The organism is Streptomyces paromomycinus (assembly GCF_003865155.1).
Lineage (GTDB): Bacteria > Actinomycetota > Actinomycetes > Streptomycetales > Streptomycetaceae > Streptomyces > Streptomyces chrestomyceticus.
In genome coordinates this window covers 6,649,338-6,705,166 of the sequence record NZ_BHZD01000001.1, presented here as the reverse complement: position 1 = coordinate 6,705,166, position 55,829 = coordinate 6,649,338, and the positions used below count along the sequence as shown (strand labels likewise).

Genomic DNA, 55,829 nt, shown 5'->3' with positions numbered 1-55,829 from the left:
CCGGCGTTACCAGGAACAGCAGTGGCCTGTCCGGCCGGCCGCCGGGCGGCGAGGCTGCCTGGCATGACGACGACGCTCATCACCGGGGCCAACAAGGGCCTGGGACTGCAGACCGCTCGCCGCCTGACCCGGGCGGGGCACACCGTGTATCTGGGGGCCCGTGACCCGCTCCGTGGCGATCAGGCCGCCCGGGCGGTCGGCGCCCGCCCGCTGCTCCTCGACGTCGCCGACGACAATTCCGTCGCGGCGGCCGCCGAGCAGGTTCGCGAGCACACCGGGCATCTCGATGTCCTGGTCAACAACGCGGGCGTGGCCGGCCCCGTGCGGACAGCCGACGAGGTCACCGCCGCGGACATGCTCGCGGTCTACGACACCAACGTCTTCGGGGCTGTGCGCGTCATCCAGGCCTTCCTGCCTCTGCTGCACCGAAGCGCGTCACCGGTCGTGGTCAACGTCAGCAGCGGCCTGGGCTCGCTGGCCGTTGCGGCCGATCCCGCCGCCCACGCCCTGCTCGTCCCGCTCTGGATCTCCTCGCTGCCCTACAACTCCTCCAAGGCTGCCCTTAACATGGTCACGGTGTTGTACGCGCGCGCCCTGCCACGCATGCGGTTCAACGCCGTCGACCCCGGCCACACCGCCACCGACCTCAACGGCCACACCGGCCCCCAGAGCGTCGAGCAGGGCACCGACATCATCGTCCGCATGGCTTCGATCGGCCCCGACGGGCCGACCGGCGGCTATTACACGGCCGCCGGCCCCATGCCCTGGTGACACCGGGCCGCCGCACACCCCCGCACCGACAGGAGTCCGGTCATGCACCGTCCGCGCCGTGTCGAGGCCGTCCTCGACTTCGTCTGTGTCCACTGCTACCTCGGCTTCACCCGCTACCTCCGGGCCGCTCGCCGCCACCGCGCGGACGGCGGCGCCGTCGAAACCGTATTGCGCCCTGTGCAGCTCCGTCCCCAGGCATCGCCCGAGGGTGAACCGCTGGTCGAGGTCTGGGCGCGCGAGCGCGGCGCTGCTGTCGCTGCCCGGCTCGCCGCCAACACCTCGTTCGGCGCCGACGTTGGCCTTACACTCGACGTCCGCCGCGCGGTGTTCACCAACACCTTCGACGCCCACCGACTCGCCGCGCAGGCATCCGCACAGGGCAAGGGCGAAGAGATGGCCGAGCGGCTGTTCCGCGCATACTTCGCCGACGGCCTGAACATCGCGGACGCCGCCGTGCTCGACCGGCTCGCCACCGAGACGGGCGTCATGACCATCAGTGGCGGCGCGGACGCGCTGCGGGCCGAACTCGCCCGCATCCGCGCACTCGACCTGCCGGCTCCGCCGGTACTCCTCCTCGCCGACGGCCTTGTCTTGTCCGGGGAGATATCAGAGGAGGACATCCTCACCGCCCTGCGCGCGTGACTCCGGTGCTCACCCCGGCCTCACACGCAGCTGCCGGCGTGCCAGCCCAGGCACGTTGACGGCAACGGCTTCTAGATGCTGAAGAGCAGCCCGTAAAGGTTGGCGACGGCCTTCGGGGCATAGCCCGCCACGCGGTCCCGGGCTCGCGATGCGGCCCCGGGCATCCCTCTTCGGAGTCATTGATCCACTGAGCCTTTTCCAACCTCAGTTTGAGCATGTCAGGTGCAGGGTGAGGACGGCCTGGACGAGGCTGGTGATACGGCTGGTAGAGCATCGCAGTTTGCGCATGAGCCGCCAGGTTTTGAGGGTGGCCATGGGCTGTTCGACGAGTGCACGGATCTTCGCGTGTGAGCAGTTGACGGCCCGCTGACCAGGGGAGAGAGTCTCCCAGCGCCCCCAGTAGGGAACTCGCACGGTGCCGCCGGCGCCCCGGTAGCCCTTGTCGGCCCAGCATTCCACTCCGGCCCCCGCCAGGGCACCGATGATGCCGTGAGTTCGCGCGGCCTTAATGTCGTGGACAGACCCGGGCAGCGCGGGCGAGGCCCACAGCAACCGTCCCGCCGGGTCGGCGATCACCTGCACGTTCATGCCGTGCTTCTTGTGTTTCCCGGAGTAGAAGGGTCGGTCGGCGGCGATCCGGTCGATCGACAACAACGTACCGTCCAGGATCACGAACGCCTTGCCGGAGGCTGTCCTCACCGCCTCGGCGAGGGTTGGAGCCAGAGCGGCCAGGATGTCGACGGCCTCGGCGATGTACCGGTAGGCGGTGGTGGTGCCCACGCCGAATCCGGCGGCGAGCTGGGCGTAGGTATGGCCGCATCGTAGATGAGCCAGCACGAGCAGCGCCTGCCGTCCGGCGGCCAGCCGGCGCCATCGTGTCCCTTGCGCAAGACGACGTGCGGTCAACTCACGGGCGAGGAAGCGCAGAGCGGAGGTGGACAGATCGACCCCGGCTGGGTAGACGAGCATGCGGAAGCTCCTGGCAGGATGGCTTGGACTCGACACGCACCCGTCTACCAGGAGCTTCTCTACGCCCGGACCCCGCCCGCATCCCAGTGGCCCCGCTCCACAAGCAGGTTGAGGAAACCTCAGTGGGTGGTGGCGTGAGGGAGCGCGCGCGGAAGTGCTCGGCGCCAATCACGAGCGCGGGACGGTGGTCGAAGCGACACCGATCCCCTTCGTGCCCGCGTTGTGCCCGGCTACCTGCGAGCCGGGCGTGAGCTGGATTCGGTCGAGCTCGCGGCTCAGGGCCGAATCGGACTCCCCTCCGGTGTGCTCAGCGAGGAGCGGTATCGGCCGGGCGCCCTGCTCCCAGGAGCGCGAGGAGCCCGGGGAATCTCTTCTCGATGTCCGCGCGTCGTAGTCGGATGCCCTTGCGGTTGCCGTAGTCGATCTCGTCAATGAGACCTGCCTCGCGCAGGACCCGGAAGTGGTGGGTCTGGGTCTGCTTCGAGATCGGAAGATCGAACGAGTTGCAGCCCCGCTCGCTGTCGCTGCGGTCGGTGGCCAGCTCCGTCATCACCGAACGACGGTGCTCGTCGGCGAGGGCACGAAACACCGCACCCAGATCGAGCGCATCGGCCTCCGGACCGTCCAGGTTCCTCCCGGCCACGCGGCACCTCCTTCAAGTACGACTTGCATCGTACCTGAAAGGCATGCTTCCCTGAGGTACGAAAATGATCGTACCTTGGTCCGGTTGCACCGCCCCGTGCCGCCGCGCCCCCAGACCCGGCCCGGCACTCGCCGGAGACCTGGTCATCGACACTCCGAGAGGTCCTCGTCATGAAAAAGCCCGAGGTGCTGATAGTCGGTGCCGGAATCGCAGGGCCCGCACTCGCGTACTGGCTCTCCCGGAACGGCTACCGGCCGACGGTCGTCGAACACGCCCGGCAGCTGCGCTCCGGTGGCAGCGCGATCGTCGTGAAGGGGCCCGCGATCCCGGTCGCCGAGCGCATGGGTATCCTCCCGCAGCTCCGCGAACTCGCCACCCGCAACCGGTCGCTGACCCTGCTCGACCCCGGCGGCAGGCGCATCCTGCAACTCCCGCTCACCTCGGACAAGGCGCCGACGGTCGAGGTGACCCGAGCCGACCTGTCCGAGGTGCTCCACCGGTCGGCGCAGACCGAGGCCGAGTTCTTGTTCGACGACACGGTCACCGCTCTCGACCAGGATGAAGACGGGGTGGACGTCACCTTCCGGCGCTCCGCGCCACGGCGCTTCGACTTGGTGGTCGGTGCCGACGGGATGCACTCCACCGTACGGCGCCTGGTATTCGGGCCCGAGCGGCAGTTCGCGGGCGACCTGGGCCTGTACGGCGCGACCGTCCCGCTGGAACCCGACGCCATCGAGGACCCGACCGAGATGACGATGCTGACCGTGCCGAACCGGATGCTGGTCCTCCACCCCTCGCGGACCACCCCGCTCGCGATCTTCACCTTCCGGGCCGCACAGCCGGCGCCCCACGACCGCAAGAACATCGCCCTGCACAAACAGACCGTGGCCGACGCCTACGCCGACGTGCGGTGGCGGGCACCGGAACTCGTGGCAGCCTTCCTCGACCATCCGGCTCCGTTCTTCGACCCCCTGACCACCGTCCGGGTGCCCTCGTGGTCCCGCGGACGGGTCGTCCTGCTCGGGGACGCGGCGGCGGCGACGGCCCTGCTGGGTGACGGGTCCAGCATGGCGATGGCGGGCGCGTACGCCCTCGCAGAAGAGCTCGCCGCCCATCCCGGTGATCACGCCCGTGCCTTCGCCGCCTACGAGTCGCGGCTCCGCCGTGAGATAGGCCCGCGGCAGCGACGCGTCGGCCTGCTCTCCAGGCTCATGGTGCCCCGCACCGGGCCGGGCCTCGCGGTGCGCAACACGGTGGGCCGCGCGGTCGGTCGCACGAACCGGACCGCCTCTCGCGAAGCCGCGAACCGGTAGACCGGGTCCGCACCGACCGGTCACCGGTCGGTGCGCAGCTCCGCGGTGGCTCTCAGCCGGCTCGGCGCCGCCATGTCCGACGAGCCCGGCTCGGCGTGGCAGGTCATCGCCCATGCGGCAGATCGACTGCTGTCGGCCCCACCCACCGTTCCCGGCGCTCGCCACGACATGGGACCTGCCGGCGACCACGCCCCCGCGACGCGGAGGTGAAGTGCTGGGCGGACAAGGCGTATCAAGGCGGCGACGGCATCATCCCGGGGACCCTTCCGCAGTCCGCATCTCAGGCTGCGGCAACGTCGGCATAACAGCACCCACGCCAGGAGTCACTCCTCGGCGAGCAAGCCATGGCCGCCCTGAAGGCTTGGTGCCTCCCCCGGAAACTCCGCTGTAGCACCAACCGAGTCAGCGCCACCGTGAAGACCATCCCCGCCCTTCGTCACGCCTCAACCTGAGGTTGGAAAAAGCTCACTGGCTGACGTGATCACGCGTGACCTTGTTCGCGTCAGCCAAGGCTGCCCGGACCCCGGAAGCCGTTCACCAGGTCACGCGCACGTTCCGCCATGGCCTCGTCATCGACGCTCTCGCCCTGCCTCTCGACGAGACGTTTCCGCAGGCCACATCGTTTCTGCACCGTGATGCAGGAGTGGGGCGGGTGGGACTCGAACCTCAACGGGTGGCCCATCTCACCTGCGGTTTTACCGGAGAGACAGACATATCCATCCGATTCGATCCTGCTCCGTCCTCTCCGGTCCCGCCCAATCCGGGGCGGTGAGGCAATTGCCTCACCGGCCTTCGACACCCGAGCGAGACACGGAGACCGGGGCGGCGACGCCGGATACATCACATAGCCGACCCATCAGCACGCGACACCCGCGTGACCGGGGCCCGGCGACGGCACCCCGTTCCCCGTTTCGGAATAACTATTCCGACTTCGGAAGGTCTTCATACCGAGTGACCTGCGGTGTACGCGACAATCGCGCGGACAGCAAGACACTGGGCTCGCAGAGCCCTGAAGAACCACAACGGGGGAACTGAGGCATGCCCTTCTCACCTACATATCGCGCCAAGGGCTCCGCCGGAGCATCCGGACCGCGTGACATCGACCGGGCGCAGGTCATCGAGCTGCCCGCGCCGACCGCCCGCGCCGGCCAAGGCGAATTCGTCCGGGACGCGGACACCGTGGGGCTGGGCGCGGCCCTGCGTATCGGGGAAATGGTGGACGCCACCGGCGTGAGCGAGCGGCTTCTGCGCTATTACGAGAGCCGCGGCCTGCTCACACCCCGCCGCACGAACCGGGGCCATCGGCTCTACACGCAGGCGGACGTCGCCCGCGTACGGCTGATCAGGCTGCTGCTCGACGGCGGGATGAGCACGAAGGACATCCAGTTCCTCCTCGAATGCGTCCATGAAGAGGTCGATCTGACGTCGGTCTGCGGGCAGCTCGATTCCGTCCTGGAGCGGGAGTTCGGCCGGATCACCCGGGAAATCCGGTCCCTGGAGCTGACGCGCCAATACATCGCCGTACTGACCGGGCGGACCCTCCAGGGACAGGTTTCCTGACCGCGTTCACCCGCGCGTGCCCGGCGCTCCGGCCGCGAGGTCGCCCAGCACCGACCGTACGTTCGCATCGGCGGCGATCAGCGAGAGACCGCCGTCGATGACGAACGACTGGCCGGTGATGTATCCCGTGCTGCCGTCGGCGAGGTAGCGGATGAGCCCGGCGACCTCCTCCGGGCTTCCCGGGCGTCCGGCCGGCAGGACCGGCCGGGCGACCGTGCGCGGGTCGACGGACGCGTCGTGACCGTTCATCGGCGTGGCGGTCTCGCCCGGTGCCACCGACGCGACCGTGATGCCGTGCTGCGCCAGTTCCAGCGCCATGGTCCGGGTGAGCATCCCCAGAGCGCTCTTGGCCGCGCAGTACGTGCTGCCGCCTGTGATCGGGATCTGCTCGTGCACGCTCGTGACGTTGATGATCCGGCCTCCGCGCCCCTGCTCCACCATGGCCTGGGCGGCTGCCTGGGCCAGGAAGAACGGGCTGGTCAGGTCGATGGCGAGCACCTTCGACCACGCGTCGTGGTCCTCTTCCAGGAACGGCGCACGCCAGTTGACGCCCGCGTTGTTCACCAGGACGTCCACGCCCCCGGCCGTGGCGACGGCCTCGCGCAGGGCGGCGGCCGCGGCCGGCGGCTCGGCCAAGGGGAACTGCACCGGCCAGGTACGCACCCCGGCCTCTTCGGCGATCTCCCGGGCAGCCTCCTCGGCCGCGGCCCGGTTGCTGCCGTAGCCCACCACGACATCGAAGCCCGCCCGGCCCAGTTCGAGGGCGGTGGCCCGCCCGATGCCCGAGCTGGCGCCCGTCACGATGGCTACGCGTCCCATGGTCTTCTCCTTCTCCCGTACAGTTCGGTCGGCCGTGGCCGTCACGCGTCGGCCTTCAGCAGATCGGTGTTCATCTCGACGACGAGGCGTACGACGAGTTCGCCGTCGACCAGCCGTCCGCCGTCGACGAGGCGGTTCATCAGCTCGGTGCCGCTCTCCAGCGCGCGCCGGTGCGTCAGCAGACGGCGGTAGCGGTCCGGCCGCCGCGTCAGCTCACCGGCGGCCGCCGCCAGCGCCGCGCCGGTGACCCCGCGGTTGCCGGTGAAGCGCACACCCGGCCCGGTGCCGCCGGACCAGGTGACGCGGCGCGGGGGCAGGGGACCGCCGGTGTTCGCCGCCCGTACGCCGGACAGGTCCACGCCCGGGTAGTGCCGTCCGGCGGCTCCGCCGTACACACCGCCGATCACATGGAAGGCGCGCAGCGAGGAGCCGAGCCGCTCGTGTGCCAGGTCGACGGCGTCCACGGTGCGGTCCCGGTGGGTGGCGATCAGGACGTGGGCGGGCGGATCGCCCTCGCCGGGGCACAGGTCCTGCCAGCGGACGTGGCGGATCGCCGGGTCCAGATGCCGCTCGGACCAGGCCAGGCCGGCGTCGCTCGTGTGCACGAGTGTCACCCGTACGTCCTCGAACAGGTGGCGGGCGCGCTCGGCGGCCAGGTTTCCGATGAGCCCGTCGCCCACGACGACGAGTTCCTCGCCGGGGGCGAGGTCGAGACAGTGCCAGGCGTAGTCCACGACCGCGAGCGGTTCGACGAGGGTCGCCTCGTGGGAGCCCAGCGCGTCCCCGATCGGCACCAGCAGGCCCGCCTCCACCGCGGACGCCGCGATCAGCACCCGCTGCTGGAACAGGCCGTCCACGTTGTGGCCGAGCAGGAACGACGGGTCGCCGGGGTGCGTGGGGTTGACCACGACACGGTCGCCGGGACGGACCCGGGTGACTCCGGCGCCGACCGCGACGACCTGGCACGCGCCCTCGTGGCCCAGCACCGGTGAGGGGTCGTCCCGCAGCCCGCGCAGCATCTGGATGTCGGTACCGCACAGGCTGACCGCCTCGGGCGCGAGCAGCACCTCGCCGGGGCCCGGGTCCGGGGTGGGGCGGGCCTGCACGCGGCTGGCGCCGCCCTGGCGTACGACAGCCCGGTGGGTCGTCATGTCTCTCCTTCGTCCACTCATGTCTTGACCACCGACAGGAAGCCGTCGGCCAGCAGCTGGGCACCGCGGATCGGATCGGTCTCGCCGGGGGCGAGCACCCGGACCACCTGGCGTCCGGCGTCGCCCTGGGAGTAGTTGGCGTCCCGGTTCAGGTGACCTTCCAGAGACCGCTGGTAGTGCGCCCCGAGCGCTTCGGCGACGCCGCCGCCGATCCCCGTCACCGTCAGCCGCGGCTGTGTCGTCCACAGCCAGCGGATCGCCTGGGCGAGGGGGTACGTCACGGTGTCCAGGAGGTGCCACGCACCGGTGTCACCTTCCGACAGCCGTCCCGGGAACGCCGCCGCGTCGAACGGCTCCAGGCCCAGGGCCTTGGCCACACGCGGGATGGCGGGTCCGGCGGACACCGCTGCGACGTGGCCCGCTCCCCCGCACGCGCAGGGCAGGTCGAGCAGGCGGCCGAGCCCGGCGGGGACGGCGGCCGGCAGATGTCCGATCTCGCCCTGCAGACCGCTCCCGTCGACGGTGACGGTACGCGAGCCCAGGTCCGCGATCTTCAGGGCGATACCGCTGCTCACGGTCAGGTAGCCGACGTGTCCCGCCTCCGCCGGAAGGCGCGCGGCGAAGTCGGCCAGCGCGCAGGTGACGTCGTTGTGGACGTGCCACTCGACGTCCGGCCGCCGCTGCCGCAGCTCCATACGCAGGTTCCGGGACAGCCGGGCGTCCCCCCACAGCGGGCTCGACCCGTGGACCTGGGAGGTCAGGTCGTCCATGGCGGCCCCGAGGGACACCACGACCCGGCCGTTCCGCGGCTCCGCGGTGGTCAGTTCGCAGACGAGCATGTCCCACAGCGTCTCGACGGAAAGCCCCGGGTGGTTGAGGAGGCTCGGTGCGGGCCGGCGGGTCACCGTGTCCCCGCTGCGGTGGCGCAGCCACGTCCCGCCGATGTCGAAGCCCGTCAGCGGGTCCGTCCGCTCGCGGAGGCTGTCCGTCATGGCCGGGCTCCTTCCGCGGACCGGGCGGGCAGACGCAGGCGTACCGGGCCGGCTCCGGTGGCGGTGACCGTGATGCCGCGCAGGTCGTCCACGGACGCGTCAGCCCGCGACGCGTCCGCCCCGATGCCCACGCACCGGCATCCGGCCGCCTGTCCGGCGCGTACGCCGACGTCGGCGTCCTCGAAGACCACACAGTCCTGCGCCCGCACCCCGAGGCGACGCGCGGCGTACGCGTACCCCTCCGGGTCCGGTTTGCCGCGGGAGACCGTTTCGGCGGAGACCAGCACACGGGGCACCGGCAGGCCGGCCGCCGCCAGCCGGGCGCGGGCGATCTCTCCGTACGCGGCGGTGACCACGGCCCACCGGTCGGGCGGGAGGGCGGCCAGCAGCTCACGGGCGCCGGGCAGCGGACGGACGTCGTCCGCGTAGTACCGCTGCATCTCCCGGACGCGCCGGGCGCCGGAGCGCACCGCTTCCGGCCCCGGCAGGAAGCCGGTGAGGATGTCCGTGGCGGTCCGCCCGGGCAGCGCGGCCAGGACCGCGTCGGTGGGCAGCCCCTCCTGCCGGGCGAAGGCGGCCCAGGCCCGCTCGATGGAGGCGGCCGAGTCGATCAGTGTGCCGTCCATGTCGAACAGCACGGCGGAACAGGGGAAATCGGTCGTCCCGGGCATCAGGGCTCCACCGACTGGGCGTGGTGGAAGGCGTTCGTGGGATCCCACCGTCGTTTGACCTCGCGCAGCCTGGCGTAGTTCTCCCCGTAGTACAGCTCTCCCGCCGAGAGGCCCGAGGTGTTGAACCGGGCGTCGGACAGGTCGCTGTCGGGGTAGTTGACGTAGCTGCCGGCGGTCACGGAGTTGTAGACGGGCACACCGCCGGTCTCCCGGAAGATCCCGTGGTACGCGCGGCGCAGCCAGGCGATGTTCGCGTCGTCGTGGCGCCGGTCCGCCCAGAACGTCTGCACCAGCATCTTCATCGTGGCGTCCCGTTGGAAGACGGCCGTGTCGTGCGGCCCCGGGCGCGCGATGGCACCGCCGAGGGCCGCCACGTCGACACCGGCGGAGAGCGATCCCTTGATCGGCTCGTGCAGGGCCCGGTGGATCTCCGCGGCCTGCACCTTCGTGAAGCGTCCCCGGAAGTTCGCCGACCCTTGCTTGCCCCGGCGGTTGGGGTCGCTGTTCTCGTCGCTGGAGGTGCCGATCAGCCGCACCGAGTTCATCCACGGCATCCAGGCCCGCGTCACGTACGAGGGCCCGGCGTCGTACCCGAGGGCCGCGCCCAGTCGCTCGACCAGGTCGTCCGCGACGCCGGTCGACGCGCTGTCGGACACCTGCATCACCATGCCGACGCCGCCGTTGTCGCGGTGCCTGATGGTCAGCCAGGGGAAGACGGCGTCGGTGACGGGCGCGCTGGTGTGGTGGTCGGCGCACCAGTCGGCGAAGACGTCGAGGAAGGCGGCGAACTTCTCCGGCCCCACCCCGTCCCACGGCCAGTCACACGTCACGATCTGCACCGAGGACGGCGGGGAGGGCAGCCCGCGCGGCGCGCCGGGCGTGCGGAAGTCGAAGCGCGTGACGACGCCGAAGTTGCCTCCGCCGCCGCCGGTGTGCGCCCAGAAGAGGTCACCGAGCGCGCCGGTCTGGCCGCGGTGGCAGTAGGTCAGCGACGCCTTGCGGTGTGCGTCGACCGTCACCACCTCGACCCCGGCCAGGTGGTCCACGGTCAGGCCGTGCCGGCGTGACAGCAGGCCGTAGCCTCCGCCGGTGACGTGACCGCCGACGCCGACGGAGTAGCAGACGCCCCCGGGGATGGTCACGCCGTGGTCGCGGTAGAGGGTGTCGTAGACGTTGAGCAGGCGAGCGCCCGCGCCCACCGAGTACACCCCGCGCGAGGCGTCGTGGGCCACCCGGTCCAGGGCGCCCATGGAAATGAGGCACTGGACGTCCGGCGAGAGGACGAAGTCCTCGAAGCAGTGGCCGCCGCCGTAGACGGTGAAGCGGCGCCCCGCGTCCAGGGCACGCTGGACCGCCGCGACGGCCTCGGGGGCCGTACGCGGGGTCAGGATCTCCTGGGGGCGGACGTCGAAGCGCCGGTTGAACCCGGTACGCAGCGAGTCGTACTGCGGATCCCGCCCTTCCCGTACGACCGGTACCGAAGCGCTGCCCGGGGCCGGAGCCCCCGCGGCAGCGGCGGGCCGGGACAGCAGGCCAACGGCCCCCGCGCCGGCGGTCCCGGCGAGGAAACCGCGCCGGCCGATGCGTCGCGTCATCGTCAGGGCCCCACCTTCACGCCGAGGGCGCTTCTGAGGGCCGCCTCGTAGGGGGCCAGGAACGCCTCGATCTCCGGGAGCGGAGCCGACGGGGCGAGTGTCGCGACCTGGTCGACGCCGGCCTCGGCCAGCGCGGCGACGACGTCCGGGTCGTGCGGCACGCCCATCACGACGACCGGGATGTGCCGGCCCAGCTCACGGGCCACCTCCCGTATCTCGCCGAGCCGTTCCAGCAGGACCTTCAGGCCGACCGAACCGTAGTCGGGCATCCACCCGTCGCCGAAGGCCCGTACCCGGGCGCAGGCCTGGGGGCCGGCGCCGCCCACGTAGATCGGCGGGCCGGGCTGCTGGAGGGGCGTCGGGTGCACGACGATGTCCTCGAAGGAGACGTGCTCGGAGGAGACGGTCGTCGGTTCTCCCGACCACAGTGCCCGCACCGCCAGCGCGTGCTCCGTCAGCCGGGCGTTCCGGCGCCGCGGGTCGACGCCGTGCGTGCGCATCTCGTCCTCGATCCACCCGGCTCCCACGCCGACGTCCAGCCGGCCGCCGATGACCCGGTCGAGGGTGGCGAGGCGCTTGGCCATGGCGATCGGCTCGTGCTGGGCGAGCAGCGTGATGGCGGAGCCCACGCGCAGTCGCTCCGTCACCGCGGCCGCGGCATGGGCGGCCACGAACGGGTCGAAGGTTTCCCGGAAGCGCGGCTCCAGGTCCGGGGCCTGCCGGGCGAACCGCAGGGACTGGTGGGTGTGTTCGCAGAAGTACAGGGCGTCGTAGCCGGTGTCTTCGAGGCGGCGCGCGAGGTCGCCCACCGGGGCCGTACCGGTCGTCTGGAAGACGGAAACACTGATCTTCACGCTGTTGCCGCCATCTCCAGTTGGTGCAGTGATGTCTTCAGGGCCCGGATGAGGGATCCGGCGCGGTGGTCGTCGTTGCCGATGTCCAGCAGCCGGTTGGGGGTGTAGGACAGGGCGATCCCGGCGCCCGGCCAGCCGAAGTGCGCGGAACCGCCGCCGCCGTCGTGTCCGAACATGTCGGCGTCGACGCCGGTACGGGGAGTGCCCTTGAGGCGGAAACCGCCGCGCCCGTAGGCGAAGGGGAAACCGAGCATGGGGTCCTCCTGCCGCACGTACGGCGTGAGGGCCGCGCGGACCGTCGAGGAACGCGCCAGGTTGCCCGGTACGCCGTCGGGCCGGTGCAGGTCCTCGATGATCAGGGCGTACAGGCGGGCGATGTCCCGCGCGGTGCCCACGATGTTCGCCGCGGGGATGTACGCGTCGCGCAGGGCGGCGTCGTTCCACACCACGCCCCCTTGGGGAAGGGGACGGGGTTGGCCCAGGTCGCCCGTACGAGCGGGTCGTCGCTGGTGTTGAACCGGTCGTACTGGGCGGCGAACGCGTCGTCGTACACGATGGAGGCCACCCCGGCGGCGGGGCGCAGACCCCAGTCGATGGCCAGCCCGTGCGGTGCGGCCACCTCCTTGCGGAAGAAGTCGCGCAGGGTCAGACCGGTCGTCCGCAGCGTCAGCTCGTCCAGGAGCCAGCCCAAGGTCCAGGGCCCGTAGAGGAGACGGGGCGCCGGCACGGGTGCCTGGCCGGCGAGGAGCTCGGCCATCAGCCGCGCGTCGCCCAGATCGCCCAGATCGACGACGCGGCTGGTGATCGCGGGCAGGCCGGCGCTGTACGTCGCGCAGTCGCCGACGGTGACGTGCTCCTTGCCGTGCGCCGCGAACTCCGGCCAGTAGCGGGCGACGGGCTCGTCGAGCGCCAGGACGCCGGCGTCGCACAGCCGCAGGAGGGTCGCGGCGATGATCCCCTTGGAGCCGGAGAAGATCTGTGCCCTGGTCTGCTCGGTCCAGGCACGGCCGGTCGCCTCGTCCGCCGTGCCGCCCCACAGGTCCACGACGGCGCGGCCGTGGTGGTAGACGGCGAAGGCCGCGCCGGTCTCCACCTCCCGCAGATTCGTCTCGAAGCAGGCGCGGACGCCTTCGAAACCGGCTGCCGTGTAGCCGTTCACCTGGGTGCCGGTCATACCGCGGCCTCCTGGAGTTCGTCGGCCGCCGGGGCATGGGCGGCGACGAACGCGACGCCGGCCGCGATCTCCGCGGGCGTCACGTCGTTGACGAAGACGTGCCCGCCGATGCCGCGGGTGAGCGGCAGCCGCTGCAGTCCGTCCCGGTGACGCACGGTGTCCTCCAGGGCCCTGCACAGCAGGTCGTGGTTGCCGAGCGCGTCGTTCCACGGGTTCAGTCCGAGCCCGCGCATCGCCCTGAGGACCCGTACGCCCTCCTCCTCGCTCATCAGGCCGCGGCCGACGGAGAGGCCGGTGGTGAGGGCCATGTCGACGGCCACCGCCTCGCCGTGCAGGAGTTCGGCGACCGAGTGCATCTCGACCGTGGGGCTGAAGGTGTGCCCGTAGTCCACACAGCGTTCCAGGACCGCTTCCCAGAGGTTGGGCTGCAGTTCCTCCAGCATCAGGTGGATCGACTCGTAGGTGATGTACTCGGCGAGGTCGGCGTGGAAGGGGTCGTCGAACAGGGACCGTGTCCCGCACCGCGCGGCACGCTCCAGCGAGGTGAACAGCGCGTCGGACTTCACCAGGGCGACCTTGAGGATCTCCGCCAGGCCGTTGCTGAGATGCCGTGCCGGGAGCGTGCCGAGGAAGCTGGTGTCCAGCAGGCTCAGCAGCGGCTGGGCGTAAGTGCCGATACGGTTCTTCCCGGACCGGTGGTTCACTCCGGTCTTCACGCCCACGCCCGCGTCGATCAGGCCGATCAGCGTGGTGGGGATACGGACGTACGGGGTGCCGCGCCGGTAGATGCTGGCGGCGAACCCGACGACGTCGCACAGCACGCCGCCGCCGATCGCGATGACGGGCTCCCGGCGCCGGTCGACGCCGAAGTCGTCCATGGCCGCGAGGACGGCCTCCACGCTGTTCCAGTCCTTGACCTGCTCGTGGGCGTCGAGGACGAGCTTGGCCGCCGCGAAGCCGTGCGCCGCGAAGTAGGCGTCGATGGCCTGGCCGTACAGGGTCTCGACGGTCCGGTCGACGATCAGCAGCCGTCGGTCGCTGGGGGTCCCGGAGCCGGTCACGCAGTCGCGGAGGGCACGGGCCAGGTACGGGTCCTCGACGGCCAGCAGGTCGCGTCGTACGAGGACCTCGTAGGACACCTGCTTGACCGCGTCGACCCGCCAGCGGCCGCCGGGGCGGCGGCTGAGCTCGTGTCTGTAGGACGGGGTCGTCGGGGTCGGGGAAGGCATGGGAATCTCCATCGGTTCAAGGTGTGTCGGACTCCGTTGTCCGACGGAGGGCGGAAAAGGTCTGTCGCGCGCTCAGGTGCCGGCCGGTGCGCCTGCCTCGACGGCGGCCGCACGCCGCGCCTCGGCGCGGGGGCCGTAGGTACGCACCAGGTACCAGGCGAGGGCGGAGGCCAGGGCGGCCGGGGGCAGCGCGAGGAGCGGGAGGTGCTCGACGGCGCGGCCGGAGTTCAGGTAGGCGGAGCCCAGCCAGCCGGCGGCGGCGATCCCGATGTTGAAGGCGGAGCTGTTGAGCGCCAGGGCCAGGTTGGGCGAGAGCCCCTGGGAATTGGTGGCGACCCAGGTGTTCAGCGCCGGGAAGGTGGCGAAGTAGGCGAGTCCGACGAGGACGGTGAGGACGACGGACCCGAGGGTGTTGCCGGACACCAGGGCCAGCAGGGCCAGTACGAGGAGCGTTCCGGTGACGGTGGCGGCCATGGCCTGGACGACCTTGCCGTTGGCCAGCCGGCCGCCGAGCGTGTTGCCGAGGATGCAGCCGATCCCGTACGCCAGCATGATCCATACGAGCAGCGAACCGTCGACCCCCGCGCCCTGGGTGAGGAACGGCGCCACATAGGTCACCACGGTCAGCGCCGCCATACCGGTCAGCGCGGTGGTCACCGCCCCGAGGACGACCTGGGGGCGGCCCAGCCCGCGCAGGCTGGCCAGCTTGCCGCCGGCCGGATCCGGGGAGGGGGCGTCCGGGTCCGCCGGGAAGGCCACGAGCACCACCGCCAGGCTCACCGCGGCGAGCACCGCCACCAGCGCGAAGGCGGCCTGCCACGCGAGGTGCTGGCCCACGAAGACGCCGATCGGCACACCGAGCACGGTGGCCACCGACAGTCCGAGGGTGATGGTCGCCGCGGCCGACGCCTCCTTGCCGGGCTCGGCCAGCCGCATCGCCGTGGTCATGAAGACCACCATGATGGTGGTGTGCACCAGCCCGGTCAGGACACGGGCGACGACCACGACGGTGAAGGAGGTGGAGACCACCGCCAGCACCGAACCGGCCAGGTACAGGGCGATCGACAGGGTCACCAGCTTCTTGGCTCCGACCCCGTCGAGGAACAGGGTCACGACCGGCCCGGCCACCGTGACCGTACCGGCATAGGCGGTGACCAGCAGCCCCGCCGACCCCTCGGTGACCCCGAGGCCGTGCGCGATGTCGGGCAGGATGCCGGCCACCACGTTCTCACTGGTACCCAGAGCGAAAGCCCCGATGACAAAAGCCACGAAGAGCAGCTTTCTGGCTGTTTCTCGGCTGCCTAGCTGAATCATGGCGGTGACGCTATAGCCTGACATGATGTGAGGTGCTAATCACTGAACGTGTGACGTGAGCCACGGGCCGCAGGAGCAGAATCCGCCGCGGTGCGGTTGTTCGAGTACGGCTCGACGCCGGGCGCGACCGGGTCGCCGACACCCTGACCCAGCCGGGCGCGCGGCCGTCCGGTGCAGCCGTTGCTCCCGGGGCCGCGGACGCGTCCGACGCCGGGACGGCATCCCACCACCGCCCCTTCGGACGGACGGCAGCCCGCCCCTTCGGATGCACATGGGGCCCACAACGCGCGAATGCCTTCAACAGCAGGCCAGTTGGAGACCTGAACCTCCCAAGCCCCGAAACCGGTCGGCATGCCGTACAACGTGGGCGACCACTACGAGACCACCGGCGCTCTCGGCGCGGCGCCGCTGGAGCGGGCCGCGCGTACCGTCGTGGACGAGACGGGGTCGCTGGGCGCGCGGTTCGTAACCGAGGTCGACGACACCCCGTGCATGAACCGCAGCCCGCAGAACAGGAATGCGTGGCCCCGGCATAAAGCGCGGATCCCGTCCAGACGGTCAGGCCGTGGCCTGGATACGGACCCACCCGGCCCGGCCGGTCGACCTCACCACCGGGCCACCGACCGGCGAGCACGTGACCGGGACGATGACACCCGGAGCGTGGTCCCCGCGCGCACGGAACTGATCCGAACGCCACGGAAGGCGGGACCTTCGATGCCCCCTCGTCATCGGCCGGCCGATCGTCGCCGACGCGATGGAAATATCCCGCCGCCGCCTGATCACCGGCCGCCCGGCCTCATCGGCGGCCGCCGGGCCTCGTCGGCGCCGTGCTGTCATCGCATACGGCTTTACCGCCGTCCGACCCTTCCCCGGAAGGACGCAAGCGGGGCACGTCACATCGCCGCCCTCGGAGCCGCGACGGTCGCGACAGTGCTTCTGGCTGCGAGACGGGCAACACAGGCCCTGGCCGAGTGAGGATCACAACGAGTTCTCGTTCGTCCCGGGTCGGGTGCCTTCCCCAACAACCGTGGGCGCATCAACCACGACTTCCACCCCGGCGCCACTCCAAAACCCCAGATCACCAGGAGATCGGAGTCTCGACCGGGCCACACAGGCCCACGTCTGCCTCACCACTCCGAGGCAAACGCCGCACGCAATCGGCCTCTCCGACCACGTTCGCGCAGGTCAGAACGATTCTTTGGTGGGGCGGGTGGGACTCGAACCCACGGCCGACGGATTATGAGTCCGCTGCTCTAACCGGCTGAGCTACCGCCCCGATACGGCGCGCCGCGCACATTTGTGCGCGCCGTCTGCCGCAGCATAGCCGCTCATACGATCTGTTGCGCGGGTGGGTCCTCGTTGGGCGGCCATGCACGTCCAAGAGGACTTCGACTGCCGGGTGTTCGGTTCCCGCGCACAGAAAAGAGGACCCCCTCGGGGGTCCTCTTCCGTCCTGCTCCCCCGACTGGACTCGAACCAGTAACCCTCCGGTTAACAGCCGAATGCTCTGCCAATTGAGCTACAGGGGACCGAGCTCCCCCGACTGGACTCGAACCAGTAACCTGCCGGTTAACAGCCGGCTGCTCTGCCAATTGAGCTACAGGGGAATGCTCTGTGTGCCTCGAATGCACTCCGATCCGGGGGCTCCGGACGGCGTGCGCTCGCTGCTGCACATACATTAGCGCAAGCAGGGGGGTGCTCCGCCAATCGGTATGGCCGCGGGTGGTCCCGGATGATCTTCTGGTCCGCGGGTAGGCGGGCAGCACAGCCCCGCGGCCCGCGGGCAGACGGGCAGCTCAGCCCGGTGGACGCGCGGGTGGACGGGCGGTACGGCCCGGTGGGCCCCTGCACAGTGCGCGCGAGCGAGACCGACGAGAGGGAAGGTGGAGCGACGATGCGCTACCGGCTGACGTTCATCACGGGACTGGCCATCGGATACGTGCTCGGCAGCAAGGCGGGCCGGGAGCGGTACGAGCAGCTCCGTAAGAGTGCCCGGCGGATCGCGCAGAACCCGGCCGTCCGGAACACCGCGGAGTCCGCCGCGCTCGGCGGCCGCGAGGTGGCCACCAAGGCGTTCGACAAGGTGTCCGCCAAGGTCGGGGACCGGATGCCGGGACCTGTGGCGGAGCGCATCCGTGCGCTGCGCGAGCAGCGCGGCAGCGGTGAGGACGACTGGGGGACGAGCAACACCTGAGCGAAGCCCCGTCGACATCTGAGCGAAGACTCGCCGAGACCTGAGCGAAGACTCGCCGAGACCTGAGCGAAGACCCGCCGAGACCTGAGCGAAGACCCGCGCGGACGGCCGGGGAGAACCGGTCGCCCGCGCGGACGGCCGGGGAGAACCGGTGACCCGCGCGGACGGCCAGGGAGGACCGGTGACCCGCGCGGACGGCCAGGGAGGACCGGTCGCCCGCGCGGCGCCCCGGCCCTGGCCTCGTGCCCGGCCGCCTGCCCCAAGGGTGTGAACCTGGCAGCCGTCCCGTCCCGTCCATGGGGCATCATCTGGGGGCATGGGGATAGTCGCCGGGCTGGACAGTTCGTCCGAGAGCACACGGATCGTCGTCTGCGACGCGGACACGGGTGCCGTCATCAGGCAGGGGTACGCGCCGCACCCCGCCGAAAAGGGACACGAGATCGACCCGCAGGCGTGGCTGATGTCACTCGGCGAGGCCGCGGGCAACGGGCTGCTGGAGGGTGTGCAGGCGATCGGGGTCTCCGCCCAGCAGCAGGGGCTGCTGCCGCTGGACGCGGACGGTGCTCTCGTGCGGGCGGCGCTGGTCGGGAACGACAAGCGGGCGCAGAGCGCGGCGGCCGACCTGATCGACGCGCTCGGCGGGCGGGCCGCCTGGACGCAGGCCGTCGGTGCCGTGCCGCACGCCGCGCAGCCGCTGACGAAGCTGCGCTGGCTGGCGCGGAACGAGCCGGCGAACGCGGCGCGGGTCGCCGAGGTCCTGCAGCCGCACGACTGGCTGGTGTGGCAGCTGCTGGGGCGCCCGGCGCGGCGTACGACGGACCGGGGCGGCGCGTCCGGCACCGGGTACTGGTCGGCGGCGGCCGGTGCGTACCGGCCGGATCTGGTGGAGCTGGCGCTCGGGCACCAGGTGCGGCTGCCGGAGGTGCTGGGGCCGTCCGGTACCGCCGGGTTCACGCCCGAGGGGCTGCTGATCTCCGCCGGGACGGGCGAGACGATGGCCGCGGCGTTCGGCCTGGGGGTCGGTGCGGGTGACGCGGTGGTGTCGCTGGGCGCCTCGGGCTCGGTCTTCGGCATCCATCACGAGGCGCTGGCGGACTCCAACGGCACGATCACCTCGTTCGCCGACGCGACGGGGATGCATCTGCCGGTGGTGCACACGAGCAACGCGGTACGGGTGCTGCGCGGCACGGCCGAGATGCTGGGCACCGATCTCCAGGGGCTGTCCGAGCTGGCGCTGAAGTCGACGCCCGGCTCGTACGGCATGGTGCTGCTGCCGTACCTGGAGGGCGAGCGGACGCCGCACCTGCCGCACACGGCGGGCTCGCTGCACGGGCTGCGGCGGGAGAGCATGAAGCCGGAGCATCTGGCGCGGGCGGCCTTCGAAGGCATGCTGTGCGGTCTCGCGGACGCGCTGGACGTGCTGCGCGGGCGGGGCGTCGAGGTGCGCCGGGTGTTCCTGCTGGGCGCGGCGGCGGAGCTGGGCGCGGTGCAGGCGGCGGCGCCGGGACTGTTCGGTGCGCAGGTCGTGGTGCCGCAGCCGGCGGACTACGCGGCGCTGGGCGCGGCGCGGCAGGCGGCCTGGGCGCTGGGCGCGGCGCACGGCACGCTGGCTCCGCACGAGCCGCCGCGCTGGCCCGCGGCGGCCAGCCAGGTGTTCGAGCCGGGTGAGGACCTGCCGGTCGGGCAGGCGGTGCGCCAGCAGTACATCGCGGTGCGGGAGGAGAGCTACGCGGGAGCGTTTCTCTCCGCACAGTGAGGAGGAGGTAAGGGACTCAGGGGGCGAACAGCCTTCAGTCCAGGTAGCCCCGCAGCTGGTCCGCGAAGGCGTGGTCGCGGAGTTTGTTCAGGGTCTTGGACTCGATCTGGCGGATGCGTTCGCGGGTGACGCCGAAGATCCGGCCGATCTCCTCCAGGGTGCGGGGGCGGCCGTCGACGAGGCCGTAGCGCAGCTGGACGACCTTGCGTTCCCGTTCGCCGAGGGTGGACAGGACCGCTTCGAGGTGTTCGCGCAGGAGCAGGAAGGCCGCCGACTCGACGGGGGACGCGGCGTCGCCGTCCTCGATGAGGTCGCCGAGGGCGACGTCGTCCTCCTCGCCCACGGGGGCGTGCAGGGAGACCGGCTCCTGGGCCAGGCGCAGCACCTCGCTGACCCGTTCGGGGGGCAGGTCGAGCTGGGCGGCGACCTCCTCGGGGGTGGGCTCGTAGCCGCGTTCCTGGAGCATCCGGCGCTGGACCCGGACGACCCGGTTGATCAGTTCGACGACGTGCACCGGGACGCGGATCGTGCGGGCCTGGTCGGCCAGGGCGCGGGACATGGCCTGGCGGATCCACCAGGTGGCGTAGGTGGAGAATTTGTAGCCGCGGGCGTAGTCGAACTTCTCCACGGCGCGGATCAGCCCGAGGTTGCCCTCCTGGACGAGGTCGAGCATGGTCAGGCCGCGGCCGACGTAGCGCTTGGCGACGGAGACGACCAGGCGCAGGTTGGCCTCGATGAGGCGGCGCTTGGCCATCCGGCCGAGGACGACCAGCTTGTCGAGGTCCAGGGCGAGTTGGGAGTCCAGGTCGGGGGCGAGCCGCAGCCGTTCCTCGGCGAACAGGCCGGCTTCCACGCGGCGGGCCAGTTCGACCTCCTCCACGGCGGTGAGCAGCGGTATCCGGCCGATCTCGCGCAGGTACTGGCGGAACAGGTCGGAGGAGGGGCCGCCGGCCTCGGCGCGCGGCGGCGGCTCCGGGGCGATCTCCTCCACGAGGATTTCGGGCGCGGGCGGCTCGGCCTGCTGCGGCACGGTGGCCGGTTCCGCGGCCGGCGCGTCGGCGAGGGTCCGGGTCTGCACGGGGGCGACCTCCAGTGTGATCGCTGCTGAGGCGGCGGAAAGGCCGGGACCGTCTGCGGCCGAGCCGCTGTCCGTCCCGTACATCAAGAGCGGTTCCGCGGGGGTTTCCGGTTCCGTACGTCCGGACCCGCCGCGCTCCGAGGACTCAGGCACCGCTCCTCAGTGTGGAGTACGACACAGTCCCGCCACGAGGGGCGTGCGGGCACTTTTTGGGTCCGGACGGTGACCGGGCGGCTACGGCGGGGTGGGTACGGGGATGCGGGTGCGGGGGTGCGGGGGTGCGGGTACGGGGATGCCGGGCGTTCGCGGCCGTGTCCCGGGCAGGGGGCCGCACGCCACGCGTCCACGGCCGCCGGGAGCGCGTACGGGCCCCTTCGCGCGGGCGGCGGCTTTCCGGTGCCCGCCTGCCGGTCCCGGGCGGTTACAGCGCCGCGTAGCCGCGTTCGCGGAGGGACTGGCCGTACTGCTGGAGGACCCAGAGTTCGTTCTGGACGGCGGCCAGGTGCTGGGGGTCGGCGTTCGGGCCGAGGCGCTGGAGGGCGCCGCGGATCTCCGTGACGCGGCGGTTGACGGCGGCCAGCCGGACGGCGACCAACTGGACGCCCGCGTACGCCTCGTCGGGGTCGCGGCGGGTGTGCAGCGGCTCCACGGCCAGCTCGGTGACCATGGCGCGGACCGTGTCGTCGGGGGCGGCCTCGCGGACCCGGGCGAGGTAGGTGTTGTCGCCCCCGGCGGACAGGGCGCCGCCCGCGTCCTCGATGCAGCGGCGCACGGTGGCGTACGGGGGCGCGGTGAACTCGTCGGCGCCGTACGCGTCGAAGGCGGGCGAGACCAGGTCGGGGCGCTGGAGGGCCAGCTTGAGCAGTTCCCGTTCGACGCGGTGGGCGGGGCTGCGGAGGTTCAGGGCGGGGCCGCGCGGGCCGGCCGGGGCCTGGGCGGCCTCGGGGGCCTGCGGTCCGGCGCGGCGGCCCGTACGGGACGGGTCCTGGCCGTCCCGGCCGCGCTCGCGGGCCCAGCGGGCGAGCTGGCCGACCCGGCGGACGACGAACTGGGTGTCGAGGATGCCGAGCATCCCGGCCAGCTGCACGGCGGACTCGTGCTGGATGGAGCTGTTCTTGATATTGGCGACGATGGGCGCCGCCTCGTCGAGGGCGGCGGCGCGGCCCACCGTCGTGTCGAGGTTGTGCCGGGCGACGACCTGGCGCAGCGCGAACTCGAACAGCGGCGTACGGGACTCCACCAGGCCGGCGACGGCGGCGTCGCCCTGGGCCAGGCGCAGGTCGCAGGGGTCCATGCCGCCGGGGGTGATGGCGATGGAGGTCTGGGCGGCGAACTTCTGGTCGTCCTCGAAGGCGCGCAGCGCGGCCTTCTGGCCGGCCGCGTCGCCGTCGAAGGTGAAGACGACCTCGGAGCCGGAGTTGTCCATCAGCAGCCGGCGGAGGATCTTGATGTGGCCCTCGCCGAAGCTGGTGCCGCAGGTGGCGATGGCGGTGCGGACGCCGGCCAGGTGGCAGGCCATGACGTCGGTGTACCCCTCGACGACGACCGCCCGGTTGGTCTTGGCGATCTCCTTCTTGGCGAGGTCGATGCCGTACAGGACCTGGGACTTGCGGTAGAGGGGCGTCTCCGGGGTGTTCAGGTACTTGGGGCCGTTGTCGTCGTCGCGCAGTTTGCGGGCGCCGAAGCCGACGACCTCGCCGGCGATGTCCCGGATCGGCCACATCAGGCGGCCGCGGAAGCGGTCGATGGGGCCGCGGCGGCCGTCCTGGGAGAGGCCGGAGAGGATCAGCTCCTGGTCGCTGAAGCCGCGGCCGCGCAGGAACCGGGTGAGGTGGTCCCAGCCGGCCGGGCTGTAGCCGACGCCGAAGTGCTGGGCGGCGGCCTGGTCGAAGCCGCGGTCGGCGAGGAACTTGCGGCCGATCTCGGCCTCGGGGCTGTCGAGCTGCTCGGTGTAGTACTGCGCGGCGATCTTGTGGGCCTCGACCAGGCGGGTGCGCTCGCCCTGCTGGCGGCCCGGGGCGTAGCCGCCCTCCTCGTAGCGCAGCGTGATGCCGGCCTGGGAGGCGAGGCGCTCGATGGTCTCGGCGAAGGAGAGGTGGTCGAGCTTCATGATGAAGTCGACGACGTCCCCGCCCTCTTGGCAGCCGAAGCAGTGGTAGAGGCCCTTGGCCGGGCTGACGTGGAACGACGGGGACTTCTCGTCGTGGAACGGGCACAGGCCCTTGAGGTTGCCGCCGCCGGCGTTCCGCAGCTGGAGGTACTCGGACACGACGGCGTCGATCGGGACCGCGTCCCGCACCGCCTTCACGTCGTCATCGTTGATCCTGCCAGCCACCCCTGAATTCTACGGGTGGGGTACGACAGTCCCCGCCGGGCCCGCCCGGCGGCGGGCGACGGGCCGTCCGGAAACCGGCCGGAACGCCCGGTACGCCCGGGACGGCGGCCCTCAGGCCATCAGCTCCAGAAAACGGTCCAGCCCGATGTTGCCGCCCGAGATCACCACCCCGACCCGGCGCGGCAGCGGGTCGACGGCACCGGCCAGCAGGGCGGCCAGCGCGGTCGCCCCGCTCGGCTCGGTGACGATCTTCAGCCGTTCGAAGGCCAGCCGCATCGCGGCCTTGATCTCGTCGTCGCCGACCAGCACCACCGAGTCCAGCAGCCGCCGGTTGATCGGGAACGTCAGTTCGCCGGGCTCCGGCAGCGCCTGCCCGTCGGCGATGGTGCGCGGTACGGGGATGCGGACCCGCTCGCCGGCCGCCAGCGAGCGCCGGGTGTCGTCCCCGGTCTCCGGCTCGACGCCGATCATGCGGATGCCGGGGACGAGCGCGGTGGCGGCGACGGCCGAGCCCGCCGTCAGGCCGCCCCCGCCGACCGGGGTGAGCAGGGCGTCCAGCGGGCCGGTCTCCTCGATCAGCTCCAGGGCGGCGGTGCCCTGCCCGGCGATGACGTGCGGATGGTCGTACGGCGGGATCAGGGCGAGGCCGCGTTCGGCGGCGAGCCGCGCACCGATCGCGGCCCGGTCGCCGGTGTAGCGGTCGTACGTGACGATCTCGGCGCCGTAGCCCTCGGTCGCGTCCCGTTTGGAGCGCGGCGCGTCCTCCGGCATGAGGATGACGGCGCTGCTGCCCAGCTCCCGGGCGGCCAGGGCGACCGCCTGGGCGTGGTTGCCGGAGGAGAACGCCGCGACGCCGCGGGCGAGCTGCTCCGGCGCCAGCCGCGACATGGCGTGGTAGGCGCCGCGGAACTTGAAGGCGCCGGCCCGCTGGAAGTTCTCGCACTTGAGGTGCACCTCGGCGCCTACGAGGGCGTCGAGGGTGCGGGAACGCAGTACGGGGGTGCGGTGGACGACGCCCTTGATGCGGGCGGCGGCGTCCTGGACGTCGTCGAGCGTGACGGTGGCTCCGCTCACGGGTGGGTGTCTCCCTGGGCGTCGGCTGCGGTGCGGGGGGCTGCTGCGCCGGGCGCGCGGACGCGCCCGGCGTCCCGGGCTCAGAGCAGCGAGTCCAGGGCCACCTGCGGATTGGCCAGCGCGTTCGGGTCGAGGGCCCGGCCCGAGCGGATGAGCTGCTGGATCGGCCCGGTGACGTCCCACATGTTGACGTTCATGCCCGCCAGCAGCCGCCCCTCGCTCAGCCAGAAGGCGATGAACTCGCGCTTGCCGACGTCGCCGCGGCAGACCACCTGGTCGTACGAGCCCGGGGGCGCGTAGCCGGAGTACTCCAGTCCGACGTCGTACTGGTCGGAGAAGAAGTAGGGGATCCGGTCGTAGGTGACGTCCTGGCCGAGCATGGCGCGGGCCGCGGCGGGGCCGCCGTTGAGGGCGTTGGCCCAGTGCTCGACGCGCAGCCCGGCCGGTTCGCCGTCCTCGGCGGACAGCAGGGAGTACGGGAAGGCGGCGATGTCACCGGCCGCGTAGATGTGCGGATCGGAGGTGCGCAGCGCGGCGTCCACGGCGACGCCGCCGCCGTGTGCCGGGTCGACCAGGGTGAGCCCGGCCTGTTCGGCCAGGGAGGTGCGGGGGGCGGCGCCGATCGCGGCGAGCACGTCGTGGGCCGGGTGCTCCTCGCCGTCGTCGGTGCGCGCGGCCAGCACCACGCCGTCCTGTCCGGCGATCTCGGTCAGCCGGGCGCCGAAGTGGAAGCGGACGCCGTGCTCGCGGTGCAGGTCGGTGAAGAGGCTGCCCAGTTCGGGCCCGACGACGCTGTGCAGCGGGGTCGGCTCGGGTTCCACGACGGTCACCTCGGCGCCGTACGAGCGGGCGGCGGCGGCGACTTCCAGGCCGATCCAGCCGGCCCCGGCGATGACGAGGTGGCCGTTGTCCCGGCCGAGGGACTGCAGGACGCCGCGCAGCCGCTCGGCGTGCGCCAGGCGACGCAGGTGGTGGACGCCGACCAGGTCGGTGCCGGGGATCTCCAGGCGGCGCGGCTCGGCGCCGGTGGCCAGCAGGAGCTTGTCGTACGCGATCAGCGTGCCGTCGCCGAGCCGGACCGTGCGGGCCGCCGGGTCGAGGTGGACGGCGGGCTGGCCGAGGTGCAGTTCGATGTCCGCGCCGGCGTACCAGGCGGGCTCGTGGACGAAGACGCTGTCCCGCTCCTCCTTGCCGAGCAGGTACCCCTTGGAGAGCGGGGGGCGCTCGTACGGGTGGTCGCGCTCGTCACAGATCAGTATCACCCGGCCGGTGAAGCCTTCCGCACGAAGGGTCTCGGCGGCCTTTGCCCCGGCCAGGCCACCCCCGACGATGACGAACGTCTGGTGTGCGTCGACCACTTGCTTCCTCCTCGCTGCGGCGCGGTGCGTCCGCGTCCGTGAACGCCCCCGGTCGTGCCCCCGTTCTCCGTTCTACCCCCCGCAGTGCTTGCGCCGCCTACTGCCCGGCGCGGGCGGCCGCGTGTCCCCGCCCGGTCGTGCGACGCGGCTCTGTCATATCGCGTTCCGCGGCCGTCCACCCCGGCGTGTCGTCGTGCACCTGTTTTTGTTTCCCCGGTACGCCGCACTCAAGCCCGAGCGTCCCGCAGCGGGCGTGCCGCGGGAAGAGGGCCCGTTGCCCAGGGGGCGCGCCGGTCCCGTCCATGGTGGCCCGGCGGCGCGGGCGCCGCTGGTCAGAGCGTGCCCCGCGGCCGGGTGAGCCGGGCGTGCAGGGAGCGTGCCGAGGCGTCGGTGAGGGCGGCGATCTGGTCGATCAGGGCGCGCATCCTGGCGGTGTCGTCGCCCGCCGCCTCGGCCCGGTCGTACAGGGCGCGGAACTGCGGGTCCAGGCCGTCGGGTGCGCGGGCGACCAGTGCCTCGGCCAGTTCGGCGATGACGACGCGCTGGTCGGCGCGGAGCGCCTCCTGGTCGGGGCGGCGCATGACGTAGCGTTCCGCGACCGCCTTCAACACGGCGCATTCCAGCCGGGTTCCGGGCGGTACGACGAGCCGGGCGCGGTGCCGGGTGAGTCCCCCGGTGCCCGGCCGGCCCGGGAGGTGGCCCCACTCGGCGCGGGTGGCGGTCTCGGCGGCGAGGCAGAAGCGGCCGATGAGCTGGCTGGTGGCGTCCTTCAGGCGGGCCTGGGCGACGGCCGTGCCGTCGTAGCCGTGCGGCCACCACTCCTGGTCGAGCAGGCGGTCGAGGGCTTCGCCCAGTTCCGCCGGGTCGGCGCCGGGCGCGTAACGTGCGGCGGCGATCGCGAACACTTCGGCACGTTCGGGCTCGGCGAGCAGGCAGTTCGGGTCCAGGTAGCCGGCGTGCAGGCCGTCCTCCACGTCGTGCACCGAGTACGCCACGTCGTCGGCCCAGTCCATGACCTGCGCCTCGAAGCTGCGGGCCGCCTCCGGCGCGCCCTGCCGGAACCAGGTGAAGACCGGCAGGTCGTCCTCGTAGACGCCGAACTTGGCCGAACCGGGGTCGGTGGGGTGGCCGCCGCGCGGCCAGGGGTACTTGGTCGCGGCGTCCAGGGCGGCGCGGGTGAGGTTGAGGCCGACGCTGACGGCCGTGCCGTCGGTGTCGGGGACGAACCGTTTCGGTTCCAGGCGGGTGAGCAGCCGCAGCGACTGGGCGTTGCCCTCGAAGCCGCCGCAGGGCGCGGCCACCTCGTTCAGCGCCTGTTCGCCGTTGTGCCCGAACGGCGGGTGGCCCAGGTCGTGGGCGAGGCAGGCGGTCTCCACCAGGTCCGGGTCGCAGCCGAGCGCCGCGCCGAGTTCGCGGCCGACCTGGGCGCACTCCAGGGAGTGGGTGAGGCGGGTGCGCGGGCTGGCGTCCCACAGGTGTTCGGTGCTGCCCGGGGTGACGACCTGGGTCTTGCCCGCGAGGCGGCGCAGCGCGGCGGAGTGCAGCACCCGGGCCCGGTCGCGTTGGAAGGCGGTGCGGCCCGGGCGTTTGTCGGGCTCGGGGACCCAGCGTTCGGTGTCGGCCGCTCCGTACCCCGTACCGTTGTGGCCCGCTTCGCGGCCCGTCGTTCGTGTGCCCGTCATACGGTGACGGTAGCCGCCCCGAGGGTGTCCTGGACGCACCCGCCGCGGGCGGCGAGTGCCTGGTCGTAACGGTGCAGGACCAGCCGGGCCAGCGCGGGGTGGTCGCCGAGCGGTGCGGCGGCGGGCCCGGGGGCGGCCGCGGCGCACTGGGCGGCGAAGCGGCCGGGCGCGGCGAAGCAGGAGGCGAGGGCGGGCCGCCGGTGGCCGCGGGCGGCGAGGGCGCGCAGCGCGGCGGGGACGGAGAGCGGGGTGCCGGGCGGGCCGTCGTCCGTGGGGGCGGAGGCGTAGGCGGGCAGGACGGGTACGCCGCCGAGCCGATGGGACAGGAGCCGCGCCGTACGGGCCGTGTCGGCGGCCGATTCGGGCGCGCGCGACCCGGCGGCGGCCAGGACGACGGCGTTCGGCCGCCGGGCGCCGGCCTCTTCGAGGCGGGCGTGCAGGGCTTCGGCGAGCAGGGGGTGCGGGCCGAGCGGGCGGGCGAGGCGCGTCACGAGGTGCGGCGCGTCGGCCAGCGCGGCCGGGATGTCGTGGTCGGCGTGCAGCCCGCGGGCCAGCAGCAGCGGTACGGCGACGGCCTGGCCGTCCAGTTGCGCCAGGGTGTCCGGGAGCAGAGGCGCGTTCAGCTCGATGTGACCGAGGCGGACGGCGAGTCCGGGGCGCAGTTCCCGTACCCGGTCCAGGAGGGCGGTGACGGTACGCAGCGCGGCGGGGTCGCGGCTGCCGTGCGCCACGGCTACGAGGGTGGGGCGAGGGGCGTCCGGCGGACGGACGGGACGAGGGGCCTCCGACGGGCGGAAGGCCGGGGGCCGCGGGGGCAGGCCGCGCAGCCGGACCCGGCTGAGCCGGTCGCCGAGCTGGGTGCTGAACTCCGTCATGAGCTGCGCCGTACTGTCGAAGGGGACCGCGGTGCCCGAAGGGGCCGCGGGCGGCGGGGGCGGGGTCGACGCCTTCATGGGGGAGCCTGGCAGCCGGGCGTTGCCGGGCCGTTGCGCGGATGTGACGGCTGGTTTCCGGTGGCTGACGGGCCGCCGGGGGCGGGCGTGAGGGGTCCCCCGGCCTCCTCACCTCCCCCGTACGGGCACCGTGAGGCACGCTTCCCCGGCTCGTAACGCCGCCCCGGACCGGCGGAAACACAGGCGGCGCAGGCTGGCCGTATGAACGCCGCCACCCCCCGCACCACCGCCACCCCGGCGGCCCCGGCCACGGTCTCGGCCCCGCTCCCGGACCCGGGCGAGCCCGTGGACACCCACTGTCCGTACTGCTCCCTCCAGTGCGGCATGGGCCTGCGCCGCCTCCCTGCGGGCACCTCGGACGCCCCCGCCGAGGTGGTGGAACGCCCCGCCTTCCCCGTCAACCGCGGCGCCCTGTGCGGCAAGGGCCGTACCGCCGCCCGCCTGCTCGCGCCGGGCGCCCGGCTGACCGAGCCGCTGGTCCGCGACCCGGCGACCGGCCGTCTCGTACCGGCGGACTGGGACACCGCCCTCGCGCGGGTCGCCGCGGGCCTGTCCCGCACCGGCGCCGCGCACGGCAAGGACGCGGTGGGCGTCTTCGGCGGGGGCGGGCTGACCAACGAGAAGGCGTACGCGCTGGGCAAGTTCGCGCGGGTGGTGCTCGGCACGTCGCAGATCGACTACAACGGCCGGTTCTGCATGTCCTCGGCCGCCGCCGCACACCAGCGGGCCTTCGGCCTGGACCGCGGGCTGCCCTTCCCGCTGGCCGACATCGCCCGCACCGGCTGCGTCGTCCTGGTCGGCTCCAACCTGGCCGAAACCATGCCGCCCGCGCTGCGCTACCTGACCGAGCTGAAGGAGAACGGCGGCCGGCTGATCGTCGTCGACCCGCGCCGTACCCGTACGGCCGAGCAGGCCGACCTGCACCTGGCGCCGCGCCCCGGCACCGATCTGGCCCTCGCGCTCGGCCTGCTGCACCTGGTGGTGGCGGAGGGACGTACGGACGAGGAGTTCATCGCGGCGCGCACCAGCGGCTGGCCGGCGGCGCGGGCCGCGGCGATGGCGCACTGGCCGGAACTGGCCGAGCGTGTCACCGGCGTACCGGTCCCCCAACTCCGTGCGGCCGTACGGCTCTTCTGCGCGGCGGACAGCGCCATGGTGCTCACGGCCCGCGGGCCCGAGCAGCAGTCCAAGGGCACGGACACGGTCGGCGCGTGGATCAACCTGTGCCTGGCGACCGGCCACGCCGGCCGCGAGCACTCCGGGTACGGGTGCCTGACCGGCCAGGGCAACGGGCAGGGCGGCCGCGAACACGGCCAGAAGGCCGACCAGTTGCCGGGCTACCGGAAGCTGTCCGACCCGGCCGCGCGGGCGCACGTGGCGGAGGTGTGGGGCGTACCGCCGGAGTCCCTCCCGGGCCCCGGACGCAGCGCGTACGAGCTGCTGGACGCGCTGGGCCGGGACGTACGCGCCCTCCTCCTGATGGGCTCCAACCCCGTCGTCTCCGCACCCCGCGCCGCCCATGTCGAACAGCGCATCCGGGCACTGGACTTCCTCGCGGTGGCCGATGTGGTGCTCTCCGAGACGGCGACCCTCGCGGACGTCGTCCTTCCGGTGGCCCAGTGGGCCGAGGAGACCGGCACGACGACCAACCTGGAGGGCCGGGTCCTGCTGCGGCGCCGCGCCCTGCCCCCGCCTCCCGGCGTCCGTACGGACCTCCAGGTCCTCCATTCCCTCGCCGCCCTCCTCGGCTGGGAGAAGGGGTTCCCCGCCGACCCGGAGGAGACCTTCGACGAACTGCGCCGCGCCTCGGCCGGCGGCCCCGCCGACTACGCCGGCATCACCTACCGCAGAATCGCCGCCGAGGACGGCGTCTTCTGGCCCTGCTCCGGCGAGGACCACCCCGGCACCCCGCGCCTCTTCCTGGACCGTTTCGCGACCCCCGACGGCCGGGCCCGCTTCGCCCCGGTCACCCACCGCCCGGCGGCCGAGGAGCCCGACGACCGCTACCCCGTGGTGCTGACGACCGGCCGGGTGCTGGCCCAGTACCAGTCGGGCGCCCAGACCCGCCGCGTCCCGGAGCTGGCCACCGCGGCGCCAGGGCCGTACGTGGAGATCCACCCCCGGCTCGCCCGGCAGTACGGCATCGAGGACGGCCGGTTGGTCGCGGTGGTCTCCCGCCGCGGCCGGGCGGTGGCTCCCGCCCGCTTCAGCGAGGCGATCCGCGCGGACACCGTCTTCATGCCCTTCCACTGGCCGGGCCCCGGCCGCGCCAACACGCTGACGAATCCGGCGCTGGACCCGGTGTCGGGGATGCCGGAGTTCAAGATGTGCGCGGTACGGCTGGAACCGGTGGAGGAATCGTAGAGGCGAAGGCTCGCGCCTTTACGGCGTACAGGCCTCGGCGATCGAGACGCTGTTCTCGTAGAGGTGGTGGCGGGTGATACGGCCGTTCTCGACGGTGAGGCGCAGGGCGAACGGGCCCTCGAAGGTCTTGCCCGTCGCGCGTACGGTTCCCGAGACGTGGCCCGTCAGGACGGCGTCGGTGCCGTCGACCAGGAAGGCGTCGACCGAGGCGCGGGCTTCCTCGGGGACGGTGTGGGCCGCCAGTTCCTCCGCCTGGGCCGCGCATTCGGCGCCCGTGGTCCGGGGGCGGATCCACGGGACGGCGGGGTTCTCGGCGAGCAGCCAGTCGACCTCGTCGGCGAACAGTTCCGTGAGCCTCCCGGTGTCCCCGGCCATCCGGGCGGCGAGGAACTGCTGCACGACGGCCCGGGTGGTATCGGCGACCGGTGTCCCGTCCGTGGCCGTACCGGGGGCGCCGGCGGTGGGATCGGCGGTGGGGTCGGCGGTCATGGCGCTCTCCTCGCGGGTGCGGCCGGGCCCGGCGGGGGTTCCCGCCGGTGCGTCCGATGCTGCCGTGGGCGGGGAGGCCGGTCGATTACCCCGGAGGTAAGGGGACGGACCGGCGCCCTCAGTGGTGCCACATCTTCCCGTCCACGTTGTGGATCATCCGCTGGAGCACCTTGAGCGTGCGGACGTACTCCTCGTCGCTGATGCCGTCGTGGATCCGGGCGCGCATCTCCACCTGGAGAGCGGCGCAGGTGGCGTGCAGGGCCGCGCCGTCGGCGGTGATGTGCAGCCGGTCGCCGTCGGCGGCGGCGAGGCCGCGGTCGAGGAGATCGTCGGCGGCCACGCCGATGCCGTCGGCGCCGGTGTCCAGATAGCCCTTGAGCATATCGGCCACCTCCGCCCGGTCGCGGCCGCCGGCGTGGCCCACGAGCTGGTTGAGCACCCACCACTGGGGCTGGCTCAGACCGTGGCGGGCCAGCCCGGCACGGATGTGGGTGACGGCCGCCGTGTGGGCGGCCCAGGCCCAGTAACCGATGGGCTGGCCGGCCAGTGCGGCGTCGTCGTGCGAGTACTCCATGGTGGTGCCTCCTCCGTCCGTCGCGAGCCGCTGCGGGCTTCGCGTCCGATGAGGAAGAACCTAGGAACTCAACCGCACTTGAGGTCAACGGTGGCGCCGGTCACGCGGCCGGCAGCCGGGGACGGCCGTGCCCTGGCCCGGCCCGACCAAGCCCGGCCCGACCCGGCCCCCGGTCACCCCCGCCCGTGCGCCTCGACCTCCTTGAGGTACGCCTCGCGGGTCGGCTCGTCCAGGAAGGACGCGCGGAAGGAGTTGCGGGCGAGGGTGCGCAGGGTCTCCTCGTCCAGGTTCAGGGCGTCGCGTACGGCGGTGAAGTTGTCGTCGGCGTAGCCGCCGAAGTAGGCGGGGTCGTCGGAGTTGACGGTGACCAGCAGGCCCGCTTCCAGCATGGCGGGCAGCGGGTGGTCGGCCAGTTCGCCGATGACACGCAGCCGGACGTTGGACAGCGGGCAGACGGTGAGCGGCACCTGGTCGGCGACCAGGCGGGCGACCAGCTTCTCGTCCTCCAGGCAGCGCACGCCGTGGTCGACGCGGTCCACGCCCAGGACGTCCAGTGCCTCCCAGACGTACGACGGCGGGCCTTCCTCGCCCGCGTGCGCCACGCACTTGAGCCCGGCCTCCCGCGCCAGCGCGTAGACCTCGGCGAACTTCGACGGCGGGTGCCCGACCTCGGCCGAGTCCAGGCCGACGGCGGTGATCCGGTCGAGGTAGGGGCGGGCCGCCTCGAAGGTGGCGAGGGCCGACTCGGCGCTCTCGTCGCGCAGGAAGCACATGATCAGGCGGGTGGTGATGCCGTACCGCTCCTCGGCGGTGTCCAGGGCGCGCGTCAGGCCCTCGATCACCGTGCCGACGGGCACGCCGCGCGCGGTGTGCGCCTGCGGGTCGAAGAAGATCTCCGCGTGCCGGACGCCCTGTGCCTGCGCGCGGGCCAGGTAGGCGTGGGTGAGGTCGGCGAAGTCGTCCTCGGTGCGCAGGACGGCCATCAGCGCGTAGTAGAGGTTCAGGAACGACTGGAGGTCGCTGAAGGAGTACGCGCGGCGCAGTTCGTCCTCGGTGGCGTACGGCAGGGTGACGCCGTTGCGCTCGGCGAGGGCGAAGGCCAGCTCGGGTTCCAGGGTGCCTTCGATGTGGAGGTGCAGTTCCGCCTTGGGGAACGGGCCGTCCGCCGCGTTCTGGGCCGGGTCCGGGGCCGGGGAGGTGGGGGGCACGCTGGGATCACACCTGTCTGCTGCTGGGACTGCCGGGGCTCCCGGGTCCTGTGTGGTTCGGGGAAGTCGTCCAGATTAACGGGGCGGCGGCGCCGGGTGAGCAGCCGGGGCGGCCGTCCGGCGCGCCGTTCCCGCAGCTCTTCCTTACGCGCGCCGCTCCCCGGCGGGCCTGGAGAAGACGTTGACGGCCTCCTCCGTGTGCTTCACGTACTTCTTGTGCTCGTGCTCGTCCGCATGGGCGCGAATCCACACATCCAGGGGCCGGGGCGAGTCCCAGACGTCGGAACGGGCTCCGCACGGCGCGTCCTCGACGGGCGTGACGCATTCGGCGACGTGCTTCCGGATGCCGGTGATCTGGAGGTCTGTACGCGTCGGGATGGGAAAGGTCATGGCCGTGCCTTCGCGTCGGGGGTGGTCGGGGGCGGCGTCACTGCCGCCGCCGGTGCGCAGGAAGAGCACGCCGTCGTGCCCGCTGGAGCGCATGAGCCGGGTGAAATCTTTCCGGCTGGAGCCGGGGTTCGGGCTGGTCACTCGCGGTCCTCCGTTCCTCTCCGTGTTCGTTCAACTACCGGAGGGGGCCAGAATGGGCCTACGGTTGCCCCGTCTTCAACGTTCTGGAAACGGAGGGCATGTTGGTCAACCTCAAGGAGCTCAACCCGGAGGCCGGGCCGAAGGCGGCGTACGGCGCGCGTCTGCGCAGCGCGCGGGAGGCGCGCGGATGGAAGCAGGACGACCTGGCCGCATGGATCGGTTACTCGGGCAGGCATATCTCGGCGGTGGAAACCGGACGCAAACCGCCAACGCTCCGCTTTTCGCGCGCTGTCGACACCTCCCTCGGACTGGCGGGAACCACCGAATCGTTCGAACGCGCGTGGGCGGAGATCCGTAACGGCAGCTTGCTGGAAGGCTTCCCGGAGTACCTGGGGCAGGAGGCCCGCGCGGCGGAGATCCGGCTGTTCGAAGTAGGAGCGATTCCCGGGCTGCTCCAGACACCGGAGTACGCGAGCGCCCTGGAAGAGGGCAACGTGCGGCGGGGCACGATCAGCCCTGAACAGGCTTGTGAACGCGTCGACTTCCTGGTGGCGCGTCAGGCATCGCTGGTGCGGCGCGTCGCTCCCGTGGTGATCGTGGTCCTGGACGAGAGCTGCATCCGGCGGCCGATCGGCGGGCCTGCCGCGATGGACGCCCAGTTGGCCCGGCTGGTCGAGTTCGCCGACCAGCCGGACACCACTCTCCAGGTGGCTCCCTTCGCCATGGGCGAGCGGCGGCCGTTCAACCGGCTCGTGAACCTGCTGACCCTGCCCGATCGATCCGTGATGTCCTACGTCGAGTCGGAAACCCAAGGCCTTCTGGATCGGGAACTGACCTCCGTCCTACCGCTGGTGAAGGCCTACCATCAGCTACAGACGGCCGCACTTTCCCAAGCAGAGTCAGTAGCCATGATCCAGCGCATACGAAAGGGCACCTCGTGACCACCGACCGCCAAACCCTCATCTGGTCCAAGTCTTCCTACAGCGGCAACGGTGGCTCCTGTGTCGAGTGGGCCCCGGCGCAGGCGACCACCGGCATAGTCCCCGTCCGGGACAGCAAGAACCCGAACGGCCCCGTTCTCTCCGTCCCCACCCGTGCGTTCGCCGAGTTCGTCGCGGGCGTCAAAGGTGGCGCGTTCTCCGTCACGTGATGTGGCGCGGTCGCGTTGCCCGGGCTTGAGCCCCGCCGCTCCCACCGGAGTGGCGGGGTTTTCAGCAGGTGCGTCCGCTCGGCCATTCGCCGCCGTGTACGGGCGTGCCGGACGCGCGCAGGTGGTCCGCTAGCGGTTCGGCGGCCACGTACACCCAGGCCCGTACGGTCCGGCCGTCCGCGCACTCGGCTCGCCGCACCACCCGCTCGTAGAGGTTGCCGGGGCCGCCCGGTACGTATCCCTCCAGCCGGTCCAGGGCGGCGCGCACGGCGTCGTGGACGTCCGCGCGCGGCGCTATGAGGTCGCCGTGCACGACAGCTTCGACGGGGCCCGGAACGGCGTACGGGTAGCCTGGCCCCTCGTACAGCGAGACGCCTCTGACCAGTGCGGATTCCTCGGCCGTCGTGCGGCCGCGCAGGCACCGGGCGTAGTTGGCCCGGCCGGGGCGCAGCGTTCCGTAGACGAAGAACGGCAGGCGCTCGGGCTCGGTGGTCATCCGGGCGGGCTCCTTCGTGTGCGGTTCGGGGCGGGGACCGGCCCCGGGTTCCCGCAACCATGCCAGGCCTCGGCGCGTCGCTGCTTGCGGTGGCAACAAGAACAACGGGGGCAACAGATGACACAGCAGGCACAGCCGGAAGGGCGGCTGCGGCGCATCCGGAGCCGGGTGCGTCTGCCCCGGACGCGGCGCGGGCAGCGGCGGGCCTTCCAGGTCACCGTGCTGGCCTGCGTCCTGGCGCTGCTGCCGGCGACGTGGCTGAACGCCGCGGTGGCGTCCCGCATCCGTACGGTGGAGGACGTGCCCGCCGCGCCGGTGGCCGTCGTCTTCGGCGCGGGCCTGTGGGACGGTGAGCCGTCCCCGTACCTGGCGCACCGGCTGGACGCCGCCGCCCGCCTGTACGAGCGGGGCACGGTCCGCGCGCTCCTGGTGACCGGCGACAACAGCCGCGCGGACTACGACGAGCCGGACGCCATGCGCCGGTACCTGGTCGCGCACGGCGTCCCGACGGACCGGATCGTCAGTGACTTCGCCGGTTTCGACACCTGGGACTCGTGCGCCCGCGCCCACCGGGTCTTCGGCGTGGACCGGGCCGTCCTGGTGAGCCAGGGCTTCCACATCCGGCGCGCGCTGGCGCTGTGCGGTGCGGCCGGTGTCGACGCGTACGGGGTCGGCGTCGACGACCGGCACGATGTCACCTGGTACTACGGCGGGACCCGCGAGGTGTTCGCGGCGGCGAAGGCGGCAGCCGAGGCCGCCGTACGGCCCGATCCGCGCTTCCTCGGGCCGAAGGAGGACGGGGTGGCGGTGGCGCTGCGGTGACGGCGGCGCCGCGGTGTGCCACGGCAGGGTGATGTGCCACGGCTGTGCGGTATGCGACGTCAGCCGGTGGCCGGCACGTGCGGCGCCCCCGTCCGGCGGGCCGTGACGACGTCCAGCATCTGCTCGCACGCCGTACGGAGCAGGGAGGGCAGGTCCACGTCGGCCATGGAGCCGCACATCGCGTCCTCCAGCTGCGTGCGGACGCTCAGCAGAGCCGGGTCCGGCTCCCCGTACGCGTCGAGCAGTTCGAGGGCGCGCCGGGCGCCGTCGGCGCAGCGGACCGGGCCGTACGCCGGGGGTTCGTCCAGCAGGCCGTGGGCGCTGCTGAGGAGGAAGGCGGCCAGCAGGACGATGTCATCGGTCAGGTCCGGTGCGGTCGTCGGCCGGTCAGGTCCAGGTGCCATGGCGGATCACTTCGTCACGGTGGCGTCGGGCGGAGGGGCGCACCGGGCCCGCCGGATGGCCGACCGGTACGAGGAGGAGGGGTTCGAGGTGCGGTGGCAGTGCCAGCAGGCGGCCCACGGCGGTCCGGGAGAAGCTGCTGACGGGACAGCCGCCCAGGCCGGTCGCGTGCGCGGCCAGGAGCAGGTTCTGTACGGCCATGGCCACGCACAGCAGCCCGACGTCCGCGGACCCGCTGTCCTCCCGGGCGGCCCGGTCGCGGTCGAAGCACGCCGTGACCACCAGTGGCGGCAGGCCGATCATGCCCGGCGCGAAGGCCCGCAGGCAGCGCACCGTGTAGGGGTCCCGGACGGCCACGAAACCCCATGCCTGCTTGTTGGCGGCCGTGGGTGCCGCGGGCATGACGTCCAGCAGTGCGTCGAGCAGCGTGTCGTCGACCGGTTCGCCGGTGTAGCGGCGCACCACCGCCCGCGACCGCAGCAGGTTCAGGAACGCCGTTCGTGCCGCCGCGGAGTCGGTCGCCTCGGGCGTGGTCCCGGCGGGGCGTGTCACCAGAGCACCGGCAGGCGTTCGGGGGTGCGCTTGATCCAGCCGGAGCGCCAGTTCACCTCGTCGGCAGGGATGGCGAGCCGCAGGCCGGGCAGGCGCGCGAGCAGGGCGGTGAGCGCGGTGGCCGCGTGGGCCCGGGCCAGCGCGGTGGCCGGGCAGTAGTGGCGGCCGCTGCCGAACGCCAGGTGGGGGTTGGGGGTCCGGGTCAAATCCAGCCGGCCCGGGTCACGGAAGACGGCCGGGTCGTGGTTGGCGCCTTCGACCAGGACGAGCACGAGATCGCCCGCGGCGACGGGGGTACCGCCCAGTTCGGTGTCCCGGGTGGCGACGCGCGCCAGCGCGTCACCGATGGACAGGTTGTAGCGCAGCAGTTCCTCCACCGCCGGGCCGATGGCCTCGGGGTGGTCCGCCAGCCACTGCCGTTGTCCGGTGTCGCGGAGCAGCAGCATGATCGCCAGCGTCAGGAAGGCGGCGGTGCTGACCGCTCCCGCTTCGAACAGGGAGTGCAGCGTCATCGTGAGGTGTTCGTCGGTGTCCGCCTCCTCCCCGTCGCCGCTGTCGGCGCGGAGCCGTGCCAGCGCGCCGAGGAGGCCGGGCGCGTCGGTCGCGCCGGGCGCCCGCAGCAGCCCGGCCATGTGGGCCATGCCTTTGTCCCAGTTGGCCAAGGTGCCTTCGAAGGGGCGGGGCGTGGTCATGATGCTGATGTCCAGGCCGCTCATCAGCCGTCGCCAGTCGTCGTCGGGCAGCCCCAGGACGGTGCACATCACGTACGCGGTGTACGGGTCGGTGAACCGTGCCTTGAGGTCGACGGGCGGGCCCTCGGCCAACACCTCGTCGATCAGCGCATCGGCCCGTTGCCGGAACCGGCCGGCCGCCTGCTTGACCGCGCGGGGCGACAGGGCCTGCATCACGGCGTCCCGCATCCCCTCGTCCTTGATGCGCGACAGGTTCTTGCGGATCTGGACGGGGAAGGTGGGCGCGTACTGCTGGCGCGCGCCGGGGGCGGCGGTGGCGGAGAGGCTGAAGGTCTCGTCTTCCAGGACGCGGGTGGCCAGGTCGTAGGTGGACACCAGCCATGCCGGGTCGCCGGCCAGCGTGCGCACCCGGGCGACCGGGCGCTCGTCGCGCAGCCAGGCGCACTCGTCGGGGACGACGTCACCGCGCCGGGAGAGCGGGAAGGCCACGTCCGTACCGGCGGGGTGGGCGGCCGGCTCGCCGGGAGGCTGTCCGCTCATGTCACGTCCCCTTCCCCGTTCGTGGGAGCGTCGTTCGGCGTCACCGCGAGGAACGCCTGGTTCTCCGCCGCTCGCAGACCGTTTTCCCTCATGCACAGCGGCCCGAGGACGGGCGTGAACAGGTGGTAGCAGGAAACCGACGAGGGAACGCCGAGAATGCTCGGGGTGTCCACGAAGAAAGGCAGTTCGCCGCACAGGTACTGCAGGCCGGCCCGTAGCTGGTCGGATTCCGCCACGTCTGCCGGGCCGCCGTCCCCGGATCCGGCAACGGCATGCGTTCCGTCCGCCTTCTGCGGCTGGCTCAGCATATGGAGACGGACCATGTCGTGGCAGGCTTCCGAGAATTCCGTGTCCTCACACAAGGCCTTGTCGATGTCCGCCCGCAGACGCTGGTAGGCGTCATTGTGCCGGAAGTCAGACAACATGTGGGCGCCGGGCAGCGGGCCGTCGGGCGAGGCCGCCTGGACGGCTTTGCGGATTCTCCGGCGCGCATCGGTGACACGTTTGCGAGCGCGCTTTCCGACACTCTCCGGAGCCGCCCCCTCAGCGGTCAGCACGGTGTCTATGTGGAGGTCGGCACAGATGATGTCGACGGCCCGGAACTGTCCCTGCGCCCAGTGCACCAGCGCGGTGAGCCGTTCAGCGCTGAAATAACTGTTGTTCGTGCTCACTCCGATCAGCGCGTGATCACCGCGCCGGCGAATACGGTCACACCGGTCAGTGAGAGGACGCGTGCGGAAATTCACCGCAGCCCGCGGCACACCCATACCCAACCTCCTGACTGCCGGAAACGGGACAGGGAAAGCGGCCGCCCGGTCACCCCCGCGGTTCGTCGCGCCCTGCCCGCACCACCGAGTGCGTTACTTTCTGAGTGCCCGGAGCCGCCGCGTGCCGACCGCCACCCCCGCCCATTTCACCCGTTCAGCCCACCTGCACGTTTCCCGCATGGCGCGCAGTACGAATGAATGCTCCGGCGCGCCGGTGTGCGATCTTTTCGACGCGTTCCGCTTACGGACCTGGCGAACGGGAGAGCATGGCAAATGAAGCGCATCCGGAAAGGCGAGCCCTCATGACAGCAGAGGAAATGACTCCGTACGGCAGAGAGGCCGCGCGAGTGGCCGACCGGGTCGCCGCACGCTATGCCGAAGTGGCACCCGCCCACCAGCATTCCCAGATCGCCGTCGTCGAGCGGCTGCTGACGCGCCTGCCACGCGGGGCCCGGGCGCTCGACGCGGGCTGCGGCACCGGACAGCCCACCTGTGCACAGTTGTGTGCGGGCGGGCTGGACGTCACCGGGATCGACGTGTCGGAGGCGATGCTGGCGGCGGCGCGCGCCAACGTGCCCCAGGCCCGCTTCCTCCTGGTGGACCTGCTCGGCGAACAGGCCACCGCACTGGGCACGTTCGACACCGTGGTCAGCTTCTTCTGCCTGATGAACCTCCCCGAGCCGGTGTTCGTCTCGGCGCTGGCCCGCTTCGCCTCGCTCACCCGGCCCGGCGGGACCGTCGTCGTCGGCGTTCCCGAACGCCCTGGCGACACACCCGTCGAGGGCCTTTACGGGACGTATCAGCCACCTCGGTGCACCCGCCAGGACCTGCGGCGCCGCGCCGAGCTCGCCGGGCTGACGGTCGAGGAGATCGAGGTGCGGCCGGGCACCGGCATCATGGGCGCGGAGGAGGAACACCTCTTCCTGCACGCCCGGCCGGCCCCGCCGGGGACCTCCAGCAGCTCCGCCCGGCCCGCGTCCCCTTCGGACCGCTCCGGGTAGGCACGGAGCCGCACGGCACCGCGATCCGTACCCGTCACCGGGCGACGGCGCGGGCGTAGAGCCGGAAGATCTCCGAGCCGTAGTACGGGCTGTAGGACGTCCGGTGGCTGTCCGGGCCGGACGGGCCGCCGCCGTTCAGGCCGCCGATGTTGCCGACCACGTACCCGGTCTTCGTCCGCTCGTCGAAGCGGCTCAGCCACGGACCGCCCGACGTGCCGCCGTAGAACCCGCCGCACTCCATGCGCAGTTGCCGCTGTCCGGTGAGCCGGCTGGTCCGTACGTCGCACCGTACGGCCTGGTCGGCGGGGTCGTTGCGGACGGTCGGGTAGCCGATGACGGTGACGTCCGTGGAGTAACCGGGGGTGCGCAGCAGGACGTTGCCGCCGGTCACCGACTCCAGCGCGCGGCCCTCGCCGTCCGGCGCGACCGTCGCGAACGCGAAGTCCAGGTCCGATCCGGGGCCGCTGCCGGTGCGCCGCGGGTCGGTGAAGCCGCGTTCGACCGCCCAGACCCCGTACGGCTGGGCGGTGGCGCCGGAACGATACTGCGGGACGAAGGCCGCACGGGACCCCGGCTTGCAGTGCCCGGCCGTCAGGATCAGATTGCGGTGCGGGCTGCGGACGACGCTCGCGGTGCAGTGGTGGGCCCGCGCGTCCTTGTCGACGGAGAACAGCACGCCGACGGAGGGCACGCCGTCGAAGTGCCGGGCGGACCGGGCGGCGCCCGCCGTGGCACGCGCGCCGGGCGCACCGGCGCTCTCCCCCGGCGCAGCCGCGCTCTTGCCGCTGCCCGTACCCGCCGGGACGGCCGCCGCCATCCGCCCGGCCGTCCAGTACCGGGCCGCGGCCTCGCTGGTCCAGCCGCCCGCGCCACGGCCGCTGCCGCCGCCACCGTCCGCGTCATCGGCGGCGGTGGTCGCACCGCTCGCGGGCGCCACGAGGAGGCACAGCGCGAGCCCGGCACCGACGGCGCTCACCCGGCCGCGGACCGGCCACCCGCCCCGGCGCCCGCGCCGCCCCGCCGGTCTCCGTACCTCGGATCCCCGCGCCTCGGGCCCCCGTACCTCCTCGGCTCGCCGTCCCACGTCAGCTCGTCTCCTCCGCGACCCACGCGAGATAGCCGGCCCCGCCCCGCGTGACGGGCGTGGCGATGATCTCCGGCGTGTCGTAGTCGTGCGCCGCGACGAGGTACGTCTCCAGTGCCTCGTACCGCGCGGCCGCCGTCTTGAACAGCACCTGCCACTCCTGTGCCGTCTCGATCGCCTGCTCCCACCGGTACACGGACGTGACGGGCGCGCTGATCTGGGCACACGCCGCCACCCGCGCCTCCACCGCGCCGCGCGCCAGCGCCTCCGCCTTCTCGGCACTGTCGGTCGTCGTCATGACGGTCAGGAAGCCGGCCGGGCCGCCGTCCGCCGCCGCGGCGGATTCCGGCCGCCCGCCGTGTTCCGCCGGTTCGTCTCGCATCCGGACGCCTCCTTCGGGCACTGGGTCGCTGATCAGGTCCACGCATCGTACGGACCCCGGTGATCACCCGGCGGCCGGACACCGGCCGTCGTGGCGGCCACCGGCCATTCGGCAGCCGACCGGCCACCCGTCAGGATGGTCCGGGAGGCACGGCGGTGCGGTGGGCGGAGGCGATCCGGGTACCAGTACCGGCACCGGTGCCGGCCCCGGCGCCGTGGACACTCGATGGATCCCGATCGAAAGGCCGCGTCATGGACGACCTCAGCTCGCTCACCCGTCGCCAGCTCGACGACGCCAGGGCCTCCGCTCACGGGCGCAGCGCCCACCTCTTCCTCCAGGACGGCCCGCTCCGGCAGACCGTGATCGCGCTCATCGAGGGCGCCGCCCTGGACGAGCACGTCACACCGCCGGCCGCCAGTCTCCAGGTGCTGCACGGGCGGGTGCGGCTGACCGGCACGAGCGACGACCGGGACCTGATCGCCGGGCAGGTCGTGCCGGTGCCCCACGAGCGGCACGGACTGAAAGCCCTCCAGGACTCCGCCGTCCTGCTGACCGCCGTCACCGCGACGAAGTCCATGAACTGACGGGAACCGGCCACGACCGGCCCTCGGGCCGGTCACCGCCGAATCCCCGGGCCGGCCACCGGCCGGGCCCTCAGGCCAGCCACTGGTCGAAGGCCAGCTTGCACAGCAGCGACACGACGACCACGACCAGCACCCCGCGCACGAACCCGGCGCCCCGCTTGAGGGCCATGCGCGCGCCGACCGTCCCGCCGACGAAGTTGAACGCCGCGAGCAGCGCGCCCAGTTGCCACAGGACCGTGCCCTGGTAGGCGAACATGGCCAGGGCGCCGATGTTGGTGCACACGTTGACGACCTTGGCGGTGGCCGAGGACGTCACCAGGTCCATGTGCAGGATCGCGGCCAGCGCGACGACGAGGAAGGCGCCGGTGCCGGGGCCGATGAGGCCGTCGTAGAAGCCGATGCCCAGGCCCGCCACCAGGAGCGCGAGCAGGAGGCGCCGCCAGGTGACGGGCCCCGAGGGCGGCGGTGCGGTGCCGAAGGCCGGGCGGAGCAGGACGAACGCCAGCACGCCCACCAGGACGGCCATGATCAGCGGGCGCAGCACCTCGCTGTCGATGCCCGCCGCGAAGAACGCGCCGCCCAGTGAGCCGCCGAGTGCGGCCAGTCCGATGCGCAGGGCGGTGCGCAGGTCGATCGGGGCCTTGCGTACGTAGGTCCAGGCCGCGGCGGCGGTGCCGACGACGGCCGTGGACTTGTTGGTCCCCAGGACGTACGCGGCGGGTGTGTGCGGGAGGCCGACGAGCAGGGCCGGCAGGAGCAGCAGACCGCCGCCGCCCACGACGGCGTCGATCCAGCCCGCCGCCAGGGCGGCCAGGCACAGCAGGAGAGTCGTCGTCAGAGATATGTCTGCGGGCACCGGGCGATCTTAAGGAGCCGGGCGGGACGGGAGGGGGCCGCGTGGCAGGAGTCACAGAAGTGGCGCGCGAGGAGGCGCGGGAACCGCGCAAGGGGCGTGCGGTGCACGGGTGATGGGCGGGCGATGGGCGGCCCGTGACCGCCGCCCACCACCCGTCCGTATCAGGGGCGCCCCGCCCCGGCACTGGTGGGGCGGGGCGCCGCGTCCGTCATCCGGCGAGGGCCTTGGTACGCCGGTGAGGACGGTCAGGGGCGGACCGCTGCGGGCGGTCCTTGGGGAACCGCTGCGGGCGGTCCTTGGCGGAACGTTGCGGACGGTCCTTGGCGGGCCGCTGCGGACGGTCGGCGAGCGGCTGTTGCGCGCGGTCCGGGGCGAGCCGGTGCGCACGGTCCGTCGTGACGCGTTTCGGGCGGTCCGGACGGCGTTCCGTGGCCGCCGGGGCTGCCGGGTCCGCCGACCTGGCCGTACGGAAGCGGGGCGTGCGCAGGATCGCGTGGTACGCGCGGGACTTCAGGACGTAGTACGCGAGGCGCGGCGTGCGGGGCTTCATGCGGGCCCCGGTGTTCCGGCGTCGGTGTCCGGCCGGCCCAGCAGGTCCGCCAGTCCTTCCGCCAGTCCGCCCGCCCAGCAGGCGTGGTCATGACCGCCGTTGTACTCCCTGTACGTGACGGGATGGCCGAGGACACGCAGCGTGTCGCGCAGTTCCCGGGAGCGGGTGCGCGCGTCCCCCTCGTACCGGCCCGCCCGCAGGTGCGTCCGCAGCTCACGGCGGCCTCCCGTGGCGAACCGTTCCGCCAGCCAGGAAGGCCGTTCCGCGGCGTCCGTCCCGTTCACGGGCCCCGCCCCCTCGGGCCGCCACCACAGCGCGGGCGACTGGGCCAGCACGTTGCCGAACCGGCGCGGCGCCGCGAATCCGGCGTACAGCGCGGTGAGTCCGCCCAGACTTTCGCCCGCGACCACCGTGCGCGACGGGTCGAACGTCACCGGCAGCCGCGCCGCCGCCCAGGGCAGCAGTTCGGCGGCGAGGAAGTTCGTGTACGCCTGCCGGCCGCCGAACTCTCGGGCGCGGGTGGCGTTGTCCACGGCGTCCGGCGCCAGCACGACCAGCGGCGGCAGCACGCCGTCCGCGATCAGCCGGTCGAAGAGGCCCTGCACGCCGAGCCGCCCGAACCACATGTCCCCGTCCAGCAGCACCAGCGTGTCGGCTCCGCCGTCCGGGAGCGGCCCCGGCGGTAGGTACGTCCAGACGTCGCGGCGGGCGGCGAGGGCGGCACTGGTCAGCCGGTGCCGTTCCACCGTGCCCCGGCCCATGCCCTCGTCCGGTCCGGCAGCCGGGGCCCACGGCCGCCACCGCTGCGGCGGGGCGTCCGGCAGCTCGAAGACCGAGCCGCCCTCGCCGCGCCAACGGGACGGCATGACGTGCGGGTTGAGCGGGTCGGGCCGGGCGGCGGCGAGCAGCGGGAGCAGCCGGGCCTGGAAGTCGTCCGCGGGCTCGGAGTCCGGCGCGGACGGCAGGGCTGACACCTCCTGCATCGCCACGGACACCTCCCCCGTATGGCCCCGGCCGCCCTCCGCCCCCGTGTCGGGCGCGATGACGTACGAGCCGCGGTGGTCGGAGGGCAGCCGGTAGGTGAGGTGCCAGACGTCGGTGCCGTGGATCCGGCGCATCAGGCTGCCCGCGAGGTGCGAGCGGTCCACGAGGCGGTTGACCAGCAGGAGGACCCGGCGGGTCCGGTCCGTGCCGCGCCACAGGAAGGTGACGGCCCGGTGCTCGGGGTCCCAGGGGAGCGGCTCGACGAGCGGGGTGCCCTGCGCCTCGGCCTCGGCCCAGAACTCGCGTACGGCGGCGTCGCGTCCGCCCGCGACGGAGGCGGCCAGCGCGACGATCCGCGGGCTGTCCACGATCTCGGCCGGTGCCGGGCGCGACGTGTGCGGCGGGCCGGCGGGTACGGCTTCCGCCGCCCCCGTTCCCGCCGGTCCGCCGCACCCGCCGGAAGGTGCGCCCGGCACCGTCCCCCGTACCGCCCCCGTCGCCGTACCCGTCGCGGCACCCGGCAGGGCTGCCCCGACCGCGCCCGTCGACGTGCCCACCGATGTCTTCATCGACGCTCCCATCGACAACCCGCTTCCCGCCCGGCGCTCCGGCGCGGGCACAGATGACTTCGGCCGAAGCCGTACGCAGCACGCCCCGACCTCGACTTAGGTAAGCCTAACCTAATCGCACATCGATCGCCGGGACAACACCCACGGAAACCGCGGATCAGGGCCGCCACCTGGGCTCTCAGGAGTCCTTTCAGAATGCTCCGCGGGCAAGGTTCGGGCAGGCGGAGAGCTGAAGGAAGGCGTCGTGCAGGTCGTCGGTGTGTCTCCCCGCTCCCCTCCCACCACCCCGCCTTCGCCGCGGTCGGCCCCGCGCGGCGCCGACCGGTCAGCCCTGCCGCATCGGGCATCATGCGGCGCATGAGCCACTCCGAACCGACCAGCGCACCCGGCAGGAGCGTGTTGTCGCACCGCCTGGTGCCGATGACCGGCCGCGACCCGGAGGAACACCACCGGGCCGCCTCACCACTGGAACTGCTCTTCGACCTGACGTTCGTCGTCGCCGTCGGCACCACGGCGACCCAGTTCGCCGAAATGCTCGCCGACGGCCACACCGCCCAAGCGATCACCGCGTTCGTGATGGCGATGTTCGCCATCAGCATCGCCTGGCTCAGCTTCAGCTGGTTCGCCTCCGCCTTCGCCACCGACGACTGGCTCTACCGCGCCCTGACGATGGTGCAGATGATCGGTGTCGTGGTGTTCGCACTCGGCCTTCCGGCGATGTTCCACTCCGTCGAAGCGGGCGGCCATCTCGCACTGCGGACCATGGTGATCGGCTACGTCGTGATGCGGATCGCGATGGTGGCGCAGTGGTGGCGCGCGGCCCGGGAGTCTCCCCCGTTCCACGACGTCGGGATGGCCAACATCCGCTGGACCGTGGTCGCCCAGGCCGGCTGGATCGTGGTCGCCTTCACCCGGCTGCCGCTCGCCGTCGTGTTCGCCTCGTTCCTGGTGCTCGGAGCCCTGGAACTGCTGGTACCGCTGCTCGCCCAGGGCCGCGCGGGGGGAACCCCCTGGCACCCCCACCATGTCGCCGAGCGGTACAGCCTGTTCGCCATCATCACCCTCGGCGAAGGAGTCGTCGGCACCATCGCCTCGTCCGGCGAACTTCTCGGCGGCGCGGACGGCACTCGGTGGAGCGCGAACGCCGTCGCCGTCGTCATCGCCGGCGTCGGACTCACCTTCGGCATGTGGTGGGTGTACTTCGTCACTCCCTTCGGCGACATCCTCACCCACCGCCGCGACCGCGGATACCTCTTCGGCCACGGACACATCCCCCTCTTCATCGGCATCGCCGGCGCCGGCGCCGGGCTCCACGTGGCCGGACTGCACCTGGAACACCACTCCAGGACCAGCGACACCGCCACCGTCCTGGCCCTGGCCCTCCCCGTCGGCCTCTACCTGATGACGATCTATGCCCTGCACACCCTGCTGCTCTCCACCGCAGACCGCTTCCACCTGCTGCTCATCGGCCTCACCCTCGCCGTACTCGCCGCCGCCGTACTGCTCGCCGCGGCCGGCGTCGCCGTCGCGGTCTGCCTGCTCATCGTCATGCTCGCCCCCTTCGTCACCGTGATCGGCTACGAAACCGTCGGCCACCGGCATCAGGAGCACATGCTGAAAGACATCGCCGCGCAGGATCACTGACCACCCGCCGGCCGAGCACGGACGGGACGCCGCGCGCCCGCCACCGAAGCGAAGCCCTCCACCGCCTCCTCCCCGCACGGCGGCCGGCCGACCGCTGTCGGCAGGGCGAGGCTCCGCTGTCCTCATTCAATGAGACACCCTTCGGACCGAGGGTTTTACAGCTGATCGACCAGGGCAGTGACAGCGTGCCAGAAGATCAACACAGTCCTTCAGTCCGGGAGTTGAAAATGCCCCCCTCTCTCTTGACGAGATCGTACGGAAGTGGGCCGAGCGGACCATCGCGTACTACAACAAGGGCAAGGGAAGCTTCAGCTGATCCTACGCGACCAACTGGGACCACTCCAAGAGCGACCAATTAAGCAAGCACGCCGCCGACGAGCTGAGGAAAATCGACGATGTAGCGGTCGACTATCACTACCCGCAGCAGGACATAGGGAACGCCTGGGAAATCCTGGACCACCAGGAGCTCGTCAACGATACGTCAAATGTTCAGACACAGACCGCTACCTTCAAGACGAAAACCACGGACACCTATTCGTGGAAGCTGGGCGGTGGATTCAAGATCGGCGTTGAGGTGTCGGGCAAGGTCGACCTGCCACTCATCGCCGAGGGTGCGGTGAAGTGGAGCGGCGAGATCAGCTTCAGCGCAGAACACACCTCGACCACGACGCAGGAGCGCGAATGGGAATTCTCCTCCCCGGTGACAGTTCCCGCGCGGCGGAAGGTGACCGCCACCCAGTCCATCAATGAGCAGTCGATCAAGATTCCTTTCAGCGCATCCGTCAAACTGAAAGGCGCCGCCGTCGTCCAGTTCGACCAAGAGGTCCCGCTGGACAAGAACGACCCTCACCACCGGATGTGGTTCATGGCCATCGGCGATATTTTCCACGATCTCAAGTGGTACAACGACAACGGGGGATACGGTGACCCCGTCGACCTTACCGGGTATGTGGTGACCGCTTCCGACACCGTCATCGCCCGGGTAGAGGGCACCATGACAGGAAAATACGGAATGACCAGCAGGAGTGTATATACCGAGAGCTGCATCAAGAAGCAGTCGCATACCAAGGCGACCGACGAGAGCTGCGACGACTCCGACGGCGGACAGGAAGCGTCCTGGACGCAATACGAGTCGCGGACATTCGGGGCCTAGTACCGGATCGAGCAACGTCCGCCCTGTCGATGACGGCGCGTAGGCGCGGGCGGTCGATTGCCGGTTTCGCCACGTGATGTGGCGGCGGACGCGGCACCTCATGGTTGCGCGTCGGCCAGTGTCGAGGGGGTCGGCCCACGCCGACAGTCCGGCCCGCGCCGGGACCGTGTAAGCGACCGGTGCCCAGGGCACCCCGTTGCGGTTGCCCCTCACCGGCGGCCGCCATGGTGCCGTCACCCAGCTGTCGCGAAGGACTTCTTAGAGAGTTCTTAACCCCGCGCACTATCCACGTGTCCATGGATTCCAAGATCGCCCCAACCGGCGGCAGCCCGCGCCCCGGCGCCCGACCCCGCACCCGCACCGGCACGCGCGTGCTCGCCGTCTCCCTCGCGCTGACGGCCACGGCCACCGTCGGCGCCTCCGGGTGCAGCGGCCAGGCCGTGGCCGGGACCGTCGAAGGGCGGCATGTCGACATTCCCGTACGGGGCGGCACGGCCACCGTCGACACCGGCACCCTGGCCGTCAACGCCCGTGCGGCGGACGGCAGGAGCCTGGCCCTGTCCGCCCCGTCCGGCTCCGCCCTCGGCAAGCCCGGCCCGGTCGAACGCACCGACGGCGGTGCCCGCTGGAGCTACCCGGACAAGGGCCTGACGGTGACCGCGCGCGCCGACCACGGGCGGCTGCGGGTCAGCATGAAGGCGGACCGTGACGGCTCGCTTACCTGGCCGGTGACCGGCACCGACCGGGCCGCGTCGTCCGTGCAGCTGCCGCGCGGCGAGGGCCTGGACATCCCCGTACGCGACACGTTCTGGAACTCCGCGAAGGCCGGTCTCACGGGCGACGCGATCGACATGGGCGGCCAGCTCGAACTGCCGCTGTGGGGCTACTCCCTGGGCAAGGGGCGTGGCGTCAGCTACCTCACCCCCACCGACATAGGCACCGCACTGCAGTTCCGCTCCGACGGCGGGCAGCTGCGCACCTCCACCACCCACGACTTCAACGGCGGCGACGGCACCCGCGACTACACCGTCACCTTCGCCCTCACCGACGGAAACCCTGTCGCGCCCGGCGCCGACTACCGCTCCTGGCTCTCCGAGCACGGACAGCTCGGCAGCCTGCGCGAGAAGATCCGCAAGAATCCGGCGAACGGGCGGCTGCTCGGCGCCTTCCACGCGTACGTGTGGGGCGACGCGCGCAAGGCCGGCGGCGTCGAGCGACTGCGGAAGCTGGGCGTGGACCGGATGTGGCTCGGTTACGACGCCGGGGCCGACCCGATGGACGCCGAGGCCGTCAAGGCGGCGAAGAAGGCGGGCTACCTCGTCGGCCCGTACGACACGTTCGCCAACGGCCAGGATCCGAAGACCGCCGACTCCCCCACCTCCAAGTGGCCCGGCACGGTCTACCCGGACTTCTGCGTACGGGACGCCCGGGGCAAGCCGGAGACCGGCTTCGGCGACCGCGGCTGTTACCTCAGCTCGCGCGCCTTCGAACAGGCCGAGCCGGAGCACCACTACCTCGCCGACCGCACCCGCGCCATGACCGCCAACGGCGCCGGCAGCTACTTCCTCGACGTCGACGCGACCGGCGAGGAGTTCCGCGACCACAGCGCCGCCCACCCGATGACCAAGGCGGACGACCGCGCGAACCGGCTGGCCCGGATGCGGCGCCTGGCCGAGGACAAGAAGCTCGTCCTGGGCTCGGAGAGCGCCCAGTCCTGGGCCAACCAGGTGCTGGCCTTCGATCACGGGGCGGCCACACCGGTCGCGGACGGCCTGTGGAAGCTCCAGCGAGACAAGGAGACCTGGGGCGGCTGGTACCCGCAGAACGCCCCCAAGACGTTCTTCAAGCCGGTGGACCTGCCGGCCGACCTGGCGAAGGCGATGTACGACCCGGCCTACCGGATACCGCTGTACGAGACCGCGCTGCACAGCTCACTCGTCAACGCCGAGCGGTGGGAGCTGTCGTACGACAAGCTGCCGAAGCAGAAGACCGACCGCGCGCTGCTGGCGATGCTCTACAACATCCCGCTGAACTACGTGCTCGACGGCCCGTCCATCAAGAAGTCCGGTCCGGAACTGGCAGCGTTGCAGCAGTACTTCGCGCCGCTGCACAAGGCGGCGGGCACCGAGAGGCTGACCTCGTTCCGCCGACTGACCGACGACAACCTCGTGCAGCGTACGGAGTTCGGCAACGGCAAGCTCACCGTCACCGCCAACTTCGGCACGGTCCCGTACGCCGGGCTGCCCGCCGGCTGCGTCGACGCCGAGCTGCGTGGCGACAAGCAGCCGCGGCGCCTGTGCCCGGCGAAGGCCGCGGGCTGACGTGGTGACGGGGCGGGGCGCTCCCAGGCGCCCCGCCCCGCCTCACGGCCGCCTCACGGCCGCCTCACGGCCGCCTCATGGATGCTGTCACCGCTGCCCGGCACAGCGCCGTAGCCCCGCTCCCGGCGGTACCGGCATCAACCTACGACGCCGGTCCTCACACCCCGGCCTCCCCCACGCTGAGGGCAGCGTTCCCCGCGGGTAACAACGCAGATGCGGACGGGTAACAGCCGGACCGCACGCTGGCGGACATGACCTCGCAACAGCGTGTGCGTGTGGTGGTGATCGGCGGCGGCATGGCGGCCGCCCGGCTCGCGCAGCGCCTCCGTCCGGCCGGTGCCGGCGGTCCGGCGCTCACCGTCCTCGGTGAGGAGCCGCACGCGCCGTACAACCGTGTCCTGCTCGCCGAGGTGCTGGCCGGCCGGTACGCGCCCGAGGTCATCGCGCTGCCCGCCCCGCACGACGGTGTGCGGTGGCTGGGCGGGGTGCGGGCGGTGCGGATCGACCGGGCGGCCCGTACGGTGCTGTGCGACGACGGGCAGGCCGTGCCGTACGACCGGCTCGTCCTCGCGACCGGCTCCAACCCGGTGCTGCCACCGCTGCGCGGCCTCTTCCCGCCCGGCCACGACGACCTTCCCGACGGCGTCCACCCCTTCCGCACCCTGGACGACTGCACGGCGCTCGCCGCGGCCGCCGCCCGGCCGGGGGCGCGCGCCGTGGTGATCGGCGGCGGGCTGCTCGGTGTGTCCGCGGCCCGGGCGCTGGCCGAACGCGGGGTGCCGGTGCTGCTCGCGCAGCAGGGTGAGCACCTGATGGAGCGGCAGTTGGACGCCGGTGCCGCGGCCCTGCTGCGCGCGCACATCGAGGCGCTGGGCGTGGAGGTCCACACCAAGTGCCGGGTGCGCGGGCTGCGCGTCGAGGACGGTTCCGTACGCGGTGTGGAACTCGCGGACGGTTACGTGCCCGACGCCGACGTGGTCGTCCTCGCCTGCGGGGTACGGCCGCGCACCGGACTCGCGCGAGCCGCCGGACTGCCGGTGGACCGCGGCATCGTCGTCGACGACGAGCTGCGGACGGCCGATCCCCGCATTCACGCGATCGGCGACTGTGCGCAGCACGACGGTGTGGTGTACGGGCTGGCGGGCGCCGCCCTCGAACAGGCGGACCTGCTGGCGCGGCTCCTCTCGGAGGAGGCCGCCGCCCGTTACCGAGGCACCCGCGCCCTCACCCGTCTCACCCTCACCGGCCCGAACCCAGGCCCGAACTCCGGCGCGCGCCCCGGCACGAACCCCGGCCCGAACTCCGGCGCGAACCCCGGCCCAGGCTCCGGCGCGGACTCCGGCGTGTACCTCGGACCGAACTCCGGCGCGCAAAGCACCCCCCTCGACCTCGCCGCCTTCGGCACCCCTTCCCCCCGCCCCGGCGACGACGTGATCCGCCTGTCCGACGCCACCCGCAGCGCCTACCGCAAGGTCATCGTCCGCGGTGACCGCCTGGTCGGCGGCATCCTCCTCGGCGACCTCGGTGCCGTCGGCACCCTCGCCCGTACCTGGGAGGCCGACGACCCGCTGCCCGACGCCCCCCTTCTGCACCTGCTCACCACCGACCGCCCCACCCCCGACGGAGGCTCCTGACGATGGCCGCAACCGCCGTTCCCACCCTCGTGCTCATCGGCCACGGCATGGTCGGCCAGCGGTTCCTCGAAGCCCTCGCCGACCGCGGGGTGACCCGCCGGTCCCGGGTCGTGGTGCTCTGCGAGGAGCCCCGGCCCGCCTACGACCGGGTCCAGCTCACCTCGTACTTCGCGGGCCGCACGCCGGACGAGCTGTCCCTCACCGACCCCGGGTTCATGGCCCGGCACGGCATCGAACTGCACCTCGGCGACCCGGCCACCGCCGTCGACCGCGCCACGCGCACCGTCACCGCCCGTTCCGGCCTGACGGTCCCCTACGACACGCTGGTGCTGGCCACCGGCTCGTACCCGTTCGTGCCGCCGGTGCCCGGCGCGGACAGCACCGGCTGCTTCGTCTACCGGACCGTCGAGGACCTGCTCGCCATCGAGGAGTACGCCAAGAACTCCCGCACCGGCACGGTCGTCGGCGGCGGCCTGCTCGGCCTGGAGGCGGCCGGCGCCCTCAAGGGACTCGGGCTGCGCACCCACATCGTGGAGTTCCAGCCGCGGCTGATGGCCGTCCAGGTGGACGAGGGCGGCGGCAGCGCGCTGCGCCGGACCGTGGAGGAGATGGGCCTGAGCGTCCATACGGGCGTCGGCGGCAAGGAGGTCGTCACGGGTGCGGACGGGGCCGTGCAGGCCATGGAACTGTCCGACGGCTCGCGCGTCGATACCGACCTGGTGGTCTTCTCGGCCGGGGTGCGCCCGCGCGACCAGCTCGCCCGCGACTGTGGGCTGCCGGTGGGCGAGCGCGGCGGCATCGTCGTGGACGAGCGGTGCCGTACCGGCGACCCGGCCGTGTACGCGATCGGCGAGTGCGCGCTGGCCGCGGACGGCAGGGTGTACGGCCTGGTGGCGCCCGGTTACGAGATGGCAGAGACGGCGGCCGCCGCGATCGCCGGTGATCCGGACGTGCCCGCCTTCGCCGGCGCCGACACCTCCACCAAGCTCAAGCTCCTCGGCGTGGACGTGGCTTCCTTCGGGGACGCGCACGGCACCACTCCGGGCTGCCTCGACGTCGTGTACGCCGACTCCCGTTCCGGCGTCTACAAGAAGCTGGTCGTCGGCGCGGACGGCGCACTCCTCGGCGGTGTGCTGGTCGGCGACGCCGAGTCGTACGGGCTGCTGCGCCCGCTCACCGGCACCGTGCCGCCGGTCGCCCCGGAACAGCTCGTGCTGCCCGCGGGCACCGGCGCACCCGCCGGCGCCCTCGGCCCCGCCGCGCTCCCCGACGACGCGGTGATCTGCAACTGCCACAACGTCACCAAGGGCACCATCCGCACCGCGGTCTCCGAGCACTCCTGCACCACCGTGCCCGAGGTGAAGAAGTGCACCAGGGCGGGCACCGGCTGCGGCAGTTGCGTCAAGGCGCTGACGACGCTGGTCAACGACGAGCTGGCGGCCGGCGGCGTGGCCGTCGACCAGGGCCTGTGCGGCTGCTTCCCGCACACCCGCGCCGAACTGTACGAGATCGTCCGCACCCGCCACCTCACCTCGTACGCCGCACTGCTGGACGGCCACGGCCGGGCGGAGGCACGCGGCGGCGACGGCTGCGAGACCTGCAAACCGACCGTCGCCTCGATCATCGCCAGCCTCGCTCCCACGGTCGGCGCCGACGGCTACGTCCTGGACGGCGAGCAGTCCGCCCTCCAGGACACCAACGACCACTTCCTCGCCAACCTCCAGCGCAACGGCTCCTACTCGGTCGTCCCGCGCATCCCCGGCGGCGAGATCACCCCGGAGAAGCTGATCGTCATCGGCGAGGTGGCCCGCGACTTCGGCCTCTACACGAAGATCACCGGCGGCCAGCGCATCGACCTCTTCGGCGCCCGCGTCGACCAGCTCCCGCGCATCTGGGCCCGCCTGGTGGACGCCGGGTTCGAGTCCGGACACGCGTACGGCAAGGCGCTGCGCACCGTGAAGTCGTGCGTCGGGCAGACCTGGTGCCGCTACGGCGTCCAGGACTCCGTCCGGATGGCCATCGACCTGGAGCTGCGCTACCGGGGCCTGCGCTCCCCGCACAAACTCAAGTCGGCGGTCTCCGGCTGTGCGCGCGAGTGCGCCGAGGCGCGCGGCAAGGACTTCGGCGTCATCGCCACCTCCAACGGCTGGAACCTCTACGTCGGCGGCAACGGCGGCGCCGACCCGCGCCACGCCGACCTGCTCGCCCAGGACCTCTCCGACGCCGAACTGGTCCGTATCGTCGACCGCTTCCTGATGTTCTACATCCGCACCGCCGACCGCCTGGAGCGCACCTCCGCCTGGCTGGAGCGCATCGAGGGCGGCCTCGACCACGTACGGGACGTGGTCGTGCACGACTCGCTCGGCCTCTGTGACGAGCTGGAGGCCCTGATGGCCGCGCATGTGACGGCCTACCGCGACGAGTGGGCCGACACCCTCGCCGACCCGGAACGCCTCGCCCGGTTCGTCTCCTTCGTCAACGCGCCGGACGCCCCCGACCCGGCCGTCCGCTTCGTCCCGGAGCGCGACCAGATCAAGCCGGACCTGCAACTGCTGGCCGGGGCGACGCTGCCGGTCCGCACCGCTTCCGACGCCCTGCCCCGCACCCGCACCCTGGAAGGGACCGCCACCCGATGACTCTCGCCGTCGAACTCCCCCCGGGCCGGCACTCGGACCGGCACTCGGACCGCACCTGGTTCCCGGTCTGCGCCCCCTCCGCCCTCGTCCCCGGCCGGGGTGTCGCCGCCCTCCTTCCCGACGGCGGGCAGGTGGCGCTGTTCATGGACCGCGCGGGACGCCCGTACGCCATCGGCAACCGTGACCCGTTCACAGGTGCGTACGTGCTGTCCCGCGGCCTGACCGGCACGGCGGACGGCCGCCCGTTCGTCGCCTCGCCCCTCCTCAAGCAGCGCTTCGACCTGGAGACGGGCGCCTGCCTGGACGATCCGGCGGTGTCGGTGCCCGTCTACCGGGTGCGGGAGATCGGGAGCTAGCTTCCCCACGCCCGGTCTCCTGCGCTCCTCGCCCCACCCGGCCTGGGAGTATCCCCGCCGGGCCGGGCGTAGGCTGGTGCCCCCGACGCCCCGACGAAGGAGCGCAGCAGGCGTGACCCGTTGGACCACGAGCCACATCCCCGACCAGACGGGCCGCTCGGCCGTCGTCACCGGTGCAAACAGCGGCATCGGCTACATCACCGCGCGCGAGCTGGCCCGCCGTGGCGCCCGTACCGTACTGGCCTGCCGCAACGAGGCACGCGGGCACGCCGCGCTCGCCCGGCTGCGCTCCGAAGTACCGGCCGCCGAGGCCGAGTTCCGGCAGCTCGACCTGGCCGACCTGGCGTCCGTACGCGCCTTCGCGGCGGGCCTGGACGACTTCGACGGCGACCGTCTCGATCTCCTCGTCAACAACGCCGGTGTGATGGCGCTCCCGCACCGCCGTACCGCCGACGGATTCGAGATGCAGTTCGGGACCAACCACCTCGGCCACTTCGCGCTCACCGGCCTCCTCCTGCCCAAGCTGCTGGCCACGCCCGGGGCGCGCGTCGTCACCGTCTCCAGCGGCTTCCACATGCTGAGCAACGTCGACCTGGACGACCTCAACAGCGAGCGCGGCTACCGCCGCTGGATCGCCTACGGCCGTTCCAAGAGCGCCAACCTGCTCTTCGTCCACGAGCTGTCGCGCCGCCTGGCGCGCGCCGGTTCGCAGGTACTGGCCGTCGCGGCGCACCCCGGGTACGCCGACACCAACCTGCAGACCGCCGGCGTACGGATGGAGGGCCGTACGGGCGCCGAGCGCGTCGTGGCGCTGGCCAACCGCATCGTCGGCCAGCCCGCCGAGTCCGGCGCCCTGCCGACGCTGTGCGCCGCCACCGCCCCGCACATGAAGTCGGACGCCTTCCTCGGCCCGCGCACCGGCCTGCGCGGCGCGACCGCGCCGTCCCCCCGCGCCCCGTGGACGCGCAACGACGAGACGTCGGCGCGGCTGTGGGAAGCGTCGGAGGAGCTGACGGGCGTACGGTACGACTTCGGCGGTGCTGCCCGGTGAACGCCACTTCTTCCAGCACCCCGCCGGACGGCATGCCCGTCTACCGCGTCCTGACCGGCCCGGACGACGCCACGTTCTGCCACCGGGTGAGCGAGATGCTCGCCCTCGGCTACGAGCTGCACGGCGGGCCCGCCGTGACCAGCAACGGCGGGCACGTGATCGTCGCCCAGGCGCTGCTCTGGCCGGGCGGGGCGCAAGAGTCCCAGGCGGCGCGTTCGTAGCGGCCTCGGCGGCCGTGGCAAGATCCGCTCCCATGTACGACGAGCGTCACGCCCAGCCCGCCCCGGCCCCCACCAACCCCTACGCGCCC

At 72.4% G+C, this 55,829-nt stretch carries 52 protein-coding genes, 3 tRNA genes and 1 pseudogene (1 of these 56 only partly in view); 21 read left to right on the top strand and 35 right to left on the bottom strand.

The features are described 5' to 3' along the window. Positions 1–63: 63 nt before the first annotated feature. Positions 64–771, top strand: coding sequence for an SDR family NAD(P)-dependent oxidoreductase (locus tag OEIGOIKO_RS28745; RefSeq protein WP_125056460.1), 708 nt, complete (start codon positions 64–66; stop codon positions 769–771). A 42-nt stretch (positions 772–813) separates the two neighbouring features. Continuing rightward, a complete protein-coding gene (locus tag OEIGOIKO_RS28740; protein ID WP_125056458.1) occupies positions 814–1,413 on the top strand; it encodes a DsbA family protein in 600 nt (199 codons plus the stop codon). A 204-nt stretch (positions 1,414–1,617) separates the two neighbouring features. On the opposite strand, the gene OEIGOIKO_RS28735 is transcribed toward OEIGOIKO_RS28740, so the two are convergent. Together OEIGOIKO_RS28735 and OEIGOIKO_RS28730 are read right to left on the bottom strand one after the other, a co-directional pair. Further along, positions 1,618–2,382, bottom strand: coding sequence for an IS5 family transposase (locus OEIGOIKO_RS28735; protein ID WP_125056456.1), 765 nt, complete (start codon positions 2,380–2,382; stop codon positions 1,618–1,620). A 307-nt stretch (positions 2,383–2,689) separates the two neighbouring features. Further along, positions 2,690–3,025, bottom strand: coding sequence for an ArsR/SmtB family transcription factor (locus tag OEIGOIKO_RS28730; protein WP_125056454.1), 336 nt, complete (start codon positions 3,023–3,025; stop codon positions 2,690–2,692). 170 nt (positions 3,026–3,195) lie between these two features. Here OEIGOIKO_RS28730 and OEIGOIKO_RS28725 point away from each other — a divergent pair, with 170 nt between their 5' ends. Both OEIGOIKO_RS28725 and OEIGOIKO_RS28720 read left to right on the top strand, forming a co-directional pair. Continuing rightward, a complete protein-coding gene (locus tag OEIGOIKO_RS28725) occupies positions 3,196–4,338 on the top strand; it encodes an FAD-dependent monooxygenase (protein ID WP_125056452.1) in 1,143 nt (380 codons plus the stop codon). Between the two features lie 1,038 nt (positions 4,339–5,376). Next, on the top strand, positions 5,377–5,898 hold the full coding sequence (locus tag OEIGOIKO_RS28720; protein WP_246177571.1) for a MerR family transcriptional regulator: 522 nt from the start codon (positions 5,377–5,379) through the stop codon (positions 5,896–5,898). Positions 5,899–5,904: 6 nt separating this feature from the next. On the opposite strand, the gene OEIGOIKO_RS28715 is transcribed toward OEIGOIKO_RS28720, so the two are convergent. The 13 genes and pseudogenes from OEIGOIKO_RS28715 to OEIGOIKO_RS28655 all read right to left on the bottom strand — a co-directional run bounded on the left by OEIGOIKO_RS28715 (position 5,905) and on the right by OEIGOIKO_RS28655 (position 17,304). Further along, the gene (locus tag OEIGOIKO_RS28715; RefSeq protein WP_125056451.1) at positions 5,905–6,717 is read right to left on the bottom strand and encodes an SDR family oxidoreductase; all 813 of its coding nucleotides are present in this window, start codon (positions 6,715–6,717) and stop codon (positions 5,905–5,907) included. A gap of 41 nt (positions 6,718–6,758) precedes the next feature. Then, on the bottom strand, positions 6,759–7,868 hold the full coding sequence (locus OEIGOIKO_RS28710; RefSeq protein WP_125056449.1) for an alcohol dehydrogenase catalytic domain-containing protein: 1,110 nt from the start codon (positions 7,866–7,868) through the stop codon (positions 6,759–6,761). Between the two features lie 17 nt (positions 7,869–7,885). Then, on the bottom strand, positions 7,886–8,860 hold the full coding sequence (locus OEIGOIKO_RS28705; protein WP_125056447.1) for an ROK family protein: 975 nt from the start codon (positions 8,858–8,860) through the stop codon (positions 7,886–7,888). Next, positions 8,857–9,531, bottom strand: coding sequence for an HAD-IA family hydrolase (locus OEIGOIKO_RS28700; protein ID WP_125056446.1), 675 nt, complete (start codon positions 9,529–9,531; stop codon positions 8,857–8,859). Before OEIGOIKO_RS28700 ends, OEIGOIKO_RS28705 begins: the two co-directional genes overlap by 4 nt. Next, complete coding sequence (locus tag OEIGOIKO_RS28695; protein ID WP_125056444.1) at positions 9,531–11,126, bottom strand: FAD-binding oxidoreductase; 1,596 nt, start codon at positions 11,124–11,126, stop codon at positions 9,531–9,533. The genes OEIGOIKO_RS28700 and OEIGOIKO_RS28695 overlap by 1 nt, the downstream gene beginning before the upstream one ends. 2 nt (positions 11,127–11,128) lie before the next feature. Continuing rightward, on the bottom strand, positions 11,129–11,980 hold the full coding sequence (locus OEIGOIKO_RS28690; protein WP_170251892.1) for a TIGR03619 family F420-dependent LLM class oxidoreductase: 852 nt from the start codon (positions 11,978–11,980) through the stop codon (positions 11,129–11,131). After that, entirely contained in the window at positions 11,977–12,462 is a 486-nt protein-coding gene (locus OEIGOIKO_RS43595; RefSeq protein WP_281288438.1) for a serine hydrolase, read from the bottom strand. Before OEIGOIKO_RS43595 ends, OEIGOIKO_RS28690 begins: the two co-directional genes overlap by 4 nt. Before the next feature lie 116 nt (positions 12,463–12,578). Continuing rightward, positions 12,579–13,154 (bottom strand): annotated as a pseudogene (locus OEIGOIKO_RS43590) (serine hydrolase domain-containing protein); the annotation flags it as partial. Beyond that, a complete protein-coding gene (locus tag OEIGOIKO_RS28675; RefSeq protein ID WP_125056439.1) occupies positions 13,151–14,383 on the bottom strand; it encodes a sedoheptulose 7-phosphate cyclase in 1,233 nt (410 codons plus the stop codon). The pseudogene OEIGOIKO_RS43590 and the gene OEIGOIKO_RS28675, both read right to left, overlap by 4 nt. A gap of 72 nt (positions 14,384–14,455) precedes the next feature. Beyond that, positions 14,456–15,652 carry an MFS transporter gene (locus OEIGOIKO_RS28670; RefSeq protein WP_218040010.1) on the bottom strand — a complete coding sequence of 399 codons (1,197 nt, stop codon included), beginning with the start codon at positions 15,650–15,652 and terminating at the stop codon, positions 14,456–14,458. A gap of 1,244 nt (positions 15,653–16,896) precedes the next feature. Further along, positions 16,897–16,973, bottom strand: a tRNA-Ile gene (locus OEIGOIKO_RS28665). A 180-nt stretch (positions 16,974–17,153) separates the two neighbouring features. Next, positions 17,154–17,226 (bottom strand) — tRNA-Asn (locus OEIGOIKO_RS28660). Positions 17,227–17,231: 5 nt separating this feature from the next. Beyond that, positions 17,232–17,304, bottom strand: a tRNA-Asn gene (locus OEIGOIKO_RS28655). Positions 17,305–17,591: 287 nt separating this feature from the next. Here OEIGOIKO_RS28655 and OEIGOIKO_RS28650 point away from each other — a divergent pair. Next, a complete protein-coding gene (locus OEIGOIKO_RS28650; protein WP_125047183.1) occupies positions 17,592–17,891 on the top strand; it encodes a YtxH domain-containing protein in 300 nt (99 codons plus the stop codon). Between the two features lie 316 nt (positions 17,892–18,207). Beyond that, a complete protein-coding gene (locus OEIGOIKO_RS28645; RefSeq protein ID WP_125056436.1) occupies positions 18,208–19,647 on the top strand; it encodes an FGGY family carbohydrate kinase in 1,440 nt (479 codons plus the stop codon). Between the two features lie 34 nt (positions 19,648–19,681). Here the strand turns inward: OEIGOIKO_RS28645 and OEIGOIKO_RS28640 are convergent, their stop codons facing one another. From OEIGOIKO_RS28640 to OEIGOIKO_RS28615, 6 genes are all read right to left on the bottom strand, one after another. Continuing rightward, entirely contained in the window at positions 19,682–20,878 is a 1,197-nt protein-coding gene (locus OEIGOIKO_RS28640) for an RNA polymerase sigma factor (RefSeq protein ID WP_031013466.1), read from the bottom strand. A gap of 268 nt (positions 20,879–21,146) precedes the next feature. Further along, the gene (gene dnaG / locus OEIGOIKO_RS28635) at positions 21,147–23,060 is read right to left on the bottom strand and encodes a DNA primase (protein ID WP_125056434.1); all 1,914 of its coding nucleotides are present in this window, start codon (positions 23,058–23,060) and stop codon (positions 21,147–21,149) included. A gap of 111 nt (positions 23,061–23,171) precedes the next feature. Next, positions 23,172–24,134 (bottom strand): pyridoxal-phosphate dependent enzyme, encoded by a 963-nt coding sequence (locus OEIGOIKO_RS28630; RefSeq protein WP_125056432.1) that lies wholly within the window; start codon positions 24,132–24,134, stop codon positions 23,172–23,174. 80 nt (positions 24,135–24,214) lie between these two features. Then, positions 24,215–25,492, bottom strand: coding sequence for an NAD(P)/FAD-dependent oxidoreductase (locus OEIGOIKO_RS28625; protein WP_125056430.1), 1,278 nt, complete (start codon positions 25,490–25,492; stop codon positions 24,215–24,217). Positions 25,493–25,824: 332 nt separating this feature from the next. Then, positions 25,825–27,174: a deoxyguanosinetriphosphate triphosphohydrolase gene (locus OEIGOIKO_RS28620; RefSeq protein ID WP_125056428.1), complete on the bottom strand. Its 1,350-nt coding sequence runs from the start codon at positions 27,172–27,174 to the stop codon at positions 25,825–25,827. Continuing rightward, positions 27,171–28,127 carry a sirohydrochlorin chelatase gene (locus OEIGOIKO_RS28615; RefSeq protein ID WP_125056427.1) on the bottom strand — a complete coding sequence of 319 codons (957 nt, stop codon included), beginning with the start codon at positions 28,125–28,127 and terminating at the stop codon, positions 27,171–27,173. The genes OEIGOIKO_RS28620 and OEIGOIKO_RS28615 overlap by 4 nt, the downstream gene beginning before the upstream one ends. Positions 28,128–28,328: 201 nt before the next feature. Here OEIGOIKO_RS28615 and OEIGOIKO_RS28610 point away from each other — a divergent pair, with 201 nt between their 5' ends. Then, positions 28,329–30,491, top strand: coding sequence for a molybdopterin oxidoreductase family protein (locus tag OEIGOIKO_RS28610; protein WP_125056425.1), 2,163 nt, complete (start codon positions 28,329–28,331; stop codon positions 30,489–30,491). Positions 30,492–30,509: 18 nt separating this feature from the next. On the opposite strand, the gene OEIGOIKO_RS28605 is transcribed toward OEIGOIKO_RS28610, so the two are convergent. The 4 genes from OEIGOIKO_RS28605 to OEIGOIKO_RS43090 all read right to left on the bottom strand — a co-directional run bounded on the left by OEIGOIKO_RS28605 (position 30,510) and on the right by OEIGOIKO_RS43090 (position 33,293). Next, positions 30,510–30,980: a nuclear transport factor 2 family protein gene (locus OEIGOIKO_RS28605; RefSeq protein ID WP_125056423.1), complete on the bottom strand. Its 471-nt coding sequence runs from the start codon at positions 30,978–30,980 to the stop codon at positions 30,510–30,512. Between the two features lie 118 nt (positions 30,981–31,098). Then, positions 31,099–31,554 carry a MarR family winged helix-turn-helix transcriptional regulator gene (locus tag OEIGOIKO_RS28600; protein WP_125056421.1) on the bottom strand — a complete coding sequence of 152 codons (456 nt, stop codon included), beginning with the start codon at positions 31,552–31,554 and terminating at the stop codon, positions 31,099–31,101. A gap of 173 nt (positions 31,555–31,727) precedes the next feature. Continuing rightward, positions 31,728–32,762: an adenosine deaminase gene (locus OEIGOIKO_RS28595; RefSeq protein WP_125056419.1), complete on the bottom strand. Its 1,035-nt coding sequence runs from the start codon at positions 32,760–32,762 to the stop codon at positions 31,728–31,730. Positions 32,763–32,906: 144 nt separating this feature from the next. Further along, complete coding sequence (locus OEIGOIKO_RS43090) at positions 32,907–33,293, bottom strand: DUF7848 domain-containing protein (protein ID WP_246177570.1); 387 nt, start codon at positions 33,291–33,293, stop codon at positions 32,907–32,909. Positions 33,294–33,391: 98 nt separating this feature from the next. On the opposite strand from OEIGOIKO_RS43090, the gene OEIGOIKO_RS28585 reads away from it, so the two are divergent. Both OEIGOIKO_RS28585 and OEIGOIKO_RS28580 read left to right on the top strand, forming a co-directional pair. Continuing rightward, entirely contained in the window at positions 33,392–34,234 is an 843-nt protein-coding gene (locus tag OEIGOIKO_RS28585) for a helix-turn-helix domain-containing protein (protein ID WP_125056417.1), read from the top strand. Beyond that, the gene (locus OEIGOIKO_RS28580; protein WP_125056415.1) at positions 34,231–34,443 is read left to right on the top strand and encodes a DUF397 domain-containing protein; all 213 of its coding nucleotides are present in this window, start codon (positions 34,231–34,233) and stop codon (positions 34,441–34,443) included. The genes OEIGOIKO_RS28585 and OEIGOIKO_RS28580 overlap by 4 nt, the downstream gene beginning before the upstream one ends. 61 nt (positions 34,444–34,504) lie before the next feature. Here the strand turns inward: OEIGOIKO_RS28580 and OEIGOIKO_RS28575 are convergent, their stop codons facing one another. Then, complete coding sequence (locus OEIGOIKO_RS28575) at positions 34,505–34,939, bottom strand: gamma-glutamylcyclotransferase family protein (protein WP_125056413.1); 435 nt, start codon at positions 34,937–34,939, stop codon at positions 34,505–34,507. A gap of 117 nt (positions 34,940–35,056) precedes the next feature. Between OEIGOIKO_RS28575 and OEIGOIKO_RS28570 the strand changes: the two genes are divergently transcribed. Further along, positions 35,057–35,761 (top strand): SanA/YdcF family protein, encoded by a 705-nt coding sequence (locus tag OEIGOIKO_RS28570; protein ID WP_125056411.1) that lies wholly within the window; start codon positions 35,057–35,059, stop codon positions 35,759–35,761. 59 nt (positions 35,762–35,820) lie between these two features. Here the strand turns inward: OEIGOIKO_RS28570 and OEIGOIKO_RS28565 are convergent, their stop codons facing one another. The 4 genes from OEIGOIKO_RS28565 to OEIGOIKO_RS28550 are packed head-to-tail and all read right to left on the bottom strand — an operon-like array spanning position 35,821 to position 38,714. Then, entirely contained in the window at positions 35,821–36,165 is a 345-nt protein-coding gene (locus tag OEIGOIKO_RS28565) for a DUF6092 family protein (protein ID WP_218040009.1), read from the bottom strand. Continuing rightward, the gene (locus tag OEIGOIKO_RS28560; RefSeq protein WP_246177569.1) at positions 36,149–36,715 is read right to left on the bottom strand and encodes a nitroreductase family protein; all 567 of its coding nucleotides are present in this window, start codon (positions 36,713–36,715) and stop codon (positions 36,149–36,151) included. Before OEIGOIKO_RS28560 ends, OEIGOIKO_RS28565 begins: the two co-directional genes overlap by 17 nt. Then, positions 36,712–37,947: a cytochrome P450 gene (locus OEIGOIKO_RS28555; RefSeq protein ID WP_125056409.1), complete on the bottom strand. Its 1,236-nt coding sequence runs from the start codon at positions 37,945–37,947 to the stop codon at positions 36,712–36,714. The genes OEIGOIKO_RS28560 and OEIGOIKO_RS28555 overlap by 4 nt, the downstream gene beginning before the upstream one ends. After that, complete coding sequence (locus OEIGOIKO_RS28550) at positions 37,944–38,714, bottom strand: tRNA-dependent cyclodipeptide synthase (RefSeq protein WP_125056407.1); 771 nt, start codon at positions 38,712–38,714, stop codon at positions 37,944–37,946. The genes OEIGOIKO_RS28555 and OEIGOIKO_RS28550 overlap by 4 nt, the downstream gene beginning before the upstream one ends. 302 nt (positions 38,715–39,016) lie before the next feature. Between OEIGOIKO_RS28550 and OEIGOIKO_RS28545 the strand changes: the two genes are divergently transcribed. Further along, positions 39,017–39,715: a class I SAM-dependent methyltransferase gene (locus tag OEIGOIKO_RS28545; protein ID WP_170251889.1), complete on the top strand. Its 699-nt coding sequence runs from the start codon at positions 39,017–39,019 to the stop codon at positions 39,713–39,715. Between the two features lie 34 nt (positions 39,716–39,749). Here OEIGOIKO_RS28545 and OEIGOIKO_RS28540 read toward each other — a convergent pair whose 3' ends face one another. Together OEIGOIKO_RS28540 and cutA are read right to left on the bottom strand one after the other, a co-directional pair. Then, positions 39,750–40,691, bottom strand: coding sequence for a trypsin-like serine peptidase (locus OEIGOIKO_RS28540; RefSeq protein WP_125056403.1), 942 nt, complete (start codon positions 40,689–40,691; stop codon positions 39,750–39,752). 109 nt (positions 40,692–40,800) lie between these two features. Then, the gene (gene cutA, locus OEIGOIKO_RS28535) at positions 40,801–41,097 is read right to left on the bottom strand and encodes a divalent-cation tolerance protein CutA (RefSeq protein WP_031002013.1); all 297 of its coding nucleotides are present in this window, start codon (positions 41,095–41,097) and stop codon (positions 40,801–40,803) included. Between the two features lie 335 nt (positions 41,098–41,432). Between cutA and OEIGOIKO_RS28530 the strand changes: the two genes are divergently transcribed. Next, positions 41,433–41,765: a cupin domain-containing protein gene (locus tag OEIGOIKO_RS28530; RefSeq protein ID WP_031002012.1), complete on the top strand. Its 333-nt coding sequence runs from the start codon at positions 41,433–41,435 to the stop codon at positions 41,763–41,765. Between the two features lie 70 nt (positions 41,766–41,835). Here the strand turns inward: OEIGOIKO_RS28530 and OEIGOIKO_RS28525 are convergent, their stop codons facing one another. From OEIGOIKO_RS28525 to fes, 3 genes are all read right to left on the bottom strand, one after another. Next, a complete protein-coding gene (locus tag OEIGOIKO_RS28525) occupies positions 41,836–42,621 on the bottom strand; it encodes a sulfite exporter TauE/SafE family protein (RefSeq protein WP_125056400.1) in 786 nt (261 codons plus the stop codon). A gap of 208 nt (positions 42,622–42,829) precedes the next feature. Beyond that, on the bottom strand, positions 42,830–43,171 hold the full coding sequence (locus tag OEIGOIKO_RS28520) for a hypothetical protein (RefSeq protein WP_125056398.1): 342 nt from the start codon (positions 43,169–43,171) through the stop codon (positions 42,830–42,832). Continuing rightward, positions 43,168–44,724, bottom strand: a complete 1,557-nt coding sequence (fes, locus tag OEIGOIKO_RS28515; RefSeq protein ID WP_125056397.1) for an enterochelin esterase — start codon at positions 44,722–44,724, stop codon at positions 43,168–43,170. The genes OEIGOIKO_RS28520 and fes overlap by 4 nt, the downstream gene beginning before the upstream one ends. A 357-nt stretch (positions 44,725–45,081) precedes the next feature. Between fes and OEIGOIKO_RS28510 the strand changes: the two genes are divergently transcribed. The 9 genes from OEIGOIKO_RS28510 to OEIGOIKO_RS28470 all read left to right on the top strand — a co-directional run. Continuing rightward, the gene (locus tag OEIGOIKO_RS28510) at positions 45,082–46,368 is read left to right on the top strand and encodes a low temperature requirement protein A (RefSeq protein WP_125056395.1); all 1,287 of its coding nucleotides are present in this window, start codon (positions 45,082–45,084) and stop codon (positions 46,366–46,368) included. 379 nt (positions 46,369–46,747) lie between these two features. Further along, positions 46,748–47,521 carry an ETX/MTX2 family pore-forming toxin gene (locus OEIGOIKO_RS28505; protein ID WP_125056394.1) on the top strand — a complete coding sequence of 258 codons (774 nt, stop codon included), beginning with the start codon at positions 46,748–46,750 and terminating at the stop codon, positions 47,519–47,521. A 296-nt stretch (positions 47,522–47,817) separates the two neighbouring features. Then, complete coding sequence (locus OEIGOIKO_RS28500) at positions 47,818–49,842, top strand: glycoside hydrolase (protein ID WP_125056392.1); 2,025 nt, start codon at positions 47,818–47,820, stop codon at positions 49,840–49,842. Between the two features lie 251 nt (positions 49,843–50,093). After that, positions 50,094–51,476 (top strand): NAD(P)/FAD-dependent oxidoreductase, encoded by a 1,383-nt coding sequence (locus OEIGOIKO_RS28495; RefSeq protein WP_174857230.1) that lies wholly within the window; start codon positions 50,094–50,096, stop codon positions 51,474–51,476. Between the two features lie 2 nt (positions 51,477–51,478). After that, entirely contained in the window at positions 51,479–54,112 is a 2,634-nt protein-coding gene (gene nirB, locus OEIGOIKO_RS28490) for a nitrite reductase large subunit NirB (RefSeq protein WP_125056391.1), read from the top strand. Continuing rightward, positions 54,109–54,468 (top strand): nitrite reductase small subunit NirD, encoded by a 360-nt coding sequence (gene nirD, locus OEIGOIKO_RS28485; protein WP_125056389.1) that lies wholly within the window; start codon positions 54,109–54,111, stop codon positions 54,466–54,468. The genes nirB and nirD overlap by 4 nt, the downstream gene beginning before the upstream one ends. Before the next feature lie 112 nt (positions 54,469–54,580). Then, positions 54,581–55,519 (top strand): oxidoreductase, encoded by a 939-nt coding sequence (locus OEIGOIKO_RS28480; protein ID WP_125056388.1) that lies wholly within the window; start codon positions 54,581–54,583, stop codon positions 55,517–55,519. 32 nt (positions 55,520–55,551) lie between these two features. Further along, positions 55,552–55,740, top strand: a complete 189-nt coding sequence (locus tag OEIGOIKO_RS28475; RefSeq protein ID WP_125059070.1) for a DUF1737 domain-containing protein — start codon at positions 55,552–55,554, stop codon at positions 55,738–55,740. A gap of 32 nt (positions 55,741–55,772) precedes the next feature. Beyond that, positions 55,773–55,829 carry the 5' end (the start) of an RDD family protein gene (locus OEIGOIKO_RS28470; protein WP_125056386.1) on the top strand. Its footprint extends 453 nt past the window's final position, so the window shows 57 of its 510 coding nt (coding positions 1–57); the start codon lies at positions 55,773–55,775; its stop codon lies beyond the right edge, outside the window.

Bases quoted from the DNA above. Each gene is read 5' to 3' on its own strand.
- OEIGOIKO_RS28725 (WP_125056452.1), top strand. From the start codon at position 3,196: ATGAAAAAGCCCGAGGTGCTGATAGTCGGTGCCGGAATCGCAGGGCCC.
- OEIGOIKO_RS28620 (WP_125056428.1), bottom strand. From the start codon at position 27,174: ATGACGGGCACACGAACGACGGGCCGCGAAGCGGGCCACAACGGTACG.
- OEIGOIKO_RS28615 (WP_125056427.1), bottom strand. From the start codon at position 28,127: ATGAAGGCGTCGACCCCGCCCCCGCCGCCCGCGGCCCCTTCGGGCACC.
- OEIGOIKO_RS28605 (WP_125056423.1), bottom strand. From the start codon at position 30,980: ATGACCGCCGACCCCACCGCCGATCCCACCGCCGGCGCCCCCGGTACG.
- OEIGOIKO_RS28575 (WP_125056413.1), bottom strand. From the start codon at position 34,939: ATGACCACCGAGCCCGAGCGCCTGCCGTTCTTCGTCTACGGAACGCTG.
- OEIGOIKO_RS28520 (WP_125056398.1), bottom strand. From the start codon at position 43,171: ATGAAGCCCCGCACGCCGCGCCTCGCGTACTACGTCCTGAAGTCCCGC.
- OEIGOIKO_RS28610 (WP_125056425.1), top strand. From the start codon at position 28,329: ATGAACGCCGCCACCCCCCGCACCACCGCCACCCCGGCGGCCCCGGCC.
- OEIGOIKO_RS28545 (WP_170251889.1), top strand. From the start codon at position 39,017: ATGACAGCAGAGGAAATGACTCCGTACGGCAGAGAGGCCGCGCGAGTG.
- OEIGOIKO_RS28715 (WP_125056451.1), bottom strand. From the start codon at position 6,717: ATGGGACGCGTAGCCATCGTGACGGGCGCCAGCTCGGGCATCGGGCGG.
- OEIGOIKO_RS28705 (WP_125056447.1), bottom strand. From the start codon at position 8,860: ATGACGGACAGCCTCCGCGAGCGGACGGACCCGCTGACGGGCTTCGAC.
- nirB (WP_125056391.1), top strand. From the start codon at position 51,479: ATGGCCGCAACCGCCGTTCCCACCCTCGTGCTCATCGGCCACGGCATG.
- OEIGOIKO_RS28645 (WP_125056436.1), top strand. From the start codon at position 18,208: ATGGGGATAGTCGCCGGGCTGGACAGTTCGTCCGAGAGCACACGGATC.
- OEIGOIKO_RS28510 (WP_125056395.1), top strand. From the start codon at position 45,082: ATGAGCCACTCCGAACCGACCAGCGCACCCGGCAGGAGCGTGTTGTCG.
- OEIGOIKO_RS28675 (WP_125056439.1), bottom strand. From the start codon at position 14,383: ATGCCTTCCCCGACCCCGACGACCCCGTCCTACAGACACGAGCTCAGC.
- OEIGOIKO_RS28500 (WP_125056392.1), top strand. From the start codon at position 47,818: ATGGATTCCAAGATCGCCCCAACCGGCGGCAGCCCGCGCCCCGGCGCC.
- OEIGOIKO_RS28720 (WP_246177571.1), top strand. From the start codon at position 5,377: ATGCCCTTCTCACCTACATATCGCGCCAAGGGCTCCGCCGGAGCATCC.
- OEIGOIKO_RS28565 (WP_218040009.1), bottom strand. From the start codon at position 36,165: ATGGCACCTGGACCTGACCGGCCGACGACCGCACCGGACCTGACCGAT.
- OEIGOIKO_RS28570 (WP_125056411.1), top strand. From the start codon at position 35,057: ATGACACAGCAGGCACAGCCGGAAGGGCGGCTGCGGCGCATCCGGAGC.
- OEIGOIKO_RS28555 (WP_125056409.1), bottom strand. From the start codon at position 37,947: ATGAGCGGACAGCCTCCCGGCGAGCCGGCCGCCCACCCCGCCGGTACG.
- cutA (WP_031002013.1), bottom strand. From the start codon at position 41,097: ATGACGACGACCGACAGTGCCGAGAAGGCGGAGGCGCTGGCGCGCGGC.
- OEIGOIKO_RS28600 (WP_125056421.1), bottom strand. From the start codon at position 31,554: ATGGAGTACTCGCACGACGACGCCGCACTGGCCGGCCAGCCCATCGGT.
- OEIGOIKO_RS28495 (WP_174857230.1), top strand. From the start codon at position 50,094: ATGACCTCGCAACAGCGTGTGCGTGTGGTGGTGATCGGCGGCGGCATG.
- OEIGOIKO_RS28700 (WP_125056446.1), bottom strand. From the start codon at position 9,531: ATGCCCGGGACGACCGATTTCCCCTGTTCCGCCGTGCTGTTCGACATG.
- OEIGOIKO_RS28735 (WP_125056456.1), bottom strand. From the start codon at position 2,382: ATGCTCGTCTACCCAGCCGGGGTCGATCTGTCCACCTCCGCTCTGCGC.
- nirD (WP_125056389.1), top strand. From the start codon at position 54,109: ATGACTCTCGCCGTCGAACTCCCCCCGGGCCGGCACTCGGACCGGCAC.
- OEIGOIKO_RS28475 (WP_125059070.1), top strand. From the start codon at position 55,552: ATGCCCGTCTACCGCGTCCTGACCGGCCCGGACGACGCCACGTTCTGC.
- OEIGOIKO_RS28585 (WP_125056417.1), top strand. From the start codon at position 33,392: ATGTTGGTCAACCTCAAGGAGCTCAACCCGGAGGCCGGGCCGAAGGCG.
- OEIGOIKO_RS28650 (WP_125047183.1), top strand. From the start codon at position 17,592: ATGCGCTACCGGCTGACGTTCATCACGGGACTGGCCATCGGATACGTG.
- OEIGOIKO_RS28530 (WP_031002012.1), top strand. From the start codon at position 41,433: ATGGACGACCTCAGCTCGCTCACCCGTCGCCAGCTCGACGACGCCAGG.
- OEIGOIKO_RS28745 (WP_125056460.1), top strand. From the start codon at position 64: ATGACGACGACGCTCATCACCGGGGCCAACAAGGGCCTGGGACTGCAG.
- fes (WP_125056397.1), bottom strand. From the start codon at position 44,724: ATGAAGACATCGGTGGGCACGTCGACGGGCGCGGTCGGGGCAGCCCTG.
- OEIGOIKO_RS28550 (WP_125056407.1), bottom strand. From the start codon at position 38,714: ATGGGTGTGCCGCGGGCTGCGGTGAATTTCCGCACGCGTCCTCTCACT.
- OEIGOIKO_RS28740 (WP_125056458.1), top strand. From the start codon at position 814: ATGCACCGTCCGCGCCGTGTCGAGGCCGTCCTCGACTTCGTCTGTGTC.
- OEIGOIKO_RS28710 (WP_125056449.1), bottom strand. From the start codon at position 7,868: ATGACGACCCACCGGGCTGTCGTACGCCAGGGCGGCGCCAGCCGCGTG.
- OEIGOIKO_RS28695 (WP_125056444.1), bottom strand. From the start codon at position 11,126: ATGACGCGACGCATCGGCCGGCGCGGTTTCCTCGCCGGGACCGCCGGC.